Genomic DNA, 55275 nt, shown 5'->3' with positions numbered 1-55275 from the left:
CCCCGACACACACCGCAAGCCACACCAGCAACGTCCCGAACGTGTTGCCGGGCGCCGCCGACCACGACGTCTGCCGCTTCGGCCGCGGCGCGTCGGCCGCCACGAACAACTCCGGCCGGCGCTCGTACAAGCGCCGTACGGCGACCGGCACACCCGGCGCGAACACAGGCTCCATCGCCACCTCCGGAGAAGACGTCAGCACTCAGCGTAAGGGGTGTCCGATGTTCCCGCGCCGTCGCGAGGAGGTGCTCGGTGCGGTGCATCGGCGTGCGGGGGCGAAGGTCTCGATGCGGCGCATCGTGGCCTTTGCACCCGTGCGGCGGGGTGCCGTGCCGGGTGCCGCGCAGTAGGCGCGGGGACATCAGACACCCCTTCTCCGCGCGGACAGACCATCGAGGAAGATCGCCAGGCCGAACTCGAACAACTGGTCCAGGTCGTAGTCGTAGTCGAAGCCGTCGGCCAGGAGTTCCTGAAACGCCGTCAGGTTTCCGGCCGCGATCATCGCCGCCAACTGGTCGCCCTGCCGGTCGGCCCACTCGTCCGCGGTCACGCCGGTGTCCTGCTCGGCCTGCGCCTCGGACTCCATCACCAGCGCGATCCCCCGCACATACGCGAACAGGCTGATCGTCGCCGACAACGCCGCGCTCTTCCCGAACCCGCGCAACGCCCGCAGGACGGCGTCCGTGTGCGGCAGCAGCCGCGGCACCAACTGCGGCCGGCTCAAACTGATCGCGCTCGCGAGCCAGAGATGCCGCCGGTACGCCGCCCAGTGCACGCGCGCCACCGCCGTCACCGCGTCTCGCCAACTCCCGGAGACGTCCCGCAACGGAAACTCGCCGATGACCGCGTCGACCATCTGGACGACGAGCGCGTCCTTGCCCCCAACGTAGCGGTAGAGCGCCATCGTCGACACCCCGAGCTCGGTCGCGATCCGGCGCATCGACAACGCCGCGAGCCCCTCGGCGTCCGCGATCGCGATCCCCATCCGGACGATCTCGTCGCGGTCCAGGTCGGGCACGTCATCGGGACCGGCAGCGGTACGCCGGGAGCGCGGCGGCGGACCGACCACGGTCCCGACGCCGGGCGAGGCATGCACGAGCCGGTCGGCCTGCAGCACCTGCAACGCCTTGGTCGCGGTCGCCATCGCCACTCCGAAGTCGCGGACCAATGCCCGCGTCGACGGCACCCGCTCGCCCGGCCGCAGTTCCCCGGCCTCGATCCGCCGCCGCAGCTCGGCGGCGATCACCTGGTACGACGCTTCGCCCATCACCCCTCCTAGTGCACGTACATCGTACGCGCACTATGCCACAGACGCTCACCCTGTTGCCGTCCGCAAGCATCTGGCTGTGGTCGGGGCGCCGTACTTCGTCCGTCTGCTGTGGCGAACGCGGGTGCCCACGCGCTGATCGTCGTGTCAAGATGGGCCGCATGCTGCGCGAACTGCACCTCACCGGCAACCCGGACGCCGACAAGTTGCTCAACGACGACCCGTTCGCCTTGCTGGTCGGCATGCTCCTCGACCAGCAGTACCCGATGGAGCACGCGTTCTCCGGCCCGCTGAAGATCGCGAACCGGATGGACGGTTTCGACCTGCACAAGATCGCCGCGACCGACCTGGAGACGTTCGTCGAGCTCTGCGTCACCCCGCCGGCGATCCACCGGTACGGCGGCTCGATGGCCCGCCGGGTGCACGCGCTCGCGCAGGAGATCATCGCGAAGTACGACGGCGACGCCGCCAACATCTGGCTGGCCGGCCGCCCGAAGCCGGACGGCGCCGAGGTGCTGAAGCGGCTCAGGGCGCTACCGGGGTTCGGGGAGCAGAAGGCGAAGATCTTCCTCGCCCTGCTCGGCAAGCAGCGCGGTGTCACGCCGAAGGGCTGGCGCGAGGCGGCCGGCAACTACGGCGACCGCGGCTCGCGGCGCTCGATCGCCGACGTCACGGACGCCGCGTCCCTGGGCGAGGTGCGCAACTTCAAGAAGGCGGCGAAGGCGGCCGCCAAGGCCTGATCCACGAGACACCGGCGCCCGATCTGTAGCAGCCGGGCGCGGGTTGTCCCTTGTACTCCACGAGATTCCCTGCGAAGTCCGGCGTACCGCTCTATGCTCGCTAGGGCACGGGAGGAGCGCGGATGGACATCCGGGATCTGGATCGCAGGGCCGGTGCGGTGCTCGGGGAAGTCGTGATGCAGGTCCGGCCTGAGCACCTGTGGTTTCCCACCCCGTGCCCGGACTGGACCGTCCGGGGCCTGATGCGCCACCTGGTCAGCCAGAACGAGGGCCTGGCCGCCGCCGCGCTGAACGGGACCGCCTCCGTCCACACCTGGAACAGCGGCCGTCTCGGCGACAACCCGGCCGGCGCCTATCGCCGCTCGAACGTGCGGGTCGCGGACGCATTCGCCGACGGAGGTGCGCTGGACCGGCTGGTGGAGGTCCGCGAGTTCGGCTCGTTCCCACGCCGGATCGCGCTGACCTTCCACCAGCTCGACTGCGTCGTGCACGCCTGGGACCTGGCCCGCGCGATCGACGTCCCGTACAACCCGCCACCGGACATGGTCGAGCAGGCGCTCCAGCTGGCCCGCCGGATCCCCGACACCGACGCGAACCGCGGCGCCGGCTACGCGTTCGAACGCAGCGTCAAGGTCTCCGGCACGGCCCCCGACTTCGACCAGCTACTCGGCCTCCTCGGCCGCAACCCGGAGTGGGTCTCCCCGCTGGACTGAGTAGTCCGGCAGGTCGATCGCGTCCGGCTTCGCGATCGCTGCCTTCGCCAGGGTCCCGGCCATCAGCCGCGACGTCATGACGCGCAGCACGAGATCCCGGTACGCGATCCCGAACCTGCTCATCGGCATCGCCATCTTGATCCCGCCCGGCGGCAGCTCCATCCGCTGCTCGACGTACGCCCGCATCCGGCGCTGGTACGCCGGGAACGCCCGCGCGTGATCGCCGTCCGCGGCGGCCAGCTCGCCCGCGAGGACGTACGCACCGACGAGCGACAGCGCCGTACCGTGGCCGGCCATCGGGGAACCGCAGTACCCGGCGTCACCGACCAGAGCGATCCGCCCGCGGGACCACTCCGGTACGACGACCCGGCTGGTCGAGTCGAGGTAGAAGTCGTCGGCCGCGGCCAGCAGGTTCAGGATGTGCGGGGCGTGCCAGCCGAGCCCCTCGAACCGCGACCGCACCTGCTGCTTCTGTGCCTCGACGTCCCGGCGGTCGTACCTGAGCACCGGCGACCGGAAGCTCAACAGCGCCTTCGCGAACCGCGGATCGCGATCCGGCCGCAGGCCGACCCAGCGCCCGCCCGGCGCGGTGTACAGCTTCATCCAGTGCTTCAGGTCCTCCGGCGCCTCGACCGTGAAGTACGACGTGTAGCCGCCGAGGTGGTGCACGAACTCCTCCTCCGGCCCGAACGCGAGCCGCCGGACCCGGGAGTGCACCCCGTCCGCGCCGAGCACCAGATCGAACCGCCGCCGGGTCCCGCTCGCGAACGTGACGTCGACGCCGCTCGAGTCCTGCGTCAGCTCGGTGACCGAGTCGCCGTACAAGTACTCCACCTCGTGCGTCGCGTCGGCCAGGATCCCGGCCAGGTCGCCCCGCAGGATCTCGATCTCGGCGACCGGCCCCGCGCCGTCGAGAAGCTCCGCGGGCATCGCGGCGGACTGCCGCCCGTCGGCCCGCACGTACGCGAGCCCGCGCTCGTGCAGCTGCCGTTCGGCGACCGCCGGCATCAGCCCCATTCGCTCGGCGACCACCCGCGACACCCCGCGCAGATCCACGGTCTGCCCGCCCGGCCGCGGCCCCGGCGCGATCTCGACCACCGTGGGCGCGAACCCGAACCGCCGCAACCAGAACGCCACCGCCGGCCCCGCGATCCCGCCACCGGAAATCAGCACAGTCTTCATCTCACAACCCCTTAGCTAGTGCGCGTACGCCGTACACGGTGCACTAGATTGGGGAGCCGGGGCCAGCGCGCACTAGTACACCGGCCGTGGTGCACCAGGTCCGCCCGGCGGGGGCGGACCGCCACCACTCACCAAGTGCGGCTGACCGGCCGTGTACGCCCGACGCTGAGCGTGCGACCGCTGCGGCGGGCTTGGTTGGTGAGTGACCCAGGTCCGCCTCAGAGTGAGAGGGCCAGCCGGGTCGCCTGCTCGATCGCCCGCTTGGCGTCGAGTTCGGCGGCTACGTCGGCGCCGCCGATGAGGTGGATCGGGCGGCCGGATTCCCGCAGCGCCTCGGCCAGGTCGCGGACCGGTTCCTGGCCGGCGCAGACGACGATGGTGTCGACCGCCAGGACGCGGGCCTTCTCGCGCTTCGGGCCGAACGTGATGTGCAGGCCTTCGTCGTCGATCCGCTCGTAGTTGACGCCCCGCAACTGCTCGACCTGCTTGTTCTTCAGCGCGGCCCGATGGACCCAGCCCGTCGTCTTGCCGAGCCCGGCGCCGATCTTTCCGGCCTTGCGCTGCAGCAGATACAGCGTGCGCGGCGACGGTTCCGGCCGCGGTACGGCGAGCGCGCCCGGCAGTTGTGTCGGATCGCCGACGCCCCATTCCGCCTTCCAGGCTTCGAGATCCGGCGACGTACCGGTCAGGAACTCGCTGACGTCGACCCCGATCCCGCCGGCCCCGATCACCGCGACCGAGTCCCCGACCGGCTTGCCGTCGCGGACCACCTCGACGTACGAGAGCACCTTGGGATGGTCGATCCCGGGGATCGCCGGCACCCGCGGTACGACGCCGGTCGCGAGCACGATCTCGTCGAAACCGGTCAGGTCGTCGACGCCGGCCCGGCGGCCGAGGTGCACCTGGACGCCGGTCAGGTCGAGCTGCCGCCGGTAGTACCGGATCGTCTCGGCGAACTCCTCCTTGCCCGGGATCCGGCGCGCGATCCCGAACTGCCCGCCGAGCTCGGCGTCCGCCTCGAACAGCTCGACCCGGTGCCCGCGCCCGGCCGCCGTCACCGCCGCCGCCAGCCCGGCCGGCCCGGCCCCGACCACCGCGATGCTCTTCGTCCGCCGGGTCGGCAGCAGCCGCAGCTCGGTCTCGCGGGCCGCCCGCGGGTTGACCATGCAGCTCGCCTTCTTCTTCGCGAACACGTGGTCGAGGCACGCCTGGTTGCAGGCGATGCAGACGTTGATCTCGTCGGCCCGATCGGTCGTTGCCTTCAGCACCCACTCCGGGTCGGCCAGGAACGGCCGGGCCATGCTGACCAGATCGGCGTCGCCGCGGGCCAGCACCTCCTCGGCGACCTGCGGCAGGTTGATCCGGTTCGACGTGACCACAGGGATCTGCACGTGCGGCTTGAACGCCGCGGTCACGCTGGTGAACGCGGCCCGCGGCACCGACGTGACGATGGTCGGGACTCGCGCCTCGTGCCAGCCGATCCCGGTGTTGATGATCGACGCCCCGGCCGCCTCGATCTCGCGGCCGAGCGTGACCACGTCGTCCCAGGTCTGCCCGCCCTCGACCAGGTCGGCCATCGACAACCGGTAGATGATCAGGAACTCGTCGCCGACCCGCTCCCGGGTCCGCCGGACGATCTCGACCGCGAGCCGGCGGCGGTTCTCCGGGCTGCCGCCCCAGCGGTCGGTCCGCCGGTTCGTCCGCTCGGACAGGAACTGGTTGATGAAGTACCCCTCCGAGCCCATGATCTCGACGCCGTCGTACCCGGCGTCGCGGGCGAGCGCCGCGCAGTCGACGTACGCCTGGATCTGCTTCCGGACGCCGCGATCGGACAGCGCCCGCGGCCTGAACGGGTTGATCGGGGCCTTCAGCGCGGACGCGGAGACACTGAACGGGTGGTACGAGTACCGGCCGGCGTGCAGAATCTGCAGCGCGATCCGGCCGCCCGCTTCGTGCACGGCGCCGGTCAGCAGCCGGTGCCTGCGCGCCTGCCGCTTGGTCATCAGCGTGGACCCGAACGGCGTGAGCCAGCCGGTCCGGTTCGGCGCGTAGCCGCCGGTGACCATCAGCCCGACGCCGCCGCGGGCGCGCTCGGCGAAGTACGCGGCGAGCTTGGGCAGGTCACTCAACCGGTCCTCGAGGCCGGTGTGCATCGACCCCATGATCACCCGGTTCGGCAGCACTACATGGCCGAGGTCGAGCGGCTCCAGCAGCTTCGGGTACGAACTCATCGGCTGTCCTTCCGGAGGGCGTCGATCACCTCGTCGCACCAGGCGACGAAGGACTCCTCGGCGCGGATCCCGCCGCGCAGTACGAGGTACTGATGCAGATCCCGGCCGTGCAGCGTGGCCGGCTTCGGGAAGTCGCGTTTCTGGATCCCGCGGTACACCTCGCGCCGCGTCGCGTGCTCGGCCCGGTGCCGCTCGATCTCCTGCAGCACCACGTCGACCGAACCGAGCGAGGCGCCGCGCAGTTTCACGCCGAGCCCGTCCCGGAGGACGGCCGGGTCCTCCGGCTCGGCCAGCCAGCGCGACAACTCCGCACGCCCGGCCGCCGCGACCCGGTAGACCTTCTTGTCCGGGCGGCCGTCCTGCGCGATCTCGGTGTGTTTCACCCAGCCGGCCTCGTCCATCCGCCGCAGCACCCGGTAGATCTGCTGGTGCGTGGCCGGCCAGAAGTACCCGATCGACCGGTCGAACCGCCGGGCCAGCTCGTACCCGGACCCGGCCCGTTCGGTCAGCGAAACCAGAATCGCGTGCTCCAGCGCCATTCCTGGAGCGTACCTATGCAACTCGTTGCAGTGCACTTGATTGCATTCCAGGTCACATCGCTTGTCCGGACAAGGTTGATGAGGTCTGAGAGAATGGTTGCAGACGCCATCTATCCCGGAGCGGAGTATCCATGAACCACCCGACGAAGACGACGTTGCCCGGTATCGGCTTGCGGTACGACCTGGTCACCGACGCCGGCAAACACGTCTCGGTGGTGGTGCACAACGACGGGCGCCGGTTCCTCGGCTTCCACAATCCCGAGGACGACGACGAGTGCCAGGCCAGCGTCCCCTTAGGGCAGGACGAGGCCGCCGCGCTCGCGAGTCTGCTGATCCCGGAACCGCTCGACCCGGTCCGCGGTGAGATCGAGATCGACCTGGTCACCGAGCACATCCCGGTCACCGCCAGGTCGCCGTACTCCGGGCGGACGCTCGGTGACACCCAGGCCCGCAGCCGGACCGGCGCGTCGATCGTCGCGGTCCTGCGCCGCACCGGGGCGACGCCGTCGCCGACGCCGGACTTCCGGTTCGCAACCGGCGACACGCTCGTCGTGGTCGGCACCCGCGAAGGTGTGGACGCCGTGGCCGACCTGATCGCCGGGGGCTGAGCATGCACGAGAACATCACCGCCCTGCTGATCGAGCTGGGCGCGGTCATCCTTGCCCTCGGCATCCTCGGCCGGATCGCCGGCCGGCTCGGGTTCTCGCCGATCCCGCTGTACCTGCTGGCCGGGCTCGCGTTCGGGCACGGCGGCCTGCTGCCGCTGGCGGCGAGCGAGGAGTTCGTTGCCACCGGCGCCGAGATCGGCGTGATCCTGCTGCTGTTGCTGCTCGGACTCGAGTACACCGCGTCGGATCTGGTCGGCACGCTGAAGACGCAGTACATCTCCGGCGCGGTCGACTTCCTGCTGAACGCGTTGCCCGGTGCGGCTGTCGCGTTGCTGCTCGGCTGGGGCCCGGTGGCGGCGGTCGCGCTGGCCGGCGTCACCTGGATTTCCTCGTCCGGTGTGATCGCGAAGGTCGTCGGCGACCTCGGACGGCTGGGCAACCGGGAAACGCCGGTGGTGCTCGGGATCCTGGTGCTCGAGGACCTGTCGATGGCGGTCTACCTGCCGATCCTCACCGCCCTGCTGGCCGGTGTCGGACTGGCCGGCGGGAGCATGACGCTGCTGATCTCGCTCGGCACGGTGAGCATCGTGCTGTTCGTCGCGCTCCGATACGGGCGGGTGATCAGCCGGGCGGTCTCCTCGGACAACCCGGAGATGCTGCTGCTCGTCGTCCTCGGCCTGACGCTGCTCGTCGCGGGGATCGCACAGCAACTGCAGGTGTCGGCGGCGGTCGGCGCGTTCCTGGTCGGGATCGCGTTGTCCGGCGAGGTGGCGCACGGCGCCCGGAACCTGCTCAGCCCGCTGCGGGACCTGTTCGCCGCGGTGTTCTTCGTGTTCTTCGGCCTGAGCACGGATCCGGCGAAGATCCCGCCGGTGCTGGCGGTCGCGTTCGGGCTGGCGATCCTCACCGGGCTGACCAAGATCGCCACCGGCTGGTACGCCGCCCGGCGCGCCGGCATCTCGCCCGCGGGTCGCTGGCGGGCCGGCGGGACGCTGGTCGCGCGCGGCGAGTTCTCGATCGTCATCGCCGGTCTCGCGGTGGGTGTCGAGCCGAAGCTCGGCCCGCTCGCCACGGCGTACGTCCTGATCCTCGTCATCCTCGGACCGGTCGCGGCCCGCTACACCGAGCCGATCGCCCGCCGCCTGACCCGCAAACCGCGGCAGCCGACCGACGCCCCGGCCGCGGAGCGTCTGGACGACACAGCCACGGCGCCATCGTCACCCACAAGCTGATCGGCGACGCGGACCGCCACCACTCACCAACCACCGCTGGTGCCCCGACTACTGCCGGGCTTGAGCGTGCGCCGACTCGTGCACTGCCAGTTGGTGAGTGCGGGGCGTCCGCCCGACCGGCGGAGCGTCAGCGTGCGCGGATGCCGGCGGCTGCCCGGGCGACGGTCTCGGCGATCCGCCGTGCTCGCGTCTCCGGGCGCTTCGCGAGGGTGATCCATTCGAGGATCGTGCGGCGGGTGGACGGTGGGAAGGCGCGGAACTGCTCGTCCGCCTGCGGGTCGGCCGCGAGCGCGGCCTGCAGATCGGGCGGGACGATCAGGTTCTGCGCGTCCGCCAGCAGGTCCCACGTGCCGGTCCGCCGGGCGTGCGCCAGCAACTCCTCCCCCGGCGCGCGCATCAGGCCGGCCGCGGTCAGCCGCTCGACCCGCTCGCGATTCACCTTGCTCCAGGTGCTCCGCGGGTTCCGCGGTGTGAAGCACTGGTACGTCGTCCGCTCGTCGCGCCGCACCGTCTTGCTGTCGATCCACCCGAAGCACAGGGCGTGCTCGACCGCGGCCGCGAGGTTCAGGCCGTCGGCCTCGCGGTGCACCACGAGCCAGACGGATCGTTCACTCCGGCCGTTGGCTTCCAGCCAGGCACGCCACTCGTCCGCATCCACGCAGTCCAAGGTCTCCATGGGACCAGCTTGCGCCGGATAAGTGCTCATCCAATGAGCAGTTTTTCTCCGCGTTCGTGCGCGAGCAGCGCCCGCTTGCGCTCGATGCCGCCGCCGTACCCGGTGAGACTCCCGGTCGATCCGACCAGCCGGTGGCACGGGACGATGATGCTGACCGGGTTCTTCCCGTTGGCCAGTCCGACCGCGCGGGCCGACTGCGGCTTCAGCCCGAGGTCCGCGGCGAGCCCGCCGTACGTCGTGGTGACGCCGTACGGGATGTCCTGGAGAGCGGCCCAGATCCGGCGCTGGAAGTCCGTCCCGGTCAGGAGCAGCGGTACGTCGAAGGTCGTGCGGCCGTGGTGGAAGTACTCGTCGAGCTGCTCGGCCGCACCGGACAGGGCGGAGTCGTCGCGATCGCCGAATCTGGTCCGATCGGGGCGGTACCGCTGCTTGTCCATGAACAGGCCGGTCAGCTCGCCCGCGTCGGTGCCCACCAGGGTGAGCGGACCGAGCGGGCTGTCGACGACGGCGTACGTCACCGGGTGGACTCCCACTGCGCGCGGTCGATCCGGTAGAACACGTGCCGGCGCAGCCGATGGCCTTCCGGGATCCGCGGGTGGTCGAAGTCCCCGGGCTCGTCGTGCGTCATCCCGATCCGCTGCATCACCCGCTGGGACGGCAGGTTGGTGGTCGTGGTGAACGACACCACCTCGTCCAGCCCGGCCGGGCCGAACCCGTGCGCGAGCGCAGCGCGGGCCGCCTCGGTCGCATAACCGTTGCCCCAGGCACCTTTCGCGAGCCGCCAGCCGATCTCCACGGCCGGCATGAAGTGCGCCTCGAAGCTCGGCACCGACAATCCGGTGAAACCGATGAACTCACCGGTGTCCCGGACCTCCAGCGCCCACAGGCCCCAGCCGCGCTCGTCGATCAGCGGCCGGTTCCGGTCGATCAGCGCGTCACTCTGCTCGCGCGTCTGCGGCGCCGGGAAGTGCTCCATCACCGCCGGGTCGGTGTTCAGCGCTGCGAACGGTTCCCGGTCGGAATCGCGCCAGTTCCGGAGCAGCAGGCGGTCGGTGGTCAGTTCGGTCATCGTCACTCCGCGGGGATCGTGTTGATCGCGTGGTCACCGTTGGCCCACAGGTACTGCACGGCGTACGCACGCCAGGGCCGCCACGCGCGGGCGTGGTCGGTCAGGAGTTTGGGGGCCTCGGGCAAGCCTAGGTCACGCGCCGCGTAACGGATACCGAGATCGCTGGCCACGAAGGCGTCCGGATCACCGAGCGCGCGCATCGCGATCGACTCCACCGTCCAGGGCCCGATCCCGGGCAGGGCGGCCAACTGCTCGCGCGCACGGTCCCAGTCGGCGCCGGCCCCGAGGTCGATTTCACCGGCCGCGAGCGTCGCGATCAGCGTGGTGAGCGTCGTACGGCGGGACTTCGGGAACGCGAGCGTCTCCGGGTCGAGCCCGGCCAGCGCCTGCATCGTCGGGAACAGGTGCGTGAGCCCGCCGGACGGGTCCTCGATCGGCTCGCCGTGCTGCAGGACCAGGCGCTGCGCGTGGGTCCGGGCCGCCGCCGTCGACACCTGCTGCCCGAGCACCGCCCGGACGGCGAACTCCTCGCCGTCGACGGTGTGCGGGACACGTCGGCCCGGGGCCTTCGCGATCAGCGGAGCGAGCACCGGATCGGTGCCGAGCAGGTCGTCGACGGCGACCGGGTCCGCGTCCAGGTCGAGCATCCGGCGGCAACGGCTGATCGCGATCGCGAGGTCGCGCTGGTCGGTCAGCGAGAGCTGGCAGGCGATGTGGTCCGGCATCGGCCGCAGCGCGACGACACCGTGACCGTGCGGGAGCCGCAACGTGCGGCGGTAGTGACCGTCGCGCCACTCCTCCACCCCCGGTACGCCGGTCGCGATCAGATGGCCGAACAGGTTGTCGGGCGTCAACGGCGCGCGGAACGGGAGCCGGAGCGAGATCGTGCCGGGCGCCGCGGTCGTCGTCCCCCGGCGAGCCCGCCGGCGCAGCTCGGTCGGCGCCAGCGCGAAGACTTCCTGAACGGTCTCGTTGAACGTCCGCACGCTCGAGAACCCGGCGGCGAACGCGACGTCCGCCATCTGCAGCTCGCTCGTCTCGATCAGCAGGCGCGCGGTCTGTGCCCGCTGCGCACGGGCAAGCGCGAGCGGGCCGGCGCCGAGCTCGGCCTGGAGCTGGCGCTGCACCTGACGGACGCTGTAACCGAGCCGGCCGGCCAGGCCCGGTACGCCGTCGCGGTCGACGACGCCGTCCGCGATCAGGCGCATCGCCCGCGCGACCAGGTCGGCGCGATCGTTCCACTCCGGCGAGCCCGGGCTCGCGTCCGGCCGGCACCGCTTGCAGGCCCGGAAACCGGCCTGCTGGGCGGCGGCCGCGCTCGGGTAGAACCGCATGTTCTCGACCTTCGGCGGCACCACCGGGCAACTCGGCCGGCAATAGATCTTGGTCGTCAGCACCGCCGTGAAGAACCACCCGTCGAACCGGGCGTCCTTGGACTGCACCGCGCGGACGCATCGCTCCCTGCACTCGTACACGCCCTCCAGCATCCCTGCCGCCACCGACAGTCGCTAGCGGATTTACGACCTGGAGGTGGAGGGCCGGTCGCGGGAATGCGACATGAGGATCCGGTGGCGGATTCTCGCCAGCGTCGGCGGACCCGGGCCGCTGGACTGGAAGACATGAACGAACTGATTGGCAAGAAGGCCCTGGTGACCGGCGGCAGCCGCGGGATCGGCGCGGCGACGGCGGTGGCGCTCGCGGAGCGCGGAGCGGACGTCGCGATCACCTACAACTCGTCGGCGGACGCCGCGGCCGCGGTGGTGAAGGAGATCGAGGCACTCGGGCGGCGCGGATTCGCGTACGCCGTCGACTCGGGTGACGCGGTCGCGGTCGCGGACGGCGTCCGCCGGGCCGCGGAATCCCTGGGCGGGCTGGACATCCTGGTCAACAACGCCGGCGTCGGCGCGATCGCCCCGATCACCGATCTCGCACCGCAGGACGTCGACCGCGTGCTCGCCGTGAACATCCGGGGCGTGTACGCCGCCACGCAGGCCGCCGTACCGCTGCTGTCCGACGGGGCCCGCCTCATCCACCTGGGCAGCTGCGCCGCCGCGCGCGTGACGAGCCCCGGGATGACGCTGTACGCGATGAGCAAGGCCGCGCTGGTGGGCCTGAGCAAGGCGCTCGCCCGCGAGCTCGGCGCACGCAACATCACCTCCAACGTCGTCCAGCCCGGGCCGACCGACACCGACATGAACCCGTCCGACGGCCCGTTCGCGGCGCCCCAGATCGCCGACCTGGCCCTCGACCGCTTCGGCACCCCCGCCGAGGTGGCCGCCGCGGTCGCCTACCTGTCCGGCCCGCACGCCGCGTACATCACCGGCACCGAGCTCACCATCGACGGCGGCCACACCGCCTGATCCACCCGGCACCCACTCCGTCACCGGAGGGGATATCCCCTCGAGTCGGGGGTTCTTCGTTGACATACCGCGGGAGAACCCCCAGCAAGAGGGGTTATCCCCTCGAATGGGTGAACGGCGGCGGGCCGAGGTGGGCTCGGTTGTCGGTGGGTGGGGTTAGCGTCAGGTGGGTGAAGTTCTCGGTGACGGTGGGGGCGGTGGGGGTCGGGCGGGATCCGCGCGGGCTGGCGGAGCTTGCCCGGGTGGTGGAGGACTCCGGGTGGGACGGGTTCTTCCTGGAGGACTACCTCGTCTACCAGGGGGACGCGTCCCACCCGACGTACGACCCGTGGATCTGTCTGGCCGCCATGGCGATGGCCACCGAGCGGATCCGGATCGGGACGACCGTCACTCCACTGCCCCGGCGCCGGCCGTGGAAGGTGGCTGCCGAGGCGGTGGCACTGGACCAACTGTCCGGCGGCCGGATGATCCTCGGAGTGGGCATCGGGGATCCCGGCGATCCGTTCCTGGAGGCCAACAGCCCGCGGGTCCTGGCGGAGATGCTCGACGAAGGGCTGGCGATCATCGACGAGCTGTGGACGGGCCGCCCGGTGACCTTCCGCGGGAAGCATTACACGCTGGAGAACGCACAGCTGACGGCGCGGCCGGTGCAGGCGCCGCGGATACCGATCTGGGTAGGAGGCAACTTTCTTGTGCCCGCGGTGCGGCGGCGGATCCTGCGGTGGGACGGATCGTGTGCTTACAAAGGCAGTACGGACGCACCGCGGCAGATCACGCCCGCGGATGTCGTCGGGCTGTTGGCAGCGGGCGCGTCCGACGTGAAGGTGAGTGGCGGGGACCCGGGCGCGTTCGCGGCGGCGGGTGCCACGTGGTGGGGGCGGTGGATCGCGCCGATGCCGGCGGACGAGACCCTGGCGATCGTGCGCCAGGGGCCGCCGGCGCTCTGAACCGTTGACAGCGCGACGGCTCCGGTGCAGACTGCGGATGTTTTTAACGTTCAAAACCCCCGGGGGAGGTCGCTGTGGCTACCTTGAAGCAGGTTGCCGCCCACGCGGAGGTCTCCGTGCAGACGGTGTCGAACGCGCTGAACGCTCCGCACCGCCTCCGCCCGGACACGCTCGAACGGGTGAACCGCTCGATCGAGCTGCTCAACTACCGGCCCAATCGTAACGCCCGCAGTCTGCGCACCAGCGCGGTCGAACTGATCGGGTACTGCGTGCCGAGCTGGCCGAACCAGACGCACCTGGTGATGGACCAGTTCCTGCACGCGCTGTGCGCCGCCGCGGAACGCACCGGCCGGCACATCCTGCTGTTCACCGCACCGGGCGGCGTCGACGGTATGCCGACGTACGACGACCTGCACGCGCGCCGGCTGGTCGACGGGTTCGTGCTGTCGCAGACCGAGACGCACGACCCGCGGCACGGGTGGCTGAAACAGGAGGGCATCCCGTTCGTCAGCTTCGGCCGGGTGTGGAAGGAAACCACCCAGCCCGGCGCGTGGGTCGACGTCGACGGTGCCGCCGGCTCCGCGACTGCGGTCCGGCACCTGCACGCGACCGGCCGTCGCCGGATCGCGTTCCTGGGCTGGCCGAAGACGTCGGGCCTGGCCGAGGATCGGGCCGGCGGGTGGCGCGACGCGTGTACGGACCTCGGGCTGCCGACCGCCGGGCTGGCGGTCCGTTGCCGCGAGGACACCATCGAGGACGGCGCCCGCGCGACCGCGCGGCTGCTCGACGACGACGGCGCCGTCGACGGGATCGTTGCCCTGAGCGACATCCTCGCGCTCGGCGCGCTCCGCGAGCTGACCCGCCGCGGTCTCGCTCCCGGCCGCGACGTCGGCGTCACCGGCTTCGACGACTCGCCGCTCGCGGAGGTCGTCTCCCCCGGCCTGACCAGCCTCCGGCAACCGATGGACCGGATCGCCGAGGAGCTGATCACGATCCTGACCGGTAGGCCCGGTGACACCGCACCGGCCGGACGTCTGCTGCAACCGGAACTGGTGATCAGGGGCAGCTCGGCCCCTGGCTGATTTCGGCGCTTCTCCCCGGGCGCCGCGAGAAGGAGGAACCGCCATGACTCCCTATCCGACCAACCGAAGTAGCTCCGCCCCGCCCCGAAGCAGACCGGCCCGCCGGACCGCCGGGATCGCTCTGCTGGCCGCCGCGACCGTCCTGGCCGGCACCGCCTCCGCGATCGCCGGACCGGCCGCCCGGTCCTCGACCACGACCGCCGTCGCCACCGGCGGGTCCGAACTCTCCGAGACCACGCGCCTGACCGATCGCCGCTCGCTGGTCGTCGGCGACCGGGCCTACGCGATGGGCGACGAGTCCGGCCTGTACCCCGCCGCCGGGTGGCACGTCCGCGGCGAGATGGGCGGCTTCTGGTCGCAGCCGATCAAGCTCCTCGACGGCATCTGGTTCGGCCTGGACGGGAACTGGCTCGGCAAGCAGATGCCGGCCGCGAAGTACACCAGCGGACACGGCTACAGCCGGATCGACTACTCCGGCGCGGTGAACGTCCGCCGTACCGACTTCGTGCCGGACGGCATCCGCGCGACGCTCGTCGGTCTCACGCTCAGCTCGAGTACGGCGAAGACGGTCAAGCTCGACGTCGACGCGCACTCCGAACTCATGCAGTCGTACCCGTGGGGCTGGACCACGCCGAGCGCCGCGGACGCGAACCTCCCGGACACCGGCGACTTCACCGGCAGCGCACTGCGCTTCCGCGAACAAGGCACCCCGACGTACCCGAACGCCGCCGCCCACGACTACGCCGCGTTCGTCGGATCGTCCCTGCGTCCGTCGGACCACCAACTCGGTCCGGATCACCGCGGACCGCAGAGCCCGGCGGTGATCTGCCCGGCCGACGGTACGACACCCGCGCGGTGCGACGACTCGCTCGTCGGCAAAGGCACGGGCGGCCGCCTCACCTACGACGTACCGCTCGCGGCCGGACAGTCGAAGACCATCTGGTTCGCGGTCGCCGGATCCGATCAGGGCAGCGGCGCCGCGGAACGCGAGTACGGCAAGGCGTTGAGCAATCCGGAAAAGTTGCTGCGGGCAAAGACCTCCGCACGGCAGCAGATCGACGCGCAGTCCGCAGTGGACCTTCCTGGTGACCGGCTGCTGCAGCAGAGCGTCGAGTGGAGCAAGCAGAACCTCGCGGACTCCGTCCAGGAGGCGCGCAACCTGCGGATCCGGGACGTGAACGAGGGCAAGGACTACCCGGCACCGGTCGGGACCGTGCCGGCCGCGCGCTGGTTCGGCGCCGGCTTCCCGGACTACCCCTGGCTGTTCGCGACCGATGGCGAATACACCGCGTTCGCGGCCGTCGCGGCCGGTCAGTTCGACACGGTGAAGGAACACCTGCGCGCACTCCGCGACGTCAGCGATCTGCTCAACCAGCGCAGCGGCAAGGTCGCGCACGAGGTGACGCCGACCGGTGACGTGTACTTCGGGTCGAACCAGAGCGCCGGCAACACCGACGAGACGGTCAAGTTCCCGAGCACGGTCGCGCTGCTGTGGCGGTGGACGGGCGACGACAAGTTCCGCGACGAGATGTACGACTTCAGCGTCCGGAACCTGCAGTACGTGTACCGCGAGCTCGACAAGGACAACGACGGCTGGCCCGAAGGCCTGGCGAACGTCGAGCGCGCCGGGATGGGTGTCGAGAAGCTCGACAGCACCGTGTACCTGGCCCGCGGCCTGCGGGACCTGGCCGACCTGGCCGCGTCCAGGCACGACACGAAGGTACAGCAGTGGGCGACCGCCCGGGCGACCGACCTCGAGTCCCGGTTCGAGGCGCAGTGGTGGGTGCCGGCCGCGAAGGGATACGCCGACTCGGTCGACGACCCGGCCGATCCGGCGAACGACAACACGCCGATCTTCCAGCGGCACTGGATCGGCGTGACGCCGATGGAAGCGGTGCTGACCCGGCCGGGACAGACCTCGCCGCTCGCATCGGACGCGCACGCGAGGGTTGCGCTCGACCAGCGCGAAACGGCTTGCTACACAGGCGAGTTCGGCCTCTACCACACCGGCACCGGTCCGACCTCTGACCCGGCCGGCAACCCCGGCCCGTCCTGCGACCCGGTCGTCTCCCAGGTGAAGAGCGAGCGCAGCATCTTCGGCCTGAACACCTCCATCATGGCCGTTGCCGAGGGCAACTTCGGGCGGCTGGGCACGAAGCAGCAGCAGGTCTACACCACGGGCAACGCGCGGATCCAGCTCGACCCGTCGGTCTGGGAGCTGCCCGGCGCGATGCCGGAGATCGCTCCGTCGCCCGACTCCGCGGCGAACATCGGCCGGCCGTTCTACGACCGCTCGATGGCGCTGCAGGCCTGGGGCGCGTACGGGATCGTCTGGCCGGTGATCCACCAGCAGCTCGGCGTCGACCCCGATTTGGGGCACGGCCGGATCGCCGTCGTACCGCAGCTGCCGGAAGGTCAGCAGAAGGTTGCCGGCAGCAATATCAAGGTCGGTCGTGGAGCCGTCGATGTGTCGGCACGCCTTACAAATAAGGCGTTGTCGACCGAGGTGACCGTGAAGGGCGTCGGCGCGGCGCTCACGGCCGGCGCCGTACTGCCGAAGGGCGCCACGGTGCGGAGCGTGGCGGTCGACGGTCACGCGGCGACGTACCAGCTCGTCACGACCAGCCGTGGAACGGAGGTCCGGGTGCCGGCGCGCGGTGCGCACACGGCGCTCACCATCACGCTGCAGTGAGTCCGACCTGAGCTGAGCCCTGGCCGGCCGGTGCGCGACCGTTCCGCGCACCGGCCGGCCTTGTGCTGCCCGGATATCGGCACCGCGGAGTCTTCGAGCGGACCAGAAAGCGGGCCCCTCCGAGTATGAGTCGGAGGGGCCCGCACAGCTGAAGGAAAGTGACGTCTCCAGCTTCCCGAAGCGGGTCCGTAGATGCCGGCAGACCCCGTCACCGGTCTACCTCGGTGGGGATCCCCACCGCGAGGGCACTCGGTTTCCGTTCGACCCGCCACCCCGATCGAAGTAGCGTGTCGATATTTCTACCGCTGCCGACGGGCCCGCACAACCCCTTCCAGGCAGCAGTTTTCCGTCGTCCACAATGATTGCGCACCCATCCACAGAATTCGTCCGAGTTATGCACACCCCCTGTGCATAACGTCCTCAACCTTTCGTTGGTTTGACTGCCATCGGTCGCAGAACGCGATAGCCGGCGTACACACCGAGTGCGCTGACGACGAGGACCGCCGGCACCGCGATCGCGAGCGGCGGACGGCGGTACCCGATGTTGTCGAGCACGTCCGCGAGCCACTGGGCGACGAGCAGGAACTCGGCCGCCGCGGCCGGCAGCAGCGCGAGCGGCAGCAGTACGATGCCGCGCCAGGCCCCGAACCGGACGAACGTGATACCGAGCAGCCAGCCGGTGACCTCGTGCGACAGGATCAGCAGGAAGAACTCGGCGAAGATCAGGCCGGCCTGCGTCGTGCTGGTGAACAGGTGCGGGTTCGTCATCGTGTCGGGCCAGCCCTGCGCCGCGTAAAGCAAGCGTTCCAGCTGATACATCAGCACCCAGAGCAGCGAGGTGCCGGCCGCGGCACCGGCGAGATAGATGCCTGAGGCAAACGAAAACATCCGGCGGGTGATGCCCTGGGAGATCAGCAGCGCGAAGTACGCCGGGGTGACGGTGATGCCGACGGCCATCGAGAAGTACTTCGGCGACTGGGTTCCGTAGTCCCACGCGCTGCTGGTGACGCCGCTGGTGACGAGCTGGACGGCGAGTCCGCCGAGGAACAACGCGACCACCATCACGGCCCAGTAGCCGAGCAGCATCGGCCGGAGACCGATGACCAGCGACCACAGCACGTTCTTCAACCGGTGTACGTCGGTGGCGCCCCGCGGCAACGCCGTGCTCCGAACCGCCGTGCTCATGCCTTTGCTCCCGTGAGGTGGACGAAGAGGTCCTGCAGACCGACCGGGCCGATCTCGAGGCCGGCCGCGGTCGCCTGCGCGAGCAACGCCGGGTCGAGGTCACCGAGGACAGTGGTCGACTTGGTCCCGCCCAGTCGCTCCTCCGCGAGCACGGTGAAGCCCGCGGTGAACTCGTCGACCGCGCCGGCCGGTCCGACGATCGAGGCCCCGCGACCGCGCAGCGCGTCCACCGGCGACTGGGCGACGAGGCGGCCTCGATCGAGGATCAGGACCTCCTCGAGCATCGTGCTCACCTCGCTGACCAGATGGGTGGACAGCACGATCGTGCGCGGCACTTCGGCGTAGTCGGCGAGCAGCACGTCGTAGAACAGGTTCCGCGACGGCACGTCCATGCCCAGGTAGCTCTCGTCGAAGATCGTCAGCGGGGCGCGGCTGGCGATGCCGACGACGACACCGAGCGCGGACTTCTTACCGCGGGACAGCTTCTGGATCTTCTTGTTCAGCGGGATCTCGAAGCGGTCCAGGAGGTCGCCGGCGAGGTCGGCGTCCCAGTACGGGCGCAGCGCGGCGGCGAGCCCGACGGCGTACTTCACCGGTACGGCGTCCGGGCGGTCGCCGGACTCGCGGATCAGGCAGACGCGACTGGTGACGACGGCGTTCTCGTACGGCTCCTGCGCCGCGCCGAGGTCGCCGCCCTCGATCAGCACCCGCCCCTCGTCGGGCCGCCGGAACCCGGCCAGGGTCGCGGCGAGCGTGCTCTTGCCGGAACCGTTGCGGCCGAGCAGCCCGTGGATCTTCCCCGGCGCCAGCCGCAGATCGAGCCGGTCCAGCGCGGGCACACCGGCGAACCGGACCGAGACGTTCTCGGTCCTGACAGTCAGGGCGGTCATCAGGCTTCTCCGTAGGTCCGGACGTGCTGGACGATGTCTTGCAGCGGGATGCCGATCGCCTTCGCCTCGCGGATCATCGGATCGACGACGTCGGCGAAGAACGAGTCGCGGCGGCCGGTGCGGAGCAGGTCGCGGGCGTTCGGCGTGACGAACATGCCGATCCCGCGCTTCTTGTAGAGGATGCCGTCGTCGACCAGCTGGGCGAATCCCTTGGCCGCGGTCGCCGGGTTGATCCGGTAGAAGGCGGCGTACTGATTGGTCGACATCACCTGTTCGTCCTCGGCCAGCGCGCCGGAGACGATGTCGTTCTTGATCTGCTCGGCGATCTGCAGGTAGATCGGACTCCGGTCGTCGAACATCACCCACCCCCTTCCTCGGTTCGTTACCTGAGTAATGAACCGTAGCGCCTGACCGGGTCACCCACCCGCGGAGTACTGCGACTGCTGGAGAGACTTCTTCAGCGCCGGTACGACGGGACCGACGCGGACCGCGAGCTGCGCGAGGCGGTCCTTGTGGCGGGTGCGCTGGTCCTTCGTCAGCACCGTGCGCAGATCCGCCGTCGACGCGAGGACGACGACGGACGCGTCCCGGAGGTCCACGCGGGACACAAGCCGGGACGGTCTCAACGTGTCGTTGGCGCTCTGCAGCAGGTGGCGGCGTACCAGCGGATGGCGCAGCGTGATGCGGTCCGCCGGGAAGATCCTGAGCACCCGGCGCGGCTCGACCTTGATCAGTCGCGCGCGGGCGAGCTCGTCCCGAACCTGCCGCACGGTCGCACCACCCCGCCGATCGATCCAGTGCCGCCAGCGCCGTGGACCGGTCGCGCTCAGTTCCTCCAGCACTTCCGCTGCCACCACGTCCGCAGGAGCCGGCGAGTTCGTCACACGGACCCGGCCACCGTCGTCGACCACGTTCCCGCTCAGCTGCAGATCGACCAGTACGGCGGCCCGCAGCACCTTGCCCAGCTTCGACCGGGCCGTCAGCCGGCCCCGCTCCGGATCGTAGGCCAGCAGGAGAACCCTGGCAGCCGCGGAGTCCGGCACCCCTACGTTGCCAAGAGCAACAACCTGAGCGCCCCGCGACCGGGCCGCCCCGGCCGGTCCGCTCCGGCCCGATCCCACCGGCCTCCGCGGCTCTCGACGAGCCGGGCCAGGCCCGGTGGTCACGCTCTTCCTACTCATCGGCTTCCTCCTTGGACGGCCGGCCCGGGCGGCGCTGTTTGGTCACGCCGCTCGGCAGTCGGCCGGCCTCGGCCAATGCCCGGCGGAGCAGATACTCGATCTGGGCGTTGGTGCTGCGCAGGTCGTCGGCCGCCCATCGGGCCAGCGCGTCGTGCACCGCGGGATCCAGCCGGAGCAGGACCTTCTTCCGTTCGACGGCCACGACGGGCTCACTGGTACAGCGAGCCGGTATTGACCACCGGCTGCGCGTCGCGATCGCCGCACAGCACCACCATCAGGTTGCTCACCATGGTCGCCTTACGCTCCTCGTCCAGGTCGACCACCTCGTGCTCCGACAGCCGGTCCAGCGCCAGCTCGACCATGCCGACGGCGCCCTCGACGATCCGCTGGCGGGCCGCGACGACCGCACCGGCCTGCTGGCGGCGCAGCATCGCCTGGGCGATCTCCGGCGCATACGCGAGGTGGGTGATGCGGGACTCGATCACCCGGACACCGGCCGCCTGGACGCGCGCGGCGATCTCCGCCGACAGCTTCTCGGTGATCTCGTCGGTGCTGTCCCGCAGCGACAGGCCGCCGTCGTCGGTGTGCACGTCGTACGGATAGCTGTTGGCGATGTGCCGGACGGCGGTCTCGGTCTGGATGGCCACGAACTCGACGAAGTCGTCCACCTCGAACGTCGCCTGCGCGGTGTCCTCGACCTGCCACACCACGACCGCGGCGATCTCGATCGGGTTGCCGTCGGCATCGTTGACCTTGGCAACAGCCGTCTCGTGGTTGCGGATCCGGGTGGAGACCTCACGCCGCGAGGACAGCGGGTGCACCCAGCGCAGGCCGTCCGTCCGGATGGTTCCGGCATACCGCCCGAGGATCTGCAGCACCCGGGCCCGTCCCGGCGAGACCGCGGTCAGCCCGCCGGCGACGATCAGCGCGGCCAGGAACACCAGGATCCCGAGCGTGATGAGCACGCCGTTCCCGTCACCGGCGCCCAGCACGAACACCAGCACGCCGACCACCGCGAGCACGAACGCGAGCCCCGCCATCGGCCACCCATTCAGCTCCCGCCCGGCCCGCTCGACGACCTTCGGGGCCGGCATCTCCACCGCGACATCCACCATCACATGCTCCTCTCGAATAGCTCCAAGGTAGCAAAGTGATATCACATTTACAACAGCCGCCCGCCACGAGGCGGGAGCGGCAGATGTCAGGGCAGGCGGGTGGCGAGGGATTCGAGGTGCGACTGCCACAGCGTGGAGTGCGAGTTCGGGAGCGGGTCGATGGCCGACGGACCCCAGGCGTGGATGGGGCGGATGCCGTGCAGCGCGTTGAGGAGCCAGGCCTCGGTGCTGTTCTGCAGGGCCCGCGGAGTGATCGAGCGTTCGATGATCTCGACGCCCTGCGCCGCGGCGATGCGGCGCAGCAACTGGGCGGTGACCGACGCGAGCAACGGGCGGTCGGACTCCGGGAAGCAGAGGGTGTCGTCCTCCCACCACGCGACGGCCGAGTACGCGGCCTCGAGGACCGTCCCGTCGGCGTCCAGCAGCAGGATCTCGTCGGCGCGGTCGGCCGCGGACTCCTTCAACTTGCCGAGCAGCTCGAGATCCGGCCCCTTCACCCGCGGCGCGGTCCGCGGATCCGGCCCTTCGTGAACGGCGACCCGCACCCGGCCGCCGATCGGCGGCGCCGGGCGAAGCTGGACGGCGAGCTCACCCGAAGCGCGCAGCTCGAAGCGCGGGAACCAGCGCCCGAACCCGGGCAGCCGCCCGATCTGCTCGTCCCAGAACCGGTCCGCGGCCACCCCCGCCGCGGCACACGACCGGACGAACCGCTCCCGATGCAGTTCCAGCCCCCGAACCTTGCCATTGGCAACCAGGAACGAGTCCGCCACCTGCAGTTCCGTCATTCTCCCCCACCTTGTCCGCCGACGGCAGCCAGTGCCTTCAGCACCATTTCCTCGTACTCCGCGACCGGGTCGGAATCGAGCACGATCGCACCACCCGCCCCGACCACGGTCTCGTCCGGCGTCAGCACCGCCGTCCGGATCACCACGCTGAGATCCGCCCGCCCGTCCACGCCGAGGTAGCCGAGCGCGCCCGAGTACACCCCGCGCGCACTCGACTCGAGCTCGTCGATGATCCGCATGGTGCGGATCTTCGGCGCGCCCGTCATCGAGCCCGGCGGGAAGCACGCCCGGACGGCGTCGACCGCGGTCACTCCGTCGCGCAGCCGCCCGCGCACCGTCGTCACCAACTGGTGCACGGTGCGGTAGCTCTCGACCTGCATCAGCTGCGGAACCGTCACGGTCCCCGGCACGCTGACCCGGCCGAGGTCGTTGCGGATCAGGTCGACGATCATCAGGTTCTCGGCGCGGGTCTTGTCGTCCTCGGCCAGCGCCTTCGCCGCGAGCTGGTCCTGCGCCGGGTCGAGGTCGCGTGGCGCGGTCCCCTTGATCGGCCGGCACTCGGCCCACCCGTCCGCGTCCACGGTCAGGAACCGCTCCGGCGACGAGCTGGCCACGGCGAGATCGCCGTACCTGAGGAAGGCGGCGTACGGCGCCGGGTTCGCGGACCGTTGCCAGCGGAAGAACTCGAACGGGTCCGGCACGGCCGGCAGGCGGATCCGGTTCGTCAGATTGACCTCGTACGTCTGGCCGGCTTCGAGCTCGGCCAGGACGCGCGCGATACCGGCCAGGTACGTCGCCCGGTCCTGCTCCAGGTGCGCCTCGAGATCCATCCGGGCGATCGCCGGGACGTCGACGCTGCCCATCCACCAGTTCGACGCGGCCTCCTCGGCCCGGTCCAGCCAGTCCTCGCCGCCGTCCACCGCGACCAGGTACGTGAGGTCGCGGTCGTGGTCGATCACCAGAAACCGGTCCGCCCAGATCCACAGCGCGTCCGGGGTCGAGGCCTCGTGCGCGGCCGCGCCCCCGGTCAGGGCCTTGAGCTCGTAGCCGAAGTATCCGACGTACCCGCCGCAGAACAGCCCGGTCAGCTCGGGCGGCGGCTCCGTGGCCCGGGCCGCGAGCAGCTCGTTCAGCTCGGCGAAGACGTCGCCGTCGGCCACGTCCCGGACCACGACGTCGGCGCCGGCCGTCGTCCCGAGGACCGAGATCCGCCGGGGCGCGCGGTCGGTCAGGCTGCCGTCGAGCCAGAACGCGACCGGTTCGCCGGCCAGCAGCTCGCGGTAGACCGTCTCACCGTCGAGCGCCCGGTCGAGCGTCCGGACGGACCAGCGCAGCGCACTCACGAGCACACGGTACCGACTGGCGGCCGTCAGGAGGTGGCGAGTGCCACCTTGGTCCGCATCGCGGTGATCCGGCGGATCGGAATCGCGACCTCGAGGCCGTCCTTGGACTCGGCGCGGTCGGCGAGCCAGGCCGCGGCGGTGTCCCGGCGGGCGTCCGGCGTCCCCGGCAGGTACAGGGCGTTGACGAGGCGTGTGGCGTCGTCGCGGCTGTGGATCATGTACACGTACCGCTCGCGCTGGCTCTCCATCACGTCGAACCCGGCGTGCTTCAGCTGATCCTTCAGCTCGGTGATCTCGCCACCGGCCGGGAACTGCGGCGTCGAGCGCAAGCGTGTTGTCAGACCGCTCAGCGTGCGGATGTCGCCCCGCCGCAGCGGCCGTACGGCGGGCACGATCGCGGCCAGGACGCCGCCGCGCCGCAGCACCCGGGCCGCCTCGGCGAGCACCTCCGGCAGCGGCTGCAGCACCATCAGGCCCATCGAACAGGTGACGACGTCGAAGACCTCGTTCGCGAACGGCAGATGCAGCGCGTCCGCCTGTACCTTCGGGCCGGGCGCGCCCTCGAGCTGGGCGGCGTTGTTGTCGACACCGACCACCCACCGCCCGTACAGCTCGCGGGCCACCGGGCCGTTGCCGCAGGCGAGGTCGAGCACCCTGCGCGCCTCGCCGGAGACGGCGCGGACGAGCCAGCGGTACGGCGTGTGGTCGCCGGCCACCGCACGCGACAGCAACGCCTCGGTGCTGCCCGGGGTGGCGGTATGGAACTCCCGCAGGTACTGCGGCCAGTCGACAGGATTCTCAGACATCGCGGCCCGACGCTACCCGCAGTACACCCGACGTGCCGCATCGGGTGCACTGCGTTAACAGAGAGTTGACCAGGTGGGACTGTCAGACGCGGCTGACGAAGATGTGCCCGGCGGTCTCGTCGCTGATCACGCCGCCGGCCTCGCGGCTGCCGACCAGAACACCCTCGGCGTCCAGCGTGGAGTCGACCTCGCGGCCCGGCAGGGCCCCGGCCTTGCGCAGCACCGCCATCGCGCCGTCGTCGGTCTGCACCGGCTCGGCGATCCGCCGCACCAGCACCCGCACGCTCTCGCCGGTCGCGGCGTCGAGGACCTGGTCGAGCGGCTCGACGCCGATCCGGAAGTCCCCGATGTCGCTGACCTGGTGGTCCTTCTGCAGCTCCTCCAGGCCGGGGATCGGGTTCCCGTACGGCGATTCGGTCGGGTTGCCGAGGAGCTGCAGCAGCCGCAGCTCGACCGCGTCGCTCATCACGTGCTCCCAGCGGCAGGCCTCGGTGTGCACGTCCTCCCACTCGAGCCCGATCACGTCGACCAGCAGCCGCTCGGCCAGGCGGTGCTTGCGCATCACCCGGACCGCCTGCTTGCGGCCGACGTCGGTGAGCTCCAGGTGGCGGTCGCCCTCCACCTTGATCAGACCGTCGCGTTCCATTCGCGCGACCGTCTGACTGACCGTCGGGCCGGACTGGTGCAACCGCTCGGCGATCCGCGCCCGCAGCGGCACGATGCCTTCTTCTTCCAGCTCGTAGACGGTCCGCAGGTACATCTCGGTGGTATCGATCAGGTCGCTCACGACAACCATTCTCACCTATTGAGGCAAGCCTTACCCAATTCCGGCTGGGTACCGGTGCAGGATGAGCTCGATGACATCGGTGATGTGGTTCCGGCGAGACCTCCGGTTGACGGACAACCCCGCGCTCCTGGACGCGGTGACCGCCGGCGACGGCCGGGTTCTTGGCGTCTTCGTCCTGGATCCGTTGCTCTGGGAGCGATCCGGCGACCCGCGGCGGGAGCATCTGGCCGCGTCGCTGCGCAGCCTGTCGAAGTCGATGGGCGGCCGGCTCGTGCTGCGGAAGGGCGATCCGGCAACCGTTGTCCCGGCCCTTGCGGAGGAGGTCGGGGCGGCCGGCGTCCACATCGCCGCCGACTACGCGCCGTACGGGCAGCAGCGCGACCGAGAAGTTGAAGCCGCATTGAACTGTCCGCTGGTGCGCACCGGCTCGCCGTACGCGATCGCGCCCGGGCGGGTGCTGAACCAGCAGGGCCGGTCGTACATGGTGTTCACGCCGTACTTCAAGGCCTGGCTCGAGCACGGGTGGCGCAAGCCCGTCGACGCGCCGCCGAAGGTGACCTGGGTGCAGGCCGACGGCGACGACCTGCCGGACGGCGACGCGGACGGCGCCGGCGAGCAGGCGGCGCTGAAGCACTGGAACAACTACCTCGAGAGCGTCGCGGAGTACGACGACCAGCGCGACCGGCCCGACCTCGACAGCACGTCGCGGATGTCGATCCCGTTGAAGTACGGCGAGATCCACCCGCGGACAATGCTCGCGGACCTGTCCCGCCGGCGCAGCGACGGCGCGAAGGCGTACGCGCGCGAGCTCGCCTGGCGCGAGTTCTGCGCGGACCTGTTGTCCCGCAACCCGCACGCCGCGTGGAAACCGCTGCGGTCCGAGTTCGACAACATGCAGTACGACGAACCGGACGAGCTGTTCGACGCGTGGCGCGAAGGCCGCACCGGCTTCCCGTTCGTCGACGCGGGCATGCGGCAGCTCGCCGGGAGCGGGTTCATGCACAACCGGGTGCGGATGGTCGTCGCGTCGTTCCTGGTGAAGGACCTGCACGTGCACTGGAAGCACGGCGCCCGGTGGTTCATGCAGTCGCTGCGGGACGGCGATCTCGCATCGAACTCGCTGAACTGGCAGTGGGTGGCCGGCTGCGGCGCGGACGCGGCGCCGTACTTCCGGATCTTCAACCCGATCACGCAGGGGCTGAAGTTCGACCCGCAGGGCGAGTACGTCCGGCGGTGGGTCCCGGAGTTGCGGGACCTCGCGGGCAAGGCCGCGCACGAGCCGTGGAAGCACGGCGGCGCCGACGGATATCCCGCTCCTGTCGTCGATCATGCCGAGGCGCGCCAGGAATCCCTTCGCCGCTACGACGCGATCCGCTGACGCGGACCGCCGGCACTCGTCAACCGCCGCTCGGCGGCTCACCTCACGCTCAGCACCCCCGCGGTCCGCGCGGTTGGTGAGTGCTGCGCGTCCGCCCCTTGACGTCCACTTGCCCTGCACATCTATAGTGCTAGTTACCTAGATGAATGGGGTTATGGATGATCGAGTTCCATCTGGACGGCCGGTCGGGGGTCTCGCCGTACCAGCAGATCGTTCAGCAGGTCCGGAACGCGCTGCGGCTCGGACTGCTGCGGGAGGGTGACCAGCTGCCGACCGTGAAGGACGTGGTGGCGGCGCTGGCGATCAACCCGAACACTGTGCTCAAGGCGTACCGCGAACTGGAGCACGAGGGCCTGGTCCAGGCCCGGCCCGGGCGCGGCACGTTCGTCACCCGCACACTCACCGACAACACGCTCGCCGCCCACGGCCCCCTCCGCCAGGACCTCCGCCGCTGGCTGGCCAAGGCCCGCAAAGCAGGCCTCGACGACGAAAGCATCGAGGCCCTGTTCCTGACCACCTTTCGGTCCGCCGCTCAGGAGGACATAGCGTGAACACGGTTGTGCGAGCCCAGGGGCTGGGGAAGAAGTACGGGCGGCGGTGGGCGCTGACCGATTGTGATCTGGAGGTGCCGGCCGGGCATGTCGTCGGGCTGGTCGGGCCGAACGGGGCCGGTAAGAGCACGTTGCTGAATCTGGCGGTGGGGATGCTGACGCCGAGCGCCGGATCAGTGGAGGTGCTGGGAGCGGCCGCGGGGACGCAGCAGGCCAAGGTCGGGTACGTCGCGCAGGACACGCCGACGTACAGCCGGCTGAGTGTCGCGGACCATCTGCGGCTCGGCGCGCGACTCAACCCCGCGTGGGACGAATCCCTTGCACAGCAACGGATCCAGCACCTCCGGTTCGATCCGAAGCAGCGGGCGGGGCGGCTGTCCGGTGGTCAGCGCGCACAGCTCGCGCTGACGCTCGGCCTGGCCAAGCGCCCCGAGTTGCTGATCCTCGACGAGCCGGTGGCCGCGCTGGATCCGCTGGCCCGGCGCGAGTTCCTCCAGGACCTGATGGAGGCGGTCGCCGAGCAGGAGCTGAGTGTGGTGCTGTCCTCGCATCTGGTCTCCGACGTGGAGCGGGCCTGCGACTACCTGGTCGTGCTGGTGGAGTCCCGCGTCCAGGTCAGCGGCGAGATCGACACGCTGCTCGCGACTCACTTCCGGCTGACCGGGCCGCGGCGCGACCAGAAGGATCTGCCGCGCGATCAGCACGTCGTGACCGCGAGCCACACCGACCGGCAGTCGACGTATCTGATCCGGACCGACAGGCCGATCCTGGATCCGGCCTGGACGGTCACCCAACTCACGCTCGAGGACCTGGTGCTGGCCTACATGGGCCGCGACGTCCAGCCCGAGCGCCCGGCGCTGGAGGTGCAGCGATGATCTGGCTGACATGGCGGCAGTTCCGCGTCCAGTTCCTGGTGGTCGCCGCGGTGATCCTCGCGGCCGGCATCACGCTCGCGATCACCGGACCGGGGCTCGCCGACGATTACCGGCGGCTCACCACCTCGTTCATCCAGAACCTCGGCTTCCAACGGCTCAACCCACTGTTGTACTGGATCGGCCAGATCCTGCTGTACGCCGCTCCGCCGGTGATCGGAGCGTTCTGGGGAGCGCCGCTGGTCGCGCGGGAACTCGAGACCGGCACGTACCGGCTGGTGTGGAGCCAGAGCATCGGCCGGAGGCGCTGGCTCGCGACCAAGCTGGGCCTGGCCGGAGGCGCCGCGATCGCGATCACCGGGCTGCTCAGCCTGGCGGTGACCTGGTGGTCCGACCCGATCGACAGCGCGATCAACGCCGGGCAGGACTCGAACACCTACCTCCCCCGGATGTTCCCGTCGGTCTTCTCCGGCCGCGGGCCGGTCCCGGTGGGGTACGCCGCGTTCGCGTTCGCTTTCGGTGTCGCGGCGGGGCTCGTGATCCGGCGTACCGTGGTCGCCCTCGCGGTCACTCTGACCGTGGTGATCCTGGTGCAGATCCTCACACCGACACTGATCCGGCCGCATCTGCTCGAGCCGACGGACAAGTACATCGTCGCGACCGCGGAGAACGTCCGGGGTTTCGGGCTCACCGGGGACGGGCCGAGTCCGCAGGTGAAGGAGCTCGAGGTCGCGACCGGGGCGGTCGGCGCCTGGAAGCTGTCGGACGAGACCGTGGACAAGTCCGGCAAGGCGGTCAGCACGCTGCCGTCCTGGGTGATCGACTGCGCGCCCGTGCCGCCCGGGATGACCCAGCAGGGGACGAGCCCGGCGGATCGGAGCGCGTGTTACCACCGGCTCGCCGACGAGGGGTACCGGCAGCACGTGCGGTACTACACGGCGAACACGTTCTGGAATCTGCAGTGGCGTGAGTTCGGGTTGTTCCTGGGGCTGGCGTTGCTGCTGTGCGGGTTCAGCTTCTGGCGGATCCGGCGCGACCTGTCGTGAACCGCCGTACCACCAGGGCCGCGGCGAGGAAGGCCGCGGCGACGAGCGCCGACGTCCAGGGCAGGGTGACCGCGAGCACGACGCAGCCGGTCAGGCCGAGCACGTTGACGGCCCGCGGCCAGCGGCGCTGCTCGGCCGGCTGGGTGAAGGCGGAGGCGTTCGCGATCGCGTAGTACAGCAGGACACCGAAGGACGAGAAGCCGATCACGCCCCGCAGATCGGTGCTGAGCACCAGGATCCCGACCACCACGGCGAGCGCGAGCTCGGCGTGGTGCGGGACCTGGTAGCGGGGATGGACGGCGGCCAGCCAGGACGGCAGGTCGCGATTGCGGGCCATGGCGAGCGCGGTGCGGCCGACGCCGGCGATCAGGGCGAGCAGGGCGCCGAGACTGGCGAGCGCGGCACCGATCCGGACGACCGGTACCGCCCAGACCGCACCGGCCCCGTCGACCGCGGCTGCGAGGGGCGCCGCGGTCGACGCGGGGTCGCCGGAGCGGAGCAGCGCCAGGGCGACCGCGAGATAGATGCCGATGGCAATGACCAGCGCGATCGTGATCGCTCGCGGGATGGTGCGCGCCGGTTCGCGGACCTCCTCCCCCATGGTCGCGATCCGCGCGTAGCCGGCGAACGCGAAGAACAGCAGGCCCGCCGACTGCAGGACGCCGTACGGCGTGGCGCCGGCCGTCGCGTGCTGCTGCGGCGCACCGGTGAACAGGACGACCAGCACGAGGGCGAGGATCGCGAGGGTGCAGGTGACGAGGATCCTGGTGAGGCGCGCCGTCCTGGTCACGCCCCGGTAGTTGACGGCCGCGAGCGCGAGGACCGCCGCCAGCGCGATCAGCCGGCGCAACCAGTTGATGTCCGTAACGTAGGTGGCGAAGGTCAGTGCCATCGCGGCGCACGAGGCGGTCTTCCCGATCACGAAGCACCAGCCGGCCGCGAACCCCCACCACTCGCCGAGGCGTTCGCGGCCGTACACGTACGTCCCGCCTGACACCGGGTAGACCGCCGCCAGTTGCGCCGACGACACCGCGTTGCAGTAGGCAACAACCGCGGCGATCACGAGACCGATCAGCAGGCCGGAGCCGGCCGCGCGAGCAGCGGGTGACCAGACGGCGAACACCCCGGCCCCCACCATCGACCCCAGCCCGATCAGCACCGCGTCCCCGAGCCCCAACCGCCGCGCCAAGCCGGCGCCGGCCGGGGACGCCTGCCGGTCCGTGCCGGACTTGGCCTGCCCCGGGTCGGGCCGGCGCTGCTCGTGCTGGGCGTTGTTCACGTCAGATGCCCGCCGCCATTGCCGCCGCGATCTTGGCTTCGGCATCGGCGACGGCCTCCTTCGGAGCTTCGGGCATCAGTTCCGCCCACAGCGGGAGCATCTCACGGCGCGCTTCCAGCATGCCGAGCGGACGCGGGTAGAACCAGACGTGGAAGTGCGCGGAGCCGTCGCCCCAGCGGTAGACGTGGACGCGGGCGATGTCGCCGACGGACAGGATCGCCCGCTCGATCCGGGCGACGACCGGGCCGTAGCTCTGCGCGACGTCGTCGGGCAGGTCGGCGAACGAGTCGTGGTGGCCGCGGCTGGCCAGCCACACCAGCCCGGGGATGGTGACTCCGGTCGCGCGGCACAGCGCCCAGTTGTCGTCGTACCAGATCGGCGGCTCGTGCTCGGAGTGCTCGAAGTCGGCGAGCCAGTCGCACAGACCGCAGTGCGGTCCGCCGGGTTCACCGACGCGGGGCGGTTCCGGGATCACCCGCGGCTGCGGCTCGAGGCGAACCAGCGGTTCGGCGTACGGAAGTGTCATGGCGGCCTCCAGCGAGAAACGGTTGTCGATGCCGCCAGTGAAACATGCTCGTTGCAGAAAATGCAACAGGCATGTTTCACGCTTCGACGACGCCGCGGAGCACCAGGTCGAGCGTCAGGCGCCGGGCCCGGGACCGCGACCAGTGGTGCCGGCCGCGCATGTGCACGTAGGTGAAGGCCGCCGACACCATCAGCACCTCGGCGACGTCGCTGACCCGCCCGTGCGGGTGCAGCGTGCCGTCGATCTCGCCCTCGCGGAGGAACCGCTCGAACGGATCCAGGAACGAGACCGGCCCGTTGCGTGCCTGCTCCTGGTGGAAGACCAGATCCGACGACAGCATCAGCGGCAGATGCCGGTCGATCACGTCGAACAACGCCTCCAGCGTCCGGACCAGGCCCTCGCGCCCGGTCCCGGAGCCGGCCAGCACCGGCCACATCGTGTCCCGGTAGTCGTCGGCCAGCGCGTCGAGCAGCGAGTCCAGCAGGGTCTCGACGGTCAGTCCCTGGCGCCAAAGGGTGACCCGGGACCGCCTGACCTTCTCCGCGACCCGCTCCAGGGTCACACCGGACCAGCCGTGCTCGGCCAGGACGGCGATGGTCGCCGTCCTGAGCGTCTCGTCCACCGCCACCGTCATCCGCGGCCCCTCACTCTTGTGCAACACGGTCGTTGCACTGCACCATGACTGTACCAACCGTCGAGGAGGACAGCGTGGACACCAGGACCGAGATCCAGGTGCGGTTCACCGACCAGGAGCGGGCCGGGCTCACCGCGCTCGCGGCCGGCCTGCGCGGCGTGGCCGAGGCCGACCTCACCGAGGAGGACGCGCTGGTCGCGGCCCTGGAGCTCGCGCTCACCCGCTTGATCGAGGACTTCGAGGTCCCCGACCCGGCCGCCCGCGCCGAGGTGCAGCGCGCCCGCGACGACCTCCGCGCCCACTGGACCCGCGGCAGCGCGACCCTCTAGACCGGCTTCAGACCGCCTTCAGTACGCCGAGGAGGCGGGCGACTTCGGCTGCTACCGCGTCGCGGGCGGGGCCCAGGTACTTGCGGGTGTCGACGAGCTTCGGGTTGTCGGCGAGAACCTGGCGGACCTGGTCGGTGAAGACGTTGTTGAGGTGGGTGGCGATGTTGACCTTGGTCATGCCGGCCTCGACCGCGCGGGTGAGGTCGGGGTCCGCGACACCGGAGGACCCGTGCAGGACGAGCGGTACGGCGACCGCTTCGTGCAGGCGGCCGATCAGCTCGAAGTCGAGCGTCGCGGTCCGCTCGGTCATCGCGTGGGAGGAGCCGACGGCCACCGCGAGCGCGTCCACACCGGTGGCTTCGGCGAACGCGACGGCCTCGTCGGGGCGGGTGCGGGCACCGGGCGCGTGCACGCCGTCCTTGCCGCCGACCTCACCGATCTCGGCCTCGACGAACACCCCGTGGTCGTGACAGAAGGCGGTGACCTCGCTGGTCGCGGCGACGTTGTCGGCGTACTCGAGCTTCGACGCGTCGTACATCACCGACGTGAACCCGAGCTGCACGGCTTCCGTGACCAGGTCCCGGTCCATCGCGTGGTCCAGGTGCACGACGACCGGCACCGAGGACGCGGCGGCCGCAGCGAGCGTCGCGACGCCGATCGGCTTCAGCGCGCCGTGGTACCTCACCGCGTTCTCGCTGATCTGCAGGATCACCGGCGCACCGACCTGCTCGGCGCCCGCGATCAGCGCGGTCGCGTGCTCCAGCTGGATCACATTGAACGCGCCGACCCCACGGCCAGCCTTGGCGGCGGCCAGCACGACCTCGGCACCGGATACCAACGGCATGAGTTCTCCTAATTCACAGTCACTTGAGGCTGCCAACGCCGGTAGGCGGCGAGATCGATGTCGCCGGCAACGGGCGTCAGAACCGCGGCGGCGGACGCCGCCACCGCGGACTTGAGGACGACGGACCAGTCGGGCTCGGGCGACTCCGCGATCGCCGCGGCGACGACCGCCGTACACGCGTCGCCGGCGCCGGTCGGATTGCCGCGGACGGTCTTCACCGGCAGCGCCCGCCAAACACCCTTGTTGCTCGCAGCAACCATGCCGCGAGGCCCGTCCGTGATCACGGCCGCGGTCGCGCCGAGCGCGACCAGCTCGGACGCGCCCTCCTCGACCTCGACGTCACCGATGGCGGCACGCAGCTCGGCCGCGTTCGCGCGCACCACCGCACCGGCGCGGGCCGCGGCGCTCAGCGCGTCACCGCCCGCGTCGATCACGGTCAGGACGTCGTGATGCCGGGCGCGCACCGCGATCTCGGCGTACGCGTCGGCCGGCAGTCCCGGTGGCAGGCTGCCCGAGCAGGCGAGCACGCCGAGCCGGCCCCACGGCATCCGGTCGCCGAACGCGCGCCACTCGTCCGCGGTCACCGACGGCCCGGACTCGTTGAAGATCGTCGCGTCCCCGTCCACATCGTTGACGATGGCGACGGTACGGCGGGTCTCGCCGGCGATCGGGGTGAGCAGCGCGGTCAGCCCGGCGTCGAACAGCTCCTCGGCGACCAGCTCACCGGTGACGCCGCCGACGAATCCGAGCACCAGCACCTGGTGCCCGAGGGTCGCCGCGACGCGCGCGACGTTCACGCCCTTCCCGCCCGCGCGCCTGCGGATCCGGTCCACCCGGTGGCTGCCGCCGACCCGCAACTCGTCGACCTCGTAGGTGACGTCCAGCGCGAGGTTGAGGGTGACGGTGCCGATCAGTCCAGCCACGACCCGGCCCGCATCACCTTCTGGACGGCGTACTCGTCGTCGAGCAGCACCAGGTCGGCCCGCTTCCCGGTCTCGATCGAGCCCACGTCGTACCAGCCGAACGTCTGGGCCGGCGTCGTCGAGGCCATCCGCGACGCGTCCACCAGCGACACCCCGGCCTTGACCGCGTTCCGGAACGCGACGTCCATGGTCAGCGTGCTGCCGGCGATCGAGTGCGAGCCGTGGGCCAGCGTCGCCAGGCCGTCCTTGACGTCGACCGCGAGGCTGCCGATGTGGTACCGGCCGTTCGGCATGCCGGTCGCCATCATCGCGTCGGTGATCAGCGCGATCCGGTTCACACCGGCCGCGGCGAGCGCGACCCGGACGACCTGCGGGTCGAGGTGCATGCCGTCGTTGATCACCTCGAGCAGCAGCCGCTCGTCGTTCAGCGCGGCGCCGACCGGGCCGGGGTCGCGGTGATGGAACGGCCGCATCCCGTTGAACAGGTGGGTCGCCACGGTCGCGCCCGCGTCGGCGCCCGCGACCATCTGCTCGTACGTCGCGTCGGTGTGCCCGAGGGCGGCGACCGCGCCGGCGTCGACGACCTGACGGATCGCGTCCAGCCCGTTCTCGAGCTCCGGCGCGATCGTCACCATCTTCACCGCGTCGCTCAGCACCTTCGCGACGTCGTCCTCGAGCGGCGGCCGCAGCAGCGACGGCTCGTGCGCACCGCAGCGCGCCTCGGACAGGAACGGCCCCTCGAGGTGGACGCCCGCGATCACGCCGTCGGCGATCAGCTCCGCCAGGCAGGCTGTCTGCGCGACCAGCTCGTCGAGCGGCGCCGTGACCAGGCTGGCGAGCGTGGTCGTCGTCCCGTGCTTGGCGTGGAAGGCCGCGACCTTGCGCGCCTCCTCGGGATCGACGGTCGAGTACGTCGACCCGCCGCCGCCGTGCGTGTGGATGTCCACGAACCCCGGGACGACGGTCACGTCGCCGAGGTCCTCGGGCCGTTTGCCGTCGGCCGGCATCCCTTCGGACCGGCGGCCGAACGCGCGGATGTCCTCGCCGTCCACCTGGATCCAGGCGTTCTCCAGAACGTCGTCCGGCGTCACCACACGGCCCACGCGGTACGTGGTCACGAAGCCTCCTCAGCGCGGTCCCAAGCCATCAGCGCGGCGCCGAGCATGCCGGCTTCCTCGCCCAGCACCGCCGCCACGATCTCGGGCTCGCGCTGGAACGTCAGGCGCGCATGCACACCTTCGCGCAGCGGCTGCAGCAGCGTCTCGCCGGCGCCCACCAGACCGCCGCCGATCGCGATCCGGGTCGGCGCGACCAGAGTCGTGTAGAGAACCAGCGCGTCGACGAGCGCGGCCAGAGCGTCCTGCCAGACCTGCGCGGCGTCCGGGTCCCCGGCCGCGAGCAGTTCCATCACCTCGCGGGCGCCGTCGACGGTCCTCCCGGTGCGGGCGGCGTACCGCCGGGCCAGGGCCGCCGCGGACGCGACTGTCTCGAGGCAGCCCCACTGACCGCAGGCGCAGAGCTCGGCGGCGTCGCCGTGGATGAACTTCGAGTGGCCGAGTTCACCGGCGTACCCGTCGCCGCTGACCAGCGAGCCGTCGACGATCATCGCGGCCGCGATCCCGGTGCCGAGCGGCAGGAACATCGAGTTCGTGGTACCGGCCAGGGCGCCCTGGCGCAGCTCGGCGTACCCGCCGGCGCGGACGTCGTGGGCCAGCACGATCGGCACGTCGTCGCCGCCCGTCGACCGGACCGCCGCCTTCAGTTCGGCGAGCACCGGCGTCCCGACCCACTCCAGGTTCTCGGCGCCGACGGTGCCGTGCTCGGCGTCGATCACACCGGGCACGACGACACCGATGGCGCGCACGCGATGCCCCTCCGCGGTCGCCTTCTGGCTGAGCTCGACGACGGTCTCCAGCAGGGCGTCGAGCACGGCGCGGCCGCCGTCACGTACGTCGGCCCGGGGCGTCGGCCTGGTCTCGCGGTGCAGCACGGCACCGTCCGCGGCGACCAGGCCGCACTTCATCCGGGTTCCACCGAGGTCGACGGCAACCACGACTTCACAGGGGTCCACGGAGCGCCATTATGCAGCGTTACCCGGCAGTCCGAACATCCATGAGCAAAACCCGGACAAAACTCACCCGGACCAATGCGCACGTGGTCCCGTCGATTCCGGCGTCAGGAACCCAGTCCGTGGTCGAACGCGGCCACCAGGAAGGTGACCAGGTTCTCCGCGAGCTTGCCCGGATCCTCGGGGCCGGCGGCACCCGGCGTCGGGGACAGGGCCTGCGACTGGTGCAGCGCGAGCAGGCCGAGCATGTTCGCGTACCCGAAGGCGACGGCGTCGGGTGACGCCTGCGGCAGTGCCTGCTGCAGGGCCGCCAGGTACCTGCTCTCGATCGGCTCCGACTCGGCCGCGTACAGCTCCCGGATCCGCCGGCTCGGATCGAAGGCGATCCGGCCGATGAACCGCGCGACCACGGCGCCACGCTCACCGCGGCGCAGCACCAGTTCCAGGCCGGGTTCGACGAAGGCCCGGATCAGGGCCTCCGGCGCCGGCGACCCGCCGGCCTCCAACTGGTCCAGCCGGCGCCGGCGTTCGGCGTTGACCGGGGCCATCGCTCGAGACACGGCGGCGCGCAGCAGAGCTTCCTTCGAACCGAAGTGATAGTTGACCGCCGCGATGTTCGCGGCTGCCGCGACCGTGATGGCCCGCAGCGACGTTCCCTCGTAGCCCCCCTCACCGAACCGTTGCTCGGCGACGTTGAGCAACCTCTCCCTGGTCGTCTCGACCGGTGTCTCCACAGAGTTCTCCTTCCCCCCGGCTACTGCTCGCGCAGGCACCCCACCTGCTCACGCGCAGTAGCCTGCAGTCAGCATAGTTCAAACGGTCGTTTGAACTGGAGGGCTCAGCTCACTTGTCCCGAGAAATCCTCAGATTTCTCTGAAACCCTTTTCTTCCCATCGACCTCTTCCTTCACACCTCCACCACAGCCCGTGCGCGAACGAGTGAAAACTGTGAGTGCCTTATGCTCGCGAGCCATGACTTTGGTGCGGGTCGAGCGGCGGTTCCAGGGGCCGGAGCGGTCGGGCAACGGCGGGTACGTCGCCGGCCGGGTCGGGACCGCATTCGCAGCGGAACTCGGGGCGGAGTCGGTCCCGAAGGTGACCCTGCGGATGCCGCCGCCGCTGGAGAAGGACCTGGAACTGACGGCCGGCAAGCTCACGGACGGTGACGCCGTGGTCGCGGAAGCGGTACCGATCGACAGCGATTTCCTCGCCGACGCAACGATCGATCCGGTGCGACCCGACGAGGCCCGCGCGGCCGAGGCGTCGTACCGCGGGTTGCACGGCCACCCGTTCCCGACCTGCTTCGTCTGCGGGCCGTCCAACCGGCAGGGCCTGCAGCTGAAGCCCGGACCGATCGGCGACGGCCGGACGGCGTGCACGTGGACGCCCGCCGCGGATCTGGCCACCGACGGCCTGGTCGACGAGGTGTTCCTGTGGGCAGCTCTGGACTGCCCGGGCGGCTGGACGATCGACCTCGAGGGACGCCCGTCCGTGCTCGGCCAGCTCACCGCCTGCGTCGACGCCCGGCCGGAAGCCGGCGAGGAGTGCGTCGCGCTCGGCCGCTACCTCGGCGAGGACGGCCGCAAGACCTACACCGCCAGCACCCTGTACGACGCCGACGGCCGCGTCCTGGCCCGCGCGAAGCACACGTGGATCACGGTCGACCCGGCGGCGTTCAACTAGCTGCTGTGCGGGCGGCGTGGGCGCGGACCTTCGCGCGGTTGCCGCAGGTCGCCATCGAGCACCAGCGGCGACGGCCCCGCGGGTCGAGGAACAGCCACCCACACGAAGGGCAGGTACGGACGTGCGCGCGGTCCTGGCCGGTGAGCAGCTCACCGGCCCGGACGGCGAGGTTGTGCAGCGGGAGCTCCAGGTCCTCGGGCAGCTCCCACTGTGCGCCGCCCTCGGAGCGCGCGAGGTGCCGTCGGCCGGAGGCCTTCTCGATCAGCCGGGCCGCGGCCTCGAAGGCGTGATCGCTCGCCTGCCCGGTGAGCACGTCGTACAGCTCGGCACGGAAGTCGAGCGTGGCCTGCAGCCGCCGCGCCGCCTCGCCCGCCCCGGCCTGCTCGATCAGGCGGAGCACGGTCGCCGGTGACAGCAGGCCGACGTACGAGTTCCAGATCAGAAAGGCCTCGTACGACGTCAGCCACTCGGTCCGGGCGGGGCCACTGCCTGTCCACTCGGACCGGGTGTTGACGAAGTCGAGCACCGGGTGCGCGCCGACCGGCTTGGGCAGGACGACGCCCTGCACCAGCTCGACATGGGACGGCAGCGCACTCATCGTGTCACCGCGCGGGCTGCGAGGGCTGCGTGGTCGGCTGCGAGGGCTGCGTGGTCGGCTGCTGGCTGGTCGTGGTCGGCACCGGGATGCTGATGTTGCCGTTCTGCGGGATGACCATGAACTGGACGCTGCCCGACTCGATCGCGGACTTCAGCAGGTAACCGTTGGGCCCGAGGAGCTTGACCTGCTGCTGGACCGACTGCAGCTCCACCTGGACCTGCTGGTTCTTCTGTTCCTGGGTGGCGCGGGCCAGCTCGGCGCGCTGCTTGGCCTCCAGGCCGTCGATGATGCCCTTGTCCAGCGGCATCGGCTTCTGCACCGTGAACGACAGCTCGCCGCAGTCGTTGTTGCCGTTGTACCCCGGGCCGCAGAAGTAGTCGCCGCCGACCGCGGCCGGGAGCAGCCGGGTGAACTCCTTGGCCGCCGCGGACTGGAACTGCGACTTCATCTTCTCGTTGTTGTAGAGCTCCGCCCAGCCGTAGTTGGTCGCGACCGCGGACAGCGCCCGGTCGATCTGCGGGCGGAAGTAGCTCTGCAGCATGTCGTTCCAGCCCTGCTCCTCGTACGCGTCCGTCTTCAGGCCGATCCGCTCGTGGAACGACTTCAGCACGTCCTTGTCGCGGTTGAGTGTGAAGTAGACCTGGACACGGACGCCCAGGCGGACGTTGTCCTTGCTGACCACGGTGACCTCGTCGGCCGCGTCGGTGTCCGCGCCGTCGCCGCCGATGATGTACGAGCGCTGGTCGATCGGGTACGTGTACAGGGTGTCGCCCGGACCGATCATCTTGTTCGTCGAGCCCGGCGGAACGACCGACTTGAACTTCTTGTCCTCGATCACGCCGCCGCCGTAGTGCAGGCCGATCCGGTTCGCGTCGGTGTTGGCGAAGTTGAAGATGTTGAACAGCACGATGACCACGATCACGGCGAGGATCAGGAATCCGATCACCTTGACCTTGCCGCTGCCGCCCCCCTTGGGCTTGATCGCCGCAGCAGCGTTCCCCAGCTTTGCCATCAGTCGTCTAGCTCCTTGTGTTCTTTCAAGAGTCGCCGGACATCGGCGAGGGTCAGGTCGGCGGTGACCGCCACGTCCCGCGGCACCGACGGATGCGAGCTGAGCGTACGCAGGCCCTGCTCCGCAGCCGCGACCGCCCGCTCCAGCGCCCTGACCTCGTGCATCAGCGCCCGGTGTTCGGCGTTCAGCTCGGCCAGTGCCTGCTCCGCGTTCACGGCCCGGCGGTACGACGCCCACGCAACCCAGGCGGTTCCGATCAACAGCACGATCGCCGGCAGTCCGAGTCTGATCATGTCCTGATTGTGGTTCATCCCTGGGCGAAAAACGGTTGAAGGGCGAACCGCGTGGCAGTAGGTTCGCAGTACACGCGAAGGGAGGTGGTCCAACGCATGAATTGCTATCGGACTCGTGAGGTGGCGGCGGGCTAACCGCCAACCACAAGTTAGTGGGCATGTGGTCGGCCAATCCAACGCCGCCACCGGGCCCGCGGGCAGTCAGGCCAGTCCGCCTGACCCAGAGTTCGGCCACCCGGTCGTGTCCCTGGAAGCGCTCGCGGGCTTCTTTCTGTCCGGACCGCTACTCAGGGGCCGGGCAGTCCAGCCCGAGCGCCTGGCCGATCTCGAACAGCTGCGCCTCGAAGTACGCCGCCGCGTCGGGCAGCACCCAGTGCAGCTGGCCGAAGATCTCCATGCAGATCAAGCCGTACAGCCGCGTCCAGTAGGTCAGCGACAGGTAGATCGCGCCGGCCGGCATCCCACCGAAGTGCTCCGACTCCCGGGTGAGCTGCGCGACCAGCTCGGACCCGAGCACCTCGTCGGGCGGGTACGGGAACGGCTTCCAGTGCCAGATCTGCGCCACCAGCTCCTTGAACACCGAGCCGAAACGCATCGCCGCCTGATGCCCGGGGGTCTCTTCGTGGTCCTCCGCGTCCGGGCTCGGCACCGCCGTACCGAACAGCAGCGCGAACTCGGCCGGGTGCGCCAGGCCCCAGTCCCGCAGGCCGTTGGCGAGCAGGTACAGCCGGGCGCCGAGATCCACTTCGCCGTCCGTGGACTGCAGGTCCATCAGCGCCGCGGTCAGCTCGTCGTACAGCTCCGCGATCAGTGCGCTGATCAGGGCCTCGTGGCTCGGGAAGTACCGGTACAGCGCCGGCGGCGTGAGGCCGAGCTCACGGGCCACGGCCCGCAGACCGACCGCCGCCGTACCGCCGGACACCAGCAGCCGGCGCGCCGCCGCCTTGATCTCCGCCACCGTCGCCGCGCGTCGCCGATCCCGGCTGTCCACCGTCAGAACTCTCCTTGACATCACCGTAGGGGACGAGCATAGAGTGAACACCGTTAACAGTTAACGCTGTTCACTCAAGCTCCTGCCGCTCAATCTACGCCCTGGGGGACCGTTCCGTGTTCGAGACGCTCGGCCATTTCGCCTACCGGCGGCGCCGTCTGGTGCTCGCGCTGACCGGCCTGTTCGTCGTCCTCGGCCTCGCCTGGGGCACCGGTGTGTTCGGCTCGCTCGCCAACGGCGGGTTCGACGCGCCGGACACCGAGGCCGCGAACGCCGTGAAGACCATCGAGCAGAACGTCGGCCGCACCGGTACCGACGTGGTCGTGCTCTACCGCAGCCCGTCGTCGACCGTGGCCGATCCCGCGTTCCGGCAAGCGGTCGAGCAGCACCTGTCCGGGCTGCCGGCCGCCGACGTGACCGAGGTCGCCACGTACTGGGGCACCAAGTCACCGGTCTTCGTCTCCAAGGACCAGCACAGCACGTACGCCGTGCTCACGCTGGCCGGCGCGACGCCGGAAGACCGGCTCGAGACGTTCCACCGGATCGCCTCGCAGGTCCGGACGGGGCCCGCCGGGCTGGAGACGAAGGTCGGCGGCGAGGTCGCGGTCTTCGACGAGGTCAACACGCAGACCGAGCACGACATCGTGAAGGCCGAGTCGATCTCGACACCGATCGTGCTGGTACTGCTGGTGGTCGTGTTCGGCGGCCTGGTCGCCGCCGCGCTGCCGCTGTTCGTCGGAGCGCTCGCGATCCTCGGCGCGTTCGTGCTGCTGCGCGGCCTGTCCGCGATCACCGACGTGTCGATCTTCTCGATCAACATCGTCACGATGATCGGTCTCGGGCTGGCCATCGACTACGCGTTGTTCATCGTCACCCGGTTCCGCGAGGAGCTTGCTCGCGGCAACGATGTGGAGACGGCGCTGACCGCGACGATGGCGACCGCCGGGCGGACGGTGGCGTTCTCCGGGGTGACCGTCGGGGTGGCGATCAGCAGCCTGGTGCTGTTCCCGGTGATGTTCCTGAAGTCGATGGCGTACGGCGGCGCGGCCGCGGTGGCGATCGCGATGCTCGCGGCCCTGACCGCGTTGCCGGCGTTGCTCGCGGTCCTCGGCCACCGGGTCAACAACCTGCGGATCTTCAAGACCCGTCGCGCGGCCGCCGAGCACGGCGCCTGGTACCGGCTGGCGCACAGCGTGATGCGGCGTCCGGTGCGCTACGTGCTGATCCTCGTGCCGGTACTTCTGGTGCTGGGGATTCCGTTCCTGAGCGCACAGCTCGGCGGCGTGGACCACCGGTCGTTGCCGGCCGGCGCCACCTCGCGAACGGTGACCGAGACGCTGCAGCGCGACTTCCCGGGAGCCGGCGGGTCGGACATCTACGCGGCGGTGCGGTTCTCCGCCGCGCCGACCGATCCCGCGGCGGCGCTGGCGCCGTACATCGCGTCGTTGCAGCAGGTGCGGGACGTGGAGAATGTACGGCTGGGTGGTTACAGAGACGGGGTCGCGTCGGTTGTTGTGCACACGCACTACACCGCGCAGGAGCTACCGGCGCGGGACGTCGTGCACGGGGTAAGGGCGGTGCCGGCGCCTGTTGACACTGAGGTCGAGGTGGGCGGAGAGACGGCCGCCGTCATCGATCTGCTCGACGTGCTGAAGGAACGCGCGCCGTACATGGCCGGCTTCATCGTGGTGGTGACGTTCGCGCTGCTGTTCGTTGCCTTCGGCTCGTTCGTGCTGCCGGCGAAGGCGCTGCTGATGAACGTGCTGTCGCTGTCCGCGGCGTTCGGCGCGATGGTGTGGATCTTCCAGGACGGGCATCTGTCCGGGCTGCTCGACTTCACGCCGGCCGGGTTCCTGGACGCGACCAACCCGGTGCTGCTGTTCGCGGTCCTGTTCGGGTTGTCGATGGACTACGAGGTGTTCCTGCTCAGCCGGATCCGGGAGGAGTACGACCGGACCGGCGACAACACCCAGGCGGTCGCGCTCGGGCTGCAGCGGACCGGCGGGATCATCACCAGCGCGGCGTTGCTGCTGATCATCGTGGTGGCCGCGTTCTCCACCTCGGGCATCGTGTTCGTGAAGATGATCGGCGTCGGGCTGGTGATCGCGATCGCGCTGGACGCGACCATCGTGCGGGCGCTGCTGGTGCCGGCGACGATGCGGCTGCTCGGCCGGGCGAACTGGTGGGCGCCGCGTCCGTTCGCGCAATGGTGGTCGCGGCACGGTTTCCGCGAGGAACCTCAGGGCTGGAGCCTGAGCAGCTCCCACGAGGACGAGCTGGTACGGCGGTAGGCGAGGCGATCGTGCAGCCGGCCGGTGCGGCCCTGCCAGAACTCGAACGCCTCCGGCGCGACCAGGTAGCCGCCCCAGAAGTACGGCGTGGAGATCTCGGTGCCCTCCGGCCACTGCCGTTCGTACGACGCGTACTGCAGGTCGAGCTCCTCGCGGGACTCCACCGGCTGGCTCTGCTGGGACGCCCACGCGCCGAGCTGTGACTCGCGCGGGCGGCTCGCGAAGTACTCGTCGACCTCGTCACCGGGCAGCTTGGAGACGGTGCCCTCGATCCGGACCTGCCGCTCCATCGCGTGCCACGGGAACACCAGGGCGCAGTGCGGGTTCGCGGCCAGGTCGTCGGCCTTACGGGACTGCTGGTTGGTGAAAAAGACGAACCCGCGCTCGTCGACCCGCTTCAGCAGTACGGTCCGCGCCGATGGACGTCCGTCCGTGTCGGCCGTCGCGAGCACCATCGCGTTCGGCTCTGCGAGGCCGACCGCCCTGGCCTGCTCCAGCCAGGTCTGGAACTGCACGACCGGATCGGCAGCGACCTGACTCTCGAGCAGCTCGCCGAGTCCGTACGTCTCCCGCATCTCCGCAAGGTCCACAACCACGAGCCTACTGACGGCCGCGCTGGATTCGCCGACAGGCCCTCCACAACCTGCTGCGTCCGACCGCGCGCACCAGCGGGCCGCGACGACGCGGCGCCGGCGGCTTGGGTGTGACTGCTGGAGCTTTGGTGGGTGCGTTCGGTATGTGCCGGTTCACCTCGGCCACGTGCTGGTCGAAAGTGGCGCGCCAGAGCGCCTGACGGAGCGTCGCCTCGCCTGCCGCCGAGCTGGCCCCGGCGACGGACGCGGCCCAGAGCGTGCCGAGCGACTCGAATCCTTCGACGTGGCGGAGCAATTGCTCGATCAGGTCGCGGTCAGCTGCGTCGGCGAGGCAACGGACCTTCGCCGGGCGCCTGCGCGTGCTGACCGTCGGACTCGGAGTGAAGAACGGTACGTCGGCCCACGCGGGCACAAGCCGTCTGACGAGTTCGCGGTGCAAGGCGTTCTCGACGCGTTGGGCGGGGTCGAGCGCGAAGGCCGACCGGACGAACGACGGGATCAGGAGCGGCGAGACGACGCCGGCGCGCTCCCCCGTCGTACCCCAGCGGCGCAGGCGTTCGACGACGTAGAAGTAGTCGAGCATCGTCGCGTTCTCGATGCCGCCGTGGACCGCGGCCCGCAGGACCCGGTCGACCTGTTCGGCGACGGCTGAGCGTGCTTCGTGCGCAGGTCCCGCGGCCGGCACCAGCCGGGCTTGCAGATGGTTGCTAAAGGCCTGCAGCTTGGGCTGCAGCGGCAGCGCGTCGAGCTGCAGGACGTCGCGCGGGTAGAAGTGGCCGTGCGCCACCTCTCCGCCCGCGCCGCCGATCGCGAGATGGGCGACGCCGGCGAGCGATGCCGGCGGAGTGTGGAAGAGGTAGCTGGCCGGCCGCAGCCCCTCGGCGTACCGGTGCCAGCGCAACGCTCGGTCGACCATCTCCAGCGACGGTGGTGCGGCGATCGGCTTGGCCGGCGCAGGCTTGCCCGGTGTCCTCCGGCTCACGACGTGCTCGACCGGCTGCGGCAGCAACTCGACCAGGGACTCCGCGACGTCCAGTTCGCCGGGGACCGCGTCGTAGCTGTTCAGCTTCAGGTCGACACCTGCCGCCAGGAAGGCGCCCGCGACCACCCGCGAGTCACGGCCGCCGCTCAGGTCGACCGTCGGCCTGCCCGGCCACAGCCGTCCGACCGATCGCGCCACGTCCTGCAGGGCGGCCGCCGTCTCCTCCACCGTGTCCGCGGTGTCCGCGTTGTCTGTCGACCAGACACTGGTGGTCTCGATCCGGCTGACGGTGCGCTGCTGACGGTAGCCGTCGGCAACGATATGTGTTGCGCCGGGAACGGTCAGCACCCCGTCGTACGGCGTGCTGTCGTCCATGAACCAGCCGCAGGCCGCCGCAAAGGTCCAGCCCCTGGGCGCTGCCGCGGCGGGCACGCCCGCGAAGAGCAAGGCTGCGGCGGGCCGATTGCTCCAGACCCATCCGTCGCGCAGCCGCAGCTGGAACAGCCGTCCGACGCCGACCGAGTCGGTGAACAGGTCGAGGCGTTCCGCATCGGGATCCAGGACGGCCATCGTGAACGGCGGCGCCAGGTCGAGAAAGCTTGCCGGAGTACGCCGTACCGCCTTCGCGAGGTGCGCCGGGGCGTCGTACGGCTCGATGTCGCCGATCAGCCGTTGATAGCCGAGCGGCGCGTGCACACTGGCCACGCGGACGTCACCGGTGTCATGCCAGGACGGCCAGAGGCAGGAGCCGTCGTGGCGGTCCCACATGTGCAGTCCGACCGTGAGGCCGTCGTACCCCTGGTGTTTGGCCTCGTTCCGCCAGAGAGCGCCGTAGTACGCCTCCACGCGCGCACGGCCGGCAGCGGGCCGCGCCGCGCTGTCGTTCGCGAAGGTGTAGGCGATCAGCGTTTCCATGCAGAGCCAGATGCGGGCTCCGCCGGGAAAGTTACCGCGGTGGTTGCTGCTGGCCCGGGTGTTGTGGCGGCTGGTACGGCTGCTGGCCCGGGTAGCCGCCCCACTGCTGCGTGGGGTAGGTCGACTGGTAGCCGGAGGAGTCCTGGAGACCCGCCGGCTTGGGAAGCCTGGCCAGCTTGGCCTCCTGGCTCCAGCGCCGGATGCCGACCAGCAACAGCGGTATGCCGAGCAGGATGACCGAGCCGTCGAACAGCAGGTACGACGAGCCGAACCGCGACCCCGGGAACTGGAAGAGCTTCACCAGGTCGAACGACTGCCGCACCGGCAGCAGCATGACGGCCAGCCCGACCACGGTCAGCAGCAGCCCCGATCCGGTGGTCACGCCGGCGCCGATCGCCGGCGCCATCATCAGCAGGCCGAGCACGACCGCGATGACGACCAGCAGCGCGAGCCAGGGCAGCAGTTCGCCCAGGTTGTCGCGGAACAGTTGCAGACGCACCGTCAGCCGGGTGGTGGCGTAGGACGCCGTACCCACGGCGACGTAGGTGGCGATGACGCCGATCACGAGCCCGAGGGCGGGGAGGGGCTTGGTCATGCAGCGAGACTAGACCTCGGTGCGGTCCACCCCGGGAACCTCCGAACCGGTCACAAATCTGTCCGCGCGCCGTCACCGAGAACTATGCTGCCTGAGCGCCCAGGGTGCGCGGGCTCTCCTGGTGGGCCTGTGTCCCGACACGAGGACGAGGGAGTCGCATGTCTGATCCGAGGACCGAGGTGCAGCACGGGCTGGAGGGTGTGGTCGCGTTCGACACGCAGATCGCCGAGCCGGACAAGGAAGGTTCGGCGCTCCGCTACCGCGGCGTGGACATCGAGGACCTGGTCGGCCGGGTGCCGTTCGAGAATGTCTGGGGCCTGCTCGTCGACGGCGCGTTCACGCCGGGTCTGCCGCCGGCCGAGCCGTTCCCGCTGCCGGTGCACACCGGCGACGTGCGGGTCGACGTCCAGTCCGCGCTGGCGATGCTGGCACCCGCCTGGGGGCTGCGGCCGCTGTACGACATCGACGACGTCCAGGCCCGCGAGGACCTGTCCCGCGCGGCCGTGATGGCACTGTCGTACGTCGCGCAGGCGGCGCGCGGCATCGGGCAGCCGATGGTGCCGCAACGCGAGGTGGACAAGGCGACCACGATCACCGAGCGGTTCATGATCCGCTGGCGCGGCGAGCCGGACCCGAAGCACGTGCGGGCGGTCGACGCGTACTGGACGTCCGCGGCCGAGCACGGGATGAACGCGTCGACGTTCACCGCGCGGGTGATCGCCTCGACCGGGGCGGACGTCGCCGCGGCGCTGTCCGGTGCGGTCGGTGCGATGTCCGGGCCGCTGCACGGCGGCGCGCCGGCGCGGGTGCTGACGATGATCGAAGGCGTGGAGCGCAGCGGCGACGCCCGCGCGTACGTGAAGGGTCTGCTCGACGCGGGCGAGCGGCTGATGGGCTTCGGGCACCGCGTGTACCGCGCCGAGGACCCGCGTGCCCGGGTGCTCCGCCGTACGGCGCGTGAGCTGGCGGCGCCGCGCTACGAGGTGGCCGAGGCGCTGGAGCAGGCCGCGCTGGCCGAGCTGCGCGAGCGGCGTCCCGACCGGGTGCTGGAGACCAACGTGGAGTTCTGGGCGGCGATCGTCCTGGACTTCGCGGAGGTGCCGCCGCCGATGTTCACGTCGATGTTCACCTGCGCGCGGACCGCGGGCTGGAGCGCGCACGTGCTGGAGCAGAAGCGCACCGGCCGGCTGATCCGCCCGTCGGCGATCTACTCGGGCCCGGCGACGCGTCCGGCCGACTCGGTCGAGGGCTGGAACCCTTCCTGGGCCTAGCGGTCCTGGCTCGGGGTGCGGCCGGTGCGCTGCTTGTACTGGCGGCTGAAGTAGGGAACGTCGGTGTAGCCGAGGGCGGCGGCCGTTTCGGTGACGGTCATGCCGCTCTCGGTGAGCAACTGGTGTGCGCGGTCCATCCGCGCCTGGATCAGGTACTGCGCGGGTGACATCCCGAGCTGCGTGACGAAACGACGCGTGAACTGGGCCCTGCTGAGCGAGGCGCGGCGCGCCATCTCCGCAACGGTCCAGTCCCGGCCGGGGTCCTGCCGCAGCTGCCTCGCGATCTCGTCGACGGGGGCGTCGGTCGCGCTGCGGCCCGGGTGATGGACGGCGTCCCGGACCAGCACGACCAGTTGCTCCAGGCACAGTTCGGCCTGGTGCCGGCCGGACGGGTCACCCCGGCGGTACGACGCGTCGCTGGTCCGGGCGAGGACGCCGAGGAACTCGCGGTCCGTCACCTCGCCCCAGCGAGGCTCAGGTGCCACGCCTGCGCTGACGCCGGGATCGGGGCCGACGTCGAAGTGCATGCCGAAGACGAGCAGCCGCCGGTGCGGGTCGTGCGTTGCCCGCGGCGCGTCACCCGGCTCGAAGACCGCGCACACGCCCGGGCGCAGCTCGCGCCGCCGGCCGGCGAGTTCAAGCTCGCCACGCCCGTCCAGCACACACCAGAGCAGGTGGTCGGACAGCGGGCGCGACGTCCAGGACCAGCTCGCCTCGCAGCGCCAGAAGGTCGGCGCCGTCATCCGCTCGATCCGCAGCCGATGCGACAAAAGTTCAACTCCTCGCGTGGATCGTCCGTGGCCGTGCGTCACGCCTCGGCAGGAAAATTGGAGTCGACGGAATCCTAGGACAGATTCGCGGGAGTCGTGCATGAGCGTTTCATACAACGTCGCCGAGGTTCATCGGGCGGAGTTCGAGCGGACCGGGTACACGCTGGTGCGGGGGCTGTTCTCCCCTGCCGAGGCCGAGCGGCTGCGGGACCACTACATGGACGTCCGGCAGCACGGGCCGCGGGCGCACGACTTCGCGGGTCACACGTCCACCGACCGGGACCCGCTCAAGCGGTACCCGCGGATGGCGCAGATGCACCGCTGGGACGACGAGTCGCTGCTGTGGATGATCGACCCGCGCATCGACGAGGTGATGACGACGCTGCTCGGCAGGTCGCCGTACGCGGTGCAGACGATGATCTACTTCAAGCCGCCGGGCTCGCGCGGGCAGGCGCTGCACCAGGACAACTTCTACCTGAAGGCCGATCCCGGGACCTGCGTCGCGGCCTGGATGGCGCTCGACCGGGTCGACGAGGCGAACGGCTGCCTGGAGGTCGTCCCCGGGTCGCACCGGTGGCCGATCCTGTGCACGGAGAAGGCCGACACCACGGTCAGCTTCACCGACGTCACCGTCCCGCTGCCGACGGCCGAGGCTGCCGTACCGGTGGTGATGGAGCCGGGCGACGTGCTGTTCTTCCACGGCGCGCTGGTCCACGGCAGCAACCCGAACACGACGACCGACCGGTTCCGGCGCGCGCTCATCGGTCACTACATCGAGGGCGAGGCCGAGCGCGTCGCGCAGTACTACCACCCGGCGCTGCGGATGGACGGCACCGAACTGACGCTCGAGGTGGCCGAGGGCGGCGGCGCCTGCGGCGAGTGGACCGACACCCCCGACGGCCTGGTCGCCCTCCTCACCGGCACCCAGACCATCGACCGCAAGCACGAGTAGCCCGCCGCCCCCAGCCCGTCTTTCAGCCCGACTTTGTGCACCGGATCCGTACGGCGGGGCGCCCGGCGCGCGGATCCGATGCACAAAGTGGACCTTGGCGGGGCGGGCTGGGGACGGTGTGCGAAGATGGGGTGCGCTGACAGCGTCGTCGGCCTACTAGTTGGCAGACGACGAAGGGAACGCGCTGGTGACCAGCGAGATTCAGATTCCTGCAGAGCTCAAGCCCGCCGACGGCCGCTTCGGCGCCGGTCCGTCGAAGGTGCGTCCGGAAGCCGTCGCCGCACTGGCGACCGAGGGCGCGAAGCTGCTCGGCACCTCCCACCGGCAGGCGCCGGTGAAGAACCTGGTGAAGCGCGTCCAGGAGGGCGTCGCCGAGCTCTTCCAGCTGCCCGACGGGTACCAGGTGGTGCTCGGCAACGGCGGCTCGACCGCGTTCTGGGACGTCGCGACCTTCGGGCTGATCCGGGAGAAGAGCCAGCACCTGAGCTTCGGCGAGTTCTCCTCGAAGTTCGCCAAGGCCGCTCAGCTGGCGCCGCACCTGGCCGACCCGACGATCGTGAAGGCGGAGCCCGGCAGCCGCTCGGTCGCGGTGGCCGAGGCCGGTGTCGACCTGTACGCGTGGCCGCACAACGAGACCTCCACCGGCGTGATGGCCCCGGTCAAGCGCCCCGCGGGCGCCGACGAGGGTGCGCTGGTCGCGATCGACGCCACCTCGGGCGCGGCCGGCCTGCCGGTCGACCTCAACGAGGCAGACGTCTACTACTTCGCACCGCAGAAGGGCTTCGCGTCCGACGGCGGCCTGTGGATCGCGCTGATGAGCCCGACGGCGCTCGCGCGCGTCGAGGAGATCGCCGCGTCCGGCCGCTGGATCCCGGCGTTCCTGGACCTGGCGACCGCGGTCGACAACTCCAGCAAGAACCAGACCTACAACACCCCGTCGCTGGCCACGCTGTTCCTGATGGCGGAGCAGACCGACTGGATCAACAGCCAGGGCGGCCTGGAGTGGAGCGTCGCCCGGACTACGGACTCCAGCAACCGGCTGTACACGTGGGCCGAGAAGTCGGAGTACGCCACGCCGTACGTCACCGACCCCGACGCCCGCTCGCTCGTGGTCGGCACCATCGACCTCGACGACGCGATCGACGCCACCGCGGTCGCGAAGACGCTGCGCGCGAACGGCATCGTCGACACCGAGCCGTACCGCAAGCTCGGCCGCAACCAGCTCCGCGTCGCGATGTTCCCCGCGGTGGACCCGGACGACGTCGAGAAGCTGACCCAGGCCATCGACTACGTGGTCGAGAACCTCAAGTAACAGCGCTGCCCTTCACAGCCGCCGCTCCCCGTCCGGGGGGCGGCGGTTGTTCGTTGGCGTCAGGAGTGTTGCCGTCGGCGGGAAGTGGAAGTCGACTGGCCTGTTAGCCGGGCGTTCTCGGCCTGGCGGTCCTGGCGCTCGCGGCGGCCGGGCGGGAACGTGACGACGGTGATGATCAGCGCGAAGAGCGCGGCGCCGACGATGATCCAGCGGAAGTTGTTGCTCTTGCCCGAGCTGGAACTGTTGCTCTCGGTCGCGCTGCCGGGCTTCGGGGTGGTGCCGGCCGCGGGCGGCTTGGAGGCGGCGGCCTTCGCGGGGACCTGGACCTGGTAGACGGCCGAGTTCGGGCCTTCGCTGCCGACCAGGACGGTCTCGTCGGTGGGGCCGACCGCGACCGTCTCCCCCTGCCCCAGCGGCGCGCTGCCGCGGGCGATGGCGTTCGGCGTCTCGCCCCACGCCACGGTCGTGACGTCGGCGTACGTCCGCAGTACGACGCGTTGGCCGTCCGGCATGAACGTGCCGTCGGTGATCACGCCCGACGGCGCCGCGGCGAGCTTGGTCAGGTCGTTCGTGCCCTCACGGGACGGGGCGGGCGGTGCCGCGTAGATCGCTCCGGTGCCCTTCAGCGCCTTCGTCACGATGTACAGCTGGCTGGTGCCCGGCTCGATCAGCAGGGTCTCGGCGTCGTGGGCGCCGTCCGGGTACTTGAAGTCGTACCGGTGGTACTTGACGTTCGACTCGTCCTCGAGCGTCTCGGGCTCCGGGATCGTGTAGATCTCGATCTGGTCCCGGTTCGCCTTGTTGTCCCCGATGTCCGCGATGTAGATCGTGCCGTCCCGGTCCACGCCGAGCGCCTCGACGTCGATCACCTTCGCGCCGAAACGGAGCACGGCCTTCACCTTGCCCGCGGTGTCGACGGCGAAGACCCGCCCGGTGTCACCCGAGTCGTTCACGGTCCAGTAGACGCCGGGGTGCTTGACGCTCTTCGCCAGCCCCGACGACTCCTCGATCCGGCTGTCCCGGATCGTGAACAGCTTCTTCGGCGCCGGCGTCGTCGGGCCCGCGTCCGGGCTCGCGCTCGCTGTCGATGTGGGCAGCGCCACACCCGCAAGGGTGCAGAGCGTCGCCGCCAGCAGCGCGAACGCGGTGCGGAGCTGCCTCACGACACCACCTCGGCGCCGGGCTTCGCCGGCTGTTCCGATTGTGGGAGGAGCAGTTCGGCCAGGCGGGGTGTGACGTGCCACTCGGTCACCATCGCCTGGTACTCGGCGCGCAGGTCGGCGGTCGGCTTGGCACCGGTCCGCGCAGCGCGGAGCAGCAGATTGCGCGGCGTGTGCTGACTGTCCACGAACTGCACGACCTCCACCCGGTAACCGACCTGTCGCAGCACCGCCGCCCGCAGGGAATCCGTCAGGACGTCGGCGAACCGCTCACGAACGATGCCATATCTCGTCATCAGCGCATAAGGCGCCGGTGGTGTGACGCTCTTGAGCTGCTTTTGGATGTCGTGATGGCAACACGGAGCTGCCAGCACCAGCGAAGCCTCCCAGCCGACGGCCCGCGCGAGCGCGTCGTCGGTCGCGGTGTCGCAGGCGTGCAGCGCCAGCACGACGTCCGGCCGGACGTCCAGCTCCGCGCCCTCGATCGTCGCGTCGAGGAACCGCAGGTGCTCCTGCCAGCCGAGCGCCTCGACCACCCGGGTGTTCCGTTTCCGGGCCGCTGGGTTGTGGTCGATACCGGTCATCCGGACGTCGTGCCCGGCCGCGGTGAGCAGGTGGTACGCCGCCAGGGTGAGGTACGCGTTCCCACAGCCGAGGTCGACTACCTGCAGCGGCCTGTTCTTCGCGATCCGCCCGGCCGAAACCGCCTCGTCGAGCGCTGGTGCGAGCAGCTTGCAGAACTCCTCGATCTGCTTGTACTTCGCCTGCCGCGACGGCTTCACCCTGCCCTGGTGGTCGCTGATCCCGAGCTCGATCAGGAACGGCGCGGCGGGGTCGAGCACCCGGCGCTTCACCCGGTCGTGGCTGGTCGCCTGCTCCCGGCGGTCGTCCTGCCGGTGCAGCAGCTCCTTGCCCTTCTTGGTGTAGCGCAGCCGCAGCGTCTCCGTCGTCGTCTCGACGTGCCACGACCCGTACGGCAGGTCGAGCAGCTCGTCGACAGCCTTGTCCAGCTCTGCCTCAGGCACGTTCCGCGTGTGGGCCTGGCGCTCGTCGAACTCGGTGATCTGCAGGTGCCGCTGCCCCTTCAGATCGACGTACCGCACCTCGACCCGGAGGTACGCCGGCGCGTCCAGCCCTCGCCGCCGCCCCGAGGCCAGCGCGCGCACCAGACCGCTCCGATCGAGCAGGGCGGCGCGGATCACCCCCAGCGCTCCGGACTCCTCCGGCCGCGCCGGCTCGTCCGACCGCACCTCTGGCTGCATCGCGCCATTGTCGCCGACCACTCGGGTCGATCACAAAAGGGTCTCCTATCGACTGCCTACTCCGGGTAACCGAAATCCGGATGCCGTGCCGTCGGCGCTGCGTGAGACTAGGTCCCGTCTGGTTATCCAGCGCCGTCGCGAGGAGGTGCTCGGTGCGGTGCATCGGCGTGCGGGAGGGAAGGTCTCGATGCGGCGCATCTAGGCCTTTGCACCCGTGCGGCGAGGTGCGGTGCCGACTGCCCCGCAGTGGGCGATGGATCACCAGACAGGGCCTACGCCGATGGTGACGACGCCTCGCACGATCATCGACTGGGTGGTTCGGTCGGTCTGCGGCCGCGGCGTCGAGTGTCTTGTGCCTCTCTCCGGCGGAGGGATGAACGAGACCTACCGCGCCGACCTGGCCGGCGATGTCCGGGTGGTTGTCCGGATCGCGCGCCAGAGTACGCCGTGGTTCATCGACGAGGCGCACTTGATGGGGCAGGCGCGCGCTGCGGGCGTTCCGACGGCAGAAGTGCTCGGCCTCGAGCATCTGGACCACGACGGCGAGCTGCTGTCCTTCTCGATCCAGCAGTACCTGCCTGGCCGTTCCCTGGACGAGCTCATGGGCGCACTGCCTGCGACTGATGCAGAGCGCCTGGCTGTGGACGCTGGCGAGATTCTGGCGCGGGTTCACAGCGTCACACCGGACGTCGGGCGCGGTATCCAGCACGACCTGCGGCTGCCCGAGGAGACCGCCGTCACCCGGATCCTGCGGATCGTCACCGAGACCCTCGACACATCGGCAGCGCAGGTTGTCGAACGCGGCGCCGACTTCCTGCGCCAGGTCGTGACGACCACTCCGCCGCCTGCCGTCTCACTTGCCCAGGGCGACTTTCTGCCCAAGAACCTCCTGATCCACGACGGCACCCTCAGCGGCGTCATCGACTGGGAATTCGCCGGCCCCGCCTCCCCCGCCTTCGACCTGGCCCGCTGGGAGGTCTCCGCCGGCGCCCCTCTCCACGACCGCCCAGACCTCCTCCGCCGCGGCTACGCCCGCACCACGGACCCAGCCAACCCCACCCTGACCGCCGCCTTCGCCATCGACTGGACCCTAGAACTCCTCGCCTGGAAAAACCCTGCCACGCCAGCCCAGTTCCAGCGCTGCGTAGACGTAATCACCCACCACCTCTCCCCCTAGACGACGCCCCGGCCTGCCGAACAGCACGCAACGCCCAGACACACGGCTCCCGACGGCACACCCCAGCGCAAGGCGACAGGCCCACCAGCCACAGGCAGACCAACGTCCCCAGGCCACCAACTCAACAGCCCGCGACGACAACACCCCCTGCCACAACCTCACGCGACAGCACGCCCAGCCCGACAACCACCCCGGCCGGCCACCACACAACGGCCAACCGCAAGCAACTCACCCGAACAACGACTCCACAAGCCGGCCGACCAGCTCACGATGCCCACGCACACCGCTGCCCACAGAGTCACGAGACAGCGCGACGACGCGGCTCGGGGACAACGCGACTCGGGGACGGCGTCCGGCTCGGCTGCTGCCACGACGGTCGCGCGCAAGCAGGTCAGGCGAGCAGTTTCTGCAGCTCCGGGAGACGGCTGAACAGGTCAGGGAGACCACGCACACCGTTGCGCACGGACTCATGGGACAGCGCCAACTCGGGACCGGTGCTTGCCTCGACACCGGCGAGGCAGCGCAGGATGTTCCACCTCATGTGTCCCAACCAGCCGTCGATCATGTACGCGAACCAGCTCGGCCCCGGTGGCGGCAGCACCCCGCCCCCTGCGACGTACCCGTCGAGCACCGCGCGGAAGACCTCGGGCTCGACGCCGTCGAATCCACGCCCCTTCGAGAGGCTGAGCGCGGTCGAGCCGAGCTCACCGGACAGATCGGTCATCCCCGACAACTCCCAGTCGAGCACCACCGGCCGTCCGTCGCGAGCAAGCAGGTTCCACGGCTGAATATCCCTGTGGGTGAACACAACAGGACCGGGACGTTCGCACGCGTCGACGAACTGGGCAATCGCAACAAACGTCTCGACACGGGAGGCAAGCTCATCCGCCCACGGCTGCCCGCTCGCCACCGCCCGCTCGGCAAGCTCCGGCCAGTCCCGCGGCGTCGGCTCGTCAACCACCCCTCGAGTCCACTCGACGTCGAGCGAATGGATGAGCGCGAGAATCTCCCCGACCTCGAACGCAAAAGCCACCGCCACCGGCTCTTCAGGCACCTTCTCCCCCTCGACCCACCGGTGCACAAGCAGGTCACTGCCGGCCCAAATCGGCTCAGCCATCGGGACACCAGCAGCAAACGCCGCCCGCTCGAACCTGAACACGTCCTCGACGCGATAAACCCAGCGCCGATCGACCCGATTCAACTCCTTCACCGCAAACGACCCTTGGTCGGTCTCGAGCCGATACATCCGATTGGCAAACCCGCCATGCACACGAACCATCGGCCCCCGCGGCACACCAAGAAACGCGAGGCTTGAGAGCACACCGTCGTCCGCAGTCATCCCACGCAATCTAGGCCCCGCACCTCGCCAACGCACCGCAATTACCCGCACACAAACCCCACGCAGACCATCCCCGGCCCCTCCTCCCCCACAGCAAACAAGGCGCTGTCAACGCCGGTCGAACCTTGACCCAGCTGTTCCGGGTGAAGGTTGACCCACCCGGTTTGGTTGTTGGTTGTTAGTCGTTGGTTTTGGTGGCG

At 70.4% G+C, this 55275-nt stretch carries 57 protein-coding genes (1 of these 57 only partly in view); 19 read left to right on the top strand and 38 right to left on the bottom strand.

Annotated elements, in window-relative coordinates; translation table 11 throughout:
• A protein-coding gene (locus tag AB0L64_RS38515) for a hypothetical protein (protein ID WP_363717911.1) crosses the window boundary here: on the bottom strand, positions 1–175 show its beginning. It extends 701 nt beyond the left edge of the window; the window shows 175 of its 876 coding nt (coding positions 1–175); its start codon is at positions 173–175; the stop codon falls past the left edge of the window.
• A 186-nt stretch (positions 176–361) separates the two neighbouring features.
• Complete coding sequence (locus AB0L64_RS38510) at positions 362–1267, bottom strand: GntR family transcriptional regulator (RefSeq protein ID WP_363717910.1); 906 nt, start codon at positions 1265–1267, stop codon at positions 362–364.
• A gap of 161 nt (positions 1268–1428) precedes the next feature.
• On the opposite strand from AB0L64_RS38510, the gene AB0L64_RS38505 reads away from it, so the two are divergent.
• Together AB0L64_RS38505 and AB0L64_RS38500 are read left to right on the top strand one after the other, a co-directional pair.
• Positions 1429–2007, top strand: a complete 579-nt coding sequence (locus AB0L64_RS38505) for an HhH-GPD-type base excision DNA repair protein (RefSeq protein ID WP_359927147.1) — start codon at positions 1429–1431, stop codon at positions 2005–2007.
• Positions 2008–2129: 122 nt separating this feature from the next.
• Positions 2130–2720 carry a TIGR03086 family metal-binding protein gene (locus AB0L64_RS38500; protein ID WP_359927149.1) on the top strand — a complete coding sequence of 197 codons (591 nt, stop codon included), beginning with the start codon at positions 2130–2132 and terminating at the stop codon, positions 2718–2720.
• Here AB0L64_RS38500 and AB0L64_RS38495 read toward each other — a convergent pair.
• The 3 genes from AB0L64_RS38495 to AB0L64_RS38485 form a co-directional block, all read right to left on the bottom strand.
• Positions 2670–3902, bottom strand: a complete 1233-nt coding sequence (locus tag AB0L64_RS38495; RefSeq protein ID WP_363717909.1) for an FAD-dependent monooxygenase — start codon at positions 3900–3902, stop codon at positions 2670–2672. The two genes, AB0L64_RS38500 and AB0L64_RS38495, sit on opposite strands and share 51 nt — an antisense overlap.
• Positions 3903–4120: 218 nt before the next feature.
• Positions 4121–6133: an NADPH-dependent 2,4-dienoyl-CoA reductase gene (locus tag AB0L64_RS38490; RefSeq protein WP_363717908.1), complete on the bottom strand. Its 2013-nt coding sequence runs from the start codon at positions 6131–6133 to the stop codon at positions 4121–4123.
• The gene (locus AB0L64_RS38485) at positions 6130–6672 is read right to left on the bottom strand and encodes a PadR family transcriptional regulator (protein ID WP_363717907.1); all 543 of its coding nucleotides are present in this window, start codon (positions 6670–6672) and stop codon (positions 6130–6132) included. The genes AB0L64_RS38490 and AB0L64_RS38485 overlap by 4 nt, the downstream gene beginning before the upstream one ends.
• A 131-nt stretch (positions 6673–6803) precedes the next feature.
• Here AB0L64_RS38485 and AB0L64_RS38480 point away from each other — a divergent pair, with 131 nt between their 5' ends.
• Both AB0L64_RS38480 and AB0L64_RS38475 read left to right on the top strand, forming a co-directional pair.
• Positions 6804–7280 (top strand): TrkA C-terminal domain-containing protein, encoded by a 477-nt coding sequence (locus tag AB0L64_RS38480; protein WP_363717906.1) that lies wholly within the window; start codon positions 6804–6806, stop codon positions 7278–7280.
• A 2-nt stretch (positions 7281–7282) separates the two neighbouring features.
• Positions 7283–8512, top strand: coding sequence for a cation:proton antiporter (locus tag AB0L64_RS38475; RefSeq protein WP_363717905.1), 1230 nt, complete (start codon positions 7283–7285; stop codon positions 8510–8512).
• Between the two features lie 127 nt (positions 8513–8639).
• Here the strand turns inward: AB0L64_RS38475 and AB0L64_RS38470 are convergent, their stop codons facing one another.
• From AB0L64_RS38470 to AB0L64_RS38455, 4 genes are read right to left on the bottom strand one after another with little or no spacing between them, the layout of a single operon-like run.
• Entirely contained in the window at positions 8640–9188 is a 549-nt protein-coding gene (locus AB0L64_RS38470) for a YdeI/OmpD-associated family protein (RefSeq protein WP_363717904.1), read from the bottom strand.
• A 26-nt stretch (positions 9189–9214) separates the two neighbouring features.
• Positions 9215–9706 (bottom strand): methylated-DNA--[protein]-cysteine S-methyltransferase, encoded by a 492-nt coding sequence (locus tag AB0L64_RS38465; protein ID WP_363717903.1) that lies wholly within the window; start codon positions 9704–9706, stop codon positions 9215–9217.
• The gene (locus AB0L64_RS38460; protein WP_363717902.1) at positions 9703–10257 is read right to left on the bottom strand and encodes a GNAT family N-acetyltransferase; all 555 of its coding nucleotides are present in this window, start codon (positions 10255–10257) and stop codon (positions 9703–9705) included. The genes AB0L64_RS38465 and AB0L64_RS38460 overlap by 4 nt, the downstream gene beginning before the upstream one ends.
• 2 nt (positions 10258–10259) lie before the next feature.
• Positions 10260–11732, bottom strand: a complete 1473-nt coding sequence (locus AB0L64_RS38455; RefSeq protein ID WP_363717901.1) for an AlkA N-terminal domain-containing protein — start codon at positions 11730–11732, stop codon at positions 10260–10262.
• Between the two features lie 144 nt (positions 11733–11876).
• Between AB0L64_RS38455 and AB0L64_RS38450 the strand changes: the two genes are divergently transcribed.
• The 4 genes from AB0L64_RS38450 to AB0L64_RS38435 all read left to right on the top strand — a co-directional run bounded on the left by AB0L64_RS38450 (position 11877) and on the right by AB0L64_RS38435 (position 17338).
• Positions 11877–12617 (top strand): SDR family oxidoreductase, encoded by a 741-nt coding sequence (locus AB0L64_RS38450; RefSeq protein WP_363717900.1) that lies wholly within the window; start codon positions 11877–11879, stop codon positions 12615–12617.
• Positions 12618–12787: 170 nt separating this feature from the next.
• A complete protein-coding gene (locus AB0L64_RS38445; protein WP_363717899.1) occupies positions 12788–13564 on the top strand; it encodes an LLM class flavin-dependent oxidoreductase in 777 nt (258 codons plus the stop codon).
• Between the two features lie 74 nt (positions 13565–13638).
• Positions 13639–14646 carry a LacI family DNA-binding transcriptional regulator gene (locus AB0L64_RS38440; protein ID WP_363717898.1) on the top strand — a complete coding sequence of 336 codons (1008 nt, stop codon included), beginning with the start codon at positions 13639–13641 and terminating at the stop codon, positions 14644–14646.
• Between the two features lie 43 nt (positions 14647–14689).
• Positions 14690–17338, top strand: a complete 2649-nt coding sequence (locus AB0L64_RS38435) for a glycogen debranching protein (protein WP_363717897.1) — start codon at positions 14690–14692, stop codon at positions 17336–17338.
• A 420-nt stretch (positions 17339–17758) separates the two neighbouring features.
• On the opposite strand, the gene AB0L64_RS38430 is transcribed toward AB0L64_RS38435, so the two are convergent.
• The 10 genes from AB0L64_RS38430 to AB0L64_RS38385 all read right to left on the bottom strand — a co-directional run bounded on the left by AB0L64_RS38430 (position 17759) and on the right by AB0L64_RS38385 (position 25430).
• Positions 17759–18523, bottom strand: coding sequence for a hypothetical protein (locus tag AB0L64_RS38430; protein ID WP_363717896.1), 765 nt, complete (start codon positions 18521–18523; stop codon positions 17759–17761).
• Positions 18520–19413: an ABC transporter ATP-binding protein gene (locus AB0L64_RS38425; RefSeq protein WP_363717895.1), complete on the bottom strand. Its 894-nt coding sequence runs from the start codon at positions 19411–19413 to the stop codon at positions 18520–18522. The genes AB0L64_RS38430 and AB0L64_RS38425 overlap by 4 nt, the downstream gene beginning before the upstream one ends.
• Positions 19413–19772 (bottom strand): GntR family transcriptional regulator, encoded by a 360-nt coding sequence (locus AB0L64_RS38420; RefSeq protein ID WP_363717894.1) that lies wholly within the window; start codon positions 19770–19772, stop codon positions 19413–19415. Before AB0L64_RS38420 ends, AB0L64_RS38425 begins: the two co-directional genes overlap by 1 nt.
• Before the next feature lie 57 nt (positions 19773–19829).
• On the bottom strand, positions 19830–20594 hold the full coding sequence (locus tag AB0L64_RS38415) for a GPP34 family phosphoprotein (RefSeq protein ID WP_363717893.1): 765 nt from the start codon (positions 20592–20594) through the stop codon (positions 19830–19832).
• Positions 20587–20796, bottom strand: a complete 210-nt coding sequence (locus tag AB0L64_RS38410; RefSeq protein WP_363717892.1) for a hypothetical protein — start codon at positions 20794–20796, stop codon at positions 20587–20589. The genes AB0L64_RS38415 and AB0L64_RS38410 overlap by 8 nt, the downstream gene beginning before the upstream one ends.
• Positions 20797–20803: 7 nt before the next feature.
• Complete coding sequence (locus AB0L64_RS38405) at positions 20804–21709, bottom strand: SPFH domain-containing protein (RefSeq protein WP_363717891.1); 906 nt, start codon at positions 21707–21709, stop codon at positions 20804–20806.
• A gap of 86 nt (positions 21710–21795) precedes the next feature.
• Complete coding sequence (locus AB0L64_RS38400; protein ID WP_363717890.1) at positions 21796–22494, bottom strand: aminotransferase class IV; 699 nt, start codon at positions 22492–22494, stop codon at positions 21796–21798.
• Entirely contained in the window at positions 22491–23837 is a 1347-nt protein-coding gene (gene pabB, locus AB0L64_RS38395; protein ID WP_363717889.1) for an aminodeoxychorismate synthase component I, read from the bottom strand. Before pabB ends, AB0L64_RS38400 begins: the two co-directional genes overlap by 4 nt.
• Before the next feature lie 26 nt (positions 23838–23863).
• Positions 23864–24643, bottom strand: coding sequence for a methyltransferase domain-containing protein (locus tag AB0L64_RS38390; RefSeq protein ID WP_355701140.1), 780 nt, complete (start codon positions 24641–24643; stop codon positions 23864–23866).
• Between the two features lie 82 nt (positions 24644–24725).
• The gene (locus AB0L64_RS38385) at positions 24726–25430 is read right to left on the bottom strand and encodes a metal-dependent transcriptional regulator (RefSeq protein ID WP_359927203.1); all 705 of its coding nucleotides are present in this window, start codon (positions 25428–25430) and stop codon (positions 24726–24728) included.
• Between the two features lie 70 nt (positions 25431–25500).
• Here AB0L64_RS38385 and AB0L64_RS38380 point away from each other — a divergent pair, with 70 nt between their 5' ends.
• From AB0L64_RS38380 to AB0L64_RS38365, 4 genes are all read left to right on the top strand, one after another.
• Entirely contained in the window at positions 25501–26808 is a 1308-nt protein-coding gene (locus AB0L64_RS38380; protein WP_363717888.1) for a deoxyribodipyrimidine photo-lyase, read from the top strand.
• Between the two features lie 158 nt (positions 26809–26966).
• Positions 26967–27359 carry a GntR family transcriptional regulator gene (locus AB0L64_RS38375; protein ID WP_165549724.1) on the top strand — a complete coding sequence of 131 codons (393 nt, stop codon included), beginning with the start codon at positions 26967–26969 and terminating at the stop codon, positions 27357–27359.
• Positions 27356–28234 (top strand): ABC transporter ATP-binding protein, encoded by an 879-nt coding sequence (locus tag AB0L64_RS38370; RefSeq protein WP_363717887.1) that lies wholly within the window; start codon positions 27356–27358, stop codon positions 28232–28234. The genes AB0L64_RS38375 and AB0L64_RS38370 overlap by 4 nt, the downstream gene beginning before the upstream one ends.
• On the top strand, positions 28231–29277 hold the full coding sequence (locus tag AB0L64_RS38365; RefSeq protein ID WP_363717886.1) for an ABC transporter permease: 1047 nt from the start codon (positions 28231–28233) through the stop codon (positions 29275–29277). The genes AB0L64_RS38370 and AB0L64_RS38365 overlap by 4 nt, the downstream gene beginning before the upstream one ends.
• Here the strand turns inward: AB0L64_RS38365 and AB0L64_RS38360 are convergent.
• From AB0L64_RS38360 to AB0L64_RS38350, 3 genes are all read right to left on the bottom strand, one after another.
• Positions 29243–30601, bottom strand: coding sequence for an APC family permease (locus AB0L64_RS38360; RefSeq protein ID WP_363717885.1), 1359 nt, complete (start codon positions 30599–30601; stop codon positions 29243–29245). The genes AB0L64_RS38365 and AB0L64_RS38360 overlap by 35 nt on opposite strands.
• Positions 30558–31082: a hypothetical protein gene (locus tag AB0L64_RS38355; RefSeq protein WP_363717884.1), complete on the bottom strand. Its 525-nt coding sequence runs from the start codon at positions 31080–31082 to the stop codon at positions 30558–30560. The genes AB0L64_RS38360 and AB0L64_RS38355 overlap by 44 nt, the downstream gene beginning before the upstream one ends.
• A gap of 76 nt (positions 31083–31158) precedes the next feature.
• Positions 31159–31716 carry a hypothetical protein gene (locus tag AB0L64_RS38350; protein ID WP_363717883.1) on the bottom strand — a complete coding sequence of 186 codons (558 nt, stop codon included), beginning with the start codon at positions 31714–31716 and terminating at the stop codon, positions 31159–31161.
• 74 nt (positions 31717–31790) lie between these two features.
• Here AB0L64_RS38350 and AB0L64_RS38345 point away from each other — a divergent pair, with 74 nt between their 5' ends.
• Complete coding sequence (locus tag AB0L64_RS38345; protein WP_363717882.1) at positions 31791–32045, top strand: hypothetical protein; 255 nt, start codon at positions 31791–31793, stop codon at positions 32043–32045.
• A gap of 7 nt (positions 32046–32052) precedes the next feature.
• On the opposite strand, the gene AB0L64_RS38340 is transcribed toward AB0L64_RS38345, so the two are convergent.
• The 5 genes from AB0L64_RS38340 to AB0L64_RS38320 form a co-directional block, all read right to left on the bottom strand.
• Positions 32053–32889: a class II fructose-bisphosphate aldolase gene (locus AB0L64_RS38340; protein ID WP_363717881.1), complete on the bottom strand. Its 837-nt coding sequence runs from the start codon at positions 32887–32889 to the stop codon at positions 32053–32055.
• An 8-nt stretch (positions 32890–32897) separates the two neighbouring features.
• On the bottom strand, positions 32898–33812 hold the full coding sequence (locus AB0L64_RS38335) for a hexose kinase (RefSeq protein WP_363717880.1): 915 nt from the start codon (positions 33810–33812) through the stop codon (positions 32898–32900).
• A complete protein-coding gene (gene nagA / locus AB0L64_RS38330; protein WP_363717879.1) occupies positions 33800–34930 on the bottom strand; it encodes an N-acetylglucosamine-6-phosphate deacetylase in 1131 nt (376 codons plus the stop codon). The genes AB0L64_RS38335 and nagA overlap by 13 nt, the downstream gene beginning before the upstream one ends.
• Positions 34927–35883 (bottom strand): ROK family protein, encoded by a 957-nt coding sequence (locus tag AB0L64_RS38325; protein WP_363717878.1) that lies wholly within the window; start codon positions 35881–35883, stop codon positions 34927–34929. The genes nagA and AB0L64_RS38325 overlap by 4 nt, the downstream gene beginning before the upstream one ends.
• Positions 35884–35987: 104 nt before the next feature.
• Positions 35988–36614 carry a TetR family transcriptional regulator gene (locus tag AB0L64_RS38320; RefSeq protein WP_363717877.1) on the bottom strand — a complete coding sequence of 209 codons (627 nt, stop codon included), beginning with the start codon at positions 36612–36614 and terminating at the stop codon, positions 35988–35990.
• A gap of 237 nt (positions 36615–36851) precedes the next feature.
• Between AB0L64_RS38320 and AB0L64_RS38315 the strand changes: the two genes are divergently transcribed.
• Positions 36852–37562, top strand: a complete 711-nt coding sequence (locus AB0L64_RS38315) for a hypothetical protein (RefSeq protein WP_363717876.1) — start codon at positions 36852–36854, stop codon at positions 37560–37562.
• Here AB0L64_RS38315 and AB0L64_RS38310 read toward each other — a convergent pair.
• The 4 genes from AB0L64_RS38310 to AB0L64_RS38295 form a co-directional block, all read right to left on the bottom strand.
• On the bottom strand, positions 37555–38160 hold the full coding sequence (locus AB0L64_RS38310; protein WP_363717875.1) for a CGNR zinc finger domain-containing protein: 606 nt from the start codon (positions 38158–38160) through the stop codon (positions 37555–37557). The genes AB0L64_RS38315 and AB0L64_RS38310 overlap by 8 nt on opposite strands.
• 4 nt (positions 38161–38164) lie before the next feature.
• A complete protein-coding gene (locus AB0L64_RS38305; protein ID WP_363717874.1) occupies positions 38165–39172 on the bottom strand; it encodes an SPFH domain-containing protein in 1008 nt (335 codons plus the stop codon).
• Positions 39172–39465 (bottom strand): hypothetical protein, encoded by a 294-nt coding sequence (locus AB0L64_RS38300; protein ID WP_363717873.1) that lies wholly within the window; start codon positions 39463–39465, stop codon positions 39172–39174. The genes AB0L64_RS38305 and AB0L64_RS38300 overlap by 1 nt, the downstream gene beginning before the upstream one ends.
• 283 nt (positions 39466–39748) lie before the next feature.
• Complete coding sequence (locus AB0L64_RS38295) at positions 39749–40456, bottom strand: TetR/AcrR family transcriptional regulator (RefSeq protein WP_355701122.1); 708 nt, start codon at positions 40454–40456, stop codon at positions 39749–39751.
• A gap of 116 nt (positions 40457–40572) precedes the next feature.
• Between AB0L64_RS38295 and AB0L64_RS38290 the strand changes: the two genes are divergently transcribed.
• Entirely contained in the window at positions 40573–42747 is a 2175-nt protein-coding gene (locus AB0L64_RS38290; protein WP_363717872.1) for an MMPL family transporter, read from the top strand.
• Here the strand turns inward: AB0L64_RS38290 and pdxH are convergent.
• The 3 genes from pdxH to AB0L64_RS38275 are packed head-to-tail and all read right to left on the bottom strand — an operon-like array spanning position 42696 to position 45832.
• Positions 42696–43337 (bottom strand): pyridoxamine 5'-phosphate oxidase, encoded by a 642-nt coding sequence (gene pdxH / locus AB0L64_RS38285; RefSeq protein WP_363717871.1) that lies wholly within the window; start codon positions 43335–43337, stop codon positions 42696–42698. The two genes, AB0L64_RS38290 and pdxH, sit on opposite strands and share 52 nt — an antisense overlap.
• A 10-nt stretch (positions 43338–43347) precedes the next feature.
• On the bottom strand, positions 43348–45237 hold the full coding sequence (locus tag AB0L64_RS38280) for a hypothetical protein (RefSeq protein WP_363717870.1): 1890 nt from the start codon (positions 45235–45237) through the stop codon (positions 43348–43350).
• A 31-nt stretch (positions 45238–45268) separates the two neighbouring features.
• Entirely contained in the window at positions 45269–45832 is a 564-nt protein-coding gene (locus AB0L64_RS38275) for a hypothetical protein (RefSeq protein WP_363717869.1), read from the bottom strand.
• A 158-nt stretch (positions 45833–45990) separates the two neighbouring features.
• Between AB0L64_RS38275 and AB0L64_RS38270 the strand changes: the two genes are divergently transcribed.
• Positions 45991–47103, top strand: a complete 1113-nt coding sequence (locus AB0L64_RS38270; protein ID WP_355701117.1) for a citrate synthase 2 — start codon at positions 45991–45993, stop codon at positions 47101–47103.
• Here the strand turns inward: AB0L64_RS38270 and AB0L64_RS38265 are convergent.
• Positions 47100–47873, bottom strand: a complete 774-nt coding sequence (locus AB0L64_RS38265) for an AraC family transcriptional regulator (protein ID WP_363717868.1) — start codon at positions 47871–47873, stop codon at positions 47100–47102. The genes AB0L64_RS38270 and AB0L64_RS38265 overlap by 4 nt on opposite strands.
• A gap of 100 nt (positions 47874–47973) precedes the next feature.
• Here AB0L64_RS38265 and AB0L64_RS38260 point away from each other — a divergent pair, with 100 nt between their 5' ends.
• Positions 47974–48825, top strand: coding sequence for a phytanoyl-CoA dioxygenase family protein (locus tag AB0L64_RS38260; protein ID WP_363717867.1), 852 nt, complete (start codon positions 47974–47976; stop codon positions 48823–48825).
• A 184-nt stretch (positions 48826–49009) separates the two neighbouring features.
• On the top strand, positions 49010–50137 hold the full coding sequence (serC, locus tag AB0L64_RS38255; protein ID WP_355701197.1) for a phosphoserine transaminase: 1128 nt from the start codon (positions 49010–49012) through the stop codon (positions 50135–50137).
• A 59-nt stretch (positions 50138–50196) separates the two neighbouring features.
• Here serC and AB0L64_RS38250 read toward each other — a convergent pair whose 3' ends face one another.
• Both AB0L64_RS38250 and AB0L64_RS38245 read right to left on the bottom strand, forming a co-directional pair.
• On the bottom strand, positions 50197–51300 hold the full coding sequence (locus AB0L64_RS38250) for a hypothetical protein (protein ID WP_363717866.1): 1104 nt from the start codon (positions 51298–51300) through the stop codon (positions 50197–50199).
• Complete coding sequence (locus tag AB0L64_RS38245; RefSeq protein WP_363717865.1) at positions 51297–52559, bottom strand: SAM-dependent methyltransferase; 1263 nt, start codon at positions 52557–52559, stop codon at positions 51297–51299. Before AB0L64_RS38245 ends, AB0L64_RS38250 begins: the two co-directional genes overlap by 4 nt.
• A gap of 253 nt (positions 52560–52812) precedes the next feature.
• Between AB0L64_RS38245 and AB0L64_RS38240 the strand changes: the two genes are divergently transcribed.
• Positions 52813–53736 (top strand): phosphotransferase, encoded by a 924-nt coding sequence (locus AB0L64_RS38240; protein ID WP_363717864.1) that lies wholly within the window; start codon positions 52813–52815, stop codon positions 53734–53736.
• Positions 53737–54127: 391 nt separating this feature from the next.
• Here the strand turns inward: AB0L64_RS38240 and AB0L64_RS38235 are convergent, their stop codons facing one another.
• Positions 54128–55075, bottom strand: a complete 948-nt coding sequence (locus AB0L64_RS38235; RefSeq protein ID WP_363717863.1) for a phosphotransferase — start codon at positions 55073–55075, stop codon at positions 54128–54130.
• Positions 55076–55275: the final 200 nt, after the last annotated feature.

Origin of the sequence: Kribbella sp. NPDC051936, from assembly GCF_040680955.1 — a bacterium.
Lineage (GTDB): Bacteria > Actinomycetota > Actinomycetes > Propionibacteriales > Kribbellaceae > Kribbella.
Note: the sequence above shows the minus strand (reverse complement) of the source record. Positions and strands in the feature narration are given on the sequence as shown.

Excerpts from the sequence above, each read along its gene's own strand:
- AB0L64_RS38460 (WP_363717902.1), bottom strand. The coding sequence starts at position 10,257 with ATGACCGAACTGACCACCGACCGCCTGCTGCTCCGGAACTGGCGCGAT.
- AB0L64_RS38500 (WP_359927149.1), top strand. The coding sequence starts at position 2,130 with ATGGACATCCGGGATCTGGATCGCAGGGCCGGTGCGGTGCTCGGGGAA.
- AB0L64_RS38375 (WP_165549724.1), top strand. The coding sequence starts at position 26,967 with ATGATCGAGTTCCATCTGGACGGCCGGTCGGGGGTCTCGCCGTACCAG.
- AB0L64_RS38415 (WP_363717893.1), bottom strand. The coding sequence starts at position 20,594 with ATGAGTAGGAAGAGCGTGACCACCGGGCCTGGCCCGGCTCGTCGAGAG.
- AB0L64_RS38470 (WP_363717904.1), bottom strand. The coding sequence starts at position 9,188 with ATGGAGACCTTGGACTGCGTGGATGCGGACGAGTGGCGTGCCTGGCTG.
- AB0L64_RS38240 (WP_363717864.1), top strand. The coding sequence starts at position 52,813 with ATGGATCACCAGACAGGGCCTACGCCGATGGTGACGACGCCTCGCACG.
- AB0L64_RS38425 (WP_363717895.1), bottom strand. The coding sequence starts at position 19,413 with ATGACCGCCCTGACTGTCAGGACCGAGAACGTCTCGGTCCGGTTCGCC.
- AB0L64_RS38360 (WP_363717885.1), bottom strand. The coding sequence starts at position 30,601 with ATGCCGAAGCCAAGATCGCGGCGGCAATGGCGGCGGGCATCTGACGTG.
- AB0L64_RS38340 (WP_363717881.1), bottom strand. The coding sequence starts at position 32,889 with ATGCCGTTGGTATCCGGTGCCGAGGTCGTGCTGGCCGCCGCCAAGGCT.
- AB0L64_RS38475 (WP_363717905.1), top strand. The coding sequence starts at position 7,283 with ATGCACGAGAACATCACCGCCCTGCTGATCGAGCTGGGCGCGGTCATC.
- AB0L64_RS38485 (WP_363717907.1), bottom strand. The coding sequence starts at position 6,672 with ATGGCGCTGGAGCACGCGATTCTGGTTTCGCTGACCGAACGGGCCGGG.
- AB0L64_RS38380 (WP_363717888.1), top strand. The coding sequence starts at position 25,501 with ATGACATCGGTGATGTGGTTCCGGCGAGACCTCCGGTTGACGGACAAC.
- AB0L64_RS38350 (WP_363717883.1), bottom strand. The coding sequence starts at position 31,716 with ATGACGGTGGCGGTGGACGAGACGCTCAGGACGGCGACCATCGCCGTC.
- AB0L64_RS38505 (WP_359927147.1), top strand. The coding sequence starts at position 1,429 with ATGCTGCGCGAACTGCACCTCACCGGCAACCCGGACGCCGACAAGTTG.
- AB0L64_RS38310 (WP_363717875.1), bottom strand. The coding sequence starts at position 38,160 with ATGAGTGCGCTGCCGTCCCATGTCGAGCTGGTGCAGGGCGTCGTCCTG.
- AB0L64_RS38275 (WP_363717869.1), bottom strand. The coding sequence starts at position 45,832 with ATGACCAAGCCCCTCCCCGCCCTCGGGCTCGTGATCGGCGTCATCGCC.
- AB0L64_RS38280 (WP_363717870.1), bottom strand. The coding sequence starts at position 45,237 with ATGGAAACGCTGATCGCCTACACCTTCGCGAACGACAGCGCGGCGCGG.
- AB0L64_RS38420 (WP_363717894.1), bottom strand. The coding sequence starts at position 19,772 with ATGTTCGACGACCGGAGTCCGATCTACCTGCAGATCGCCGAGCAGATC.
- AB0L64_RS38490 (WP_363717908.1), bottom strand. The coding sequence starts at position 6,133 with ATGAGTTCGTACCCGAAGCTGCTGGAGCCGCTCGACCTCGGCCATGTA.
- AB0L64_RS38235 (WP_363717863.1), bottom strand. The coding sequence starts at position 55,075 with ATGACTGCGGACGACGGTGTGCTCTCAAGCCTCGCGTTTCTTGGTGTG.
- AB0L64_RS38305 (WP_363717874.1), bottom strand. The coding sequence starts at position 39,172 with ATGGCAAAGCTGGGGAACGCTGCTGCGGCGATCAAGCCCAAGGGGGGC.
- AB0L64_RS38400 (WP_363717890.1), bottom strand. The coding sequence starts at position 22,494 with ATGACGGAACTGCAGGTGGCGGACTCGTTCCTGGTTGCCAATGGCAAG.
- AB0L64_RS38390 (WP_355701140.1), bottom strand. The coding sequence starts at position 24,643 with ATGTCTGAGAATCCTGTCGACTGGCCGCAGTACCTGCGGGAGTTCCAT.
- AB0L64_RS38480 (WP_363717906.1), top strand. The coding sequence starts at position 6,804 with ATGAACCACCCGACGAAGACGACGTTGCCCGGTATCGGCTTGCGGTAC.
- AB0L64_RS38435 (WP_363717897.1), top strand. The coding sequence starts at position 14,690 with ATGACTCCCTATCCGACCAACCGAAGTAGCTCCGCCCCGCCCCGAAGC.
- AB0L64_RS38270 (WP_355701117.1), top strand. The coding sequence starts at position 45,991 with ATGTCTGATCCGAGGACCGAGGTGCAGCACGGGCTGGAGGGTGTGGTC.
- AB0L64_RS38495 (WP_363717909.1), bottom strand. The coding sequence starts at position 3,902 with ATGAAGACTGTGCTGATTTCCGGTGGCGGGATCGCGGGGCCGGCGGTG.
- AB0L64_RS38300 (WP_363717873.1), bottom strand. The coding sequence starts at position 39,465 with ATGATCAGACTCGGACTGCCGGCGATCGTGCTGTTGATCGGAACCGCC.
- AB0L64_RS38355 (WP_363717884.1), bottom strand. The coding sequence starts at position 31,082 with ATGACACTTCCGTACGCCGAACCGCTGGTTCGCCTCGAGCCGCAGCCG.
- AB0L64_RS38315 (WP_363717876.1), top strand. The coding sequence starts at position 36,852 with ATGACTTTGGTGCGGGTCGAGCGGCGGTTCCAGGGGCCGGAGCGGTCG.
- AB0L64_RS38430 (WP_363717896.1), bottom strand. The coding sequence starts at position 18,523 with ATGAGCACGGCGGTTCGGAGCACGGCGTTGCCGCGGGGCGCCACCGAC.
- AB0L64_RS38245 (WP_363717865.1), bottom strand. The coding sequence starts at position 52,559 with ATGCAGCCAGAGGTGCGGTCGGACGAGCCGGCGCGGCCGGAGGAGTCC.
- AB0L64_RS38450 (WP_363717900.1), top strand. The coding sequence starts at position 11,877 with ATGAACGAACTGATTGGCAAGAAGGCCCTGGTGACCGGCGGCAGCCGC.
- AB0L64_RS38365 (WP_363717886.1), top strand. The coding sequence starts at position 28,231 with ATGATCTGGCTGACATGGCGGCAGTTCCGCGTCCAGTTCCTGGTGGTC.
- AB0L64_RS38260 (WP_363717867.1), top strand. The coding sequence starts at position 47,974 with ATGAGCGTTTCATACAACGTCGCCGAGGTTCATCGGGCGGAGTTCGAG.
- AB0L64_RS38405 (WP_363717891.1), bottom strand. The coding sequence starts at position 21,709 with ATGGTGGATGTCGCGGTGGAGATGCCGGCCCCGAAGGTCGTCGAGCGG.
- AB0L64_RS38510 (WP_363717910.1), bottom strand. The coding sequence starts at position 1,267 with ATGGGCGAAGCGTCGTACCAGGTGATCGCCGCCGAGCTGCGGCGGCGG.